Annotated in this window: 44 protein-coding genes, 1 other RNA gene and 3 pseudogenes; 33 read left to right on the top strand and 15 right to left on the bottom strand. The window is 62.0% G+C overall.

Features of this window, described 5'->3' with window-relative positions; genetic code table 11:
* A partial coding sequence (locus tag P8014_RS15050) for a transposase (RefSeq protein WP_337818150.1) occupies positions 1 to 317 on the bottom strand: 317 nt, incomplete at its 3' end.
* A gap of 433 nt (positions 318 to 750) precedes the next feature.
* Between P8014_RS15050 and P8014_RS15045 the strand changes: the two are divergent.
* The 4 genes and pseudogenes from P8014_RS15045 to P8014_RS15030 all read left to right on the top strand — a co-directional run.
* Positions 751 to 891 (top strand): annotated as a pseudogene (locus P8014_RS15045) (IS5/IS1182 family transposase); the annotation flags it as partial.
* A 667-nt stretch (positions 892 to 1,558) separates the two neighbouring features.
* Positions 1,559 to 2,188: a glutathione S-transferase N-terminal domain-containing protein gene (locus P8014_RS15040; protein ID WP_337818149.1), complete on the top strand. Its 630-nt coding sequence runs from the start codon at positions 1,559 to 1,561 to the stop codon at positions 2,186 to 2,188.
* 26 nt (positions 2,189 to 2,214) lie between these two features.
* The gene (locus P8014_RS15035; protein WP_337818148.1) at positions 2,215 to 2,625 is read left to right on the top strand and encodes a ClpXP protease specificity-enhancing factor; all 411 of its coding nucleotides are present in this window, start codon (positions 2,215 to 2,217) and stop codon (positions 2,623 to 2,625) included.
* 46 nt (positions 2,626 to 2,671) lie between these two features.
* Complete coding sequence (locus P8014_RS15030) at positions 2,672 to 3,022, top strand: cupin-like domain-containing protein (RefSeq protein WP_337818147.1); 351 nt, start codon at positions 2,672 to 2,674, stop codon at positions 3,020 to 3,022.
* A gap of 300 nt (positions 3,023 to 3,322) precedes the next feature.
* On the opposite strand, the gene P8014_RS15025 is transcribed toward P8014_RS15030, so the two are convergent.
* Genes P8014_RS15025 through P8014_RS15010 form a run of 4 tightly spaced genes read right to left on the bottom strand, consistent with a single transcriptional unit; the run spans position 3,323 to position 7,622 of the window.
* The gene (locus P8014_RS15025) at positions 3,323 to 4,732 is read right to left on the bottom strand and encodes an FAD-linked oxidase C-terminal domain-containing protein (RefSeq protein ID WP_337818146.1); all 1,410 of its coding nucleotides are present in this window, start codon (positions 4,730 to 4,732) and stop codon (positions 3,323 to 3,325) included.
* A gap of 14 nt (positions 4,733 to 4,746) precedes the next feature.
* Positions 4,747 to 5,331, bottom strand: a complete 585-nt coding sequence (locus tag P8014_RS15020; protein ID WP_337818145.1) for a phosphoheptose isomerase — start codon at positions 5,329 to 5,331, stop codon at positions 4,747 to 4,749.
* A 34-nt stretch (positions 5,332 to 5,365) separates the two neighbouring features.
* A complete protein-coding gene (locus P8014_RS15015; RefSeq protein ID WP_337818144.1) occupies positions 5,366 to 5,722 on the bottom strand; it encodes a YraN family protein in 357 nt (118 codons plus the stop codon).
* Positions 5,706 to 7,622 (bottom strand): penicillin-binding protein activator, encoded by a 1,917-nt coding sequence (locus P8014_RS15010; RefSeq protein WP_337818143.1) that lies wholly within the window; start codon positions 7,620 to 7,622, stop codon positions 5,706 to 5,708. The genes P8014_RS15015 and P8014_RS15010 overlap by 17 nt, the downstream gene beginning before the upstream one ends.
* Positions 7,623 to 7,831: 209 nt before the next feature.
* Between P8014_RS15010 and rsmI the strand changes: the two genes are divergently transcribed.
* The 20 genes and pseudogenes from rsmI (at position 7,832) to lpxC (ending at position 28,507) form a co-directional block, all read left to right on the top strand.
* Positions 7,832 to 8,701 carry a 16S rRNA (cytidine(1402)-2'-O)-methyltransferase gene (rsmI, locus tag P8014_RS15005; RefSeq protein WP_337818142.1) on the top strand — a complete coding sequence of 290 codons (870 nt, stop codon included), beginning with the start codon at positions 7,832 to 7,834 and terminating at the stop codon, positions 8,699 to 8,701.
* Positions 8,698 to 9,360: a class I SAM-dependent methyltransferase gene (locus tag P8014_RS15000; protein WP_337818141.1), complete on the top strand. Its 663-nt coding sequence runs from the start codon at positions 8,698 to 8,700 to the stop codon at positions 9,358 to 9,360. Before rsmI ends, P8014_RS15000 begins: the two co-directional genes overlap by 4 nt.
* A gap of 53 nt (positions 9,361 to 9,413) precedes the next feature.
* An RNA gene (gene rnpB, locus P8014_RS14995) (RNase P RNA component class A) lies at positions 9,414 to 9,763 on the top strand.
* Between the two features lie 279 nt (positions 9,764 to 10,042).
* On the top strand, positions 10,043 to 10,495 hold the full coding sequence (gene mraZ, locus P8014_RS14990) for a division/cell wall cluster transcriptional repressor MraZ (RefSeq protein ID WP_337818140.1): 453 nt from the start codon (positions 10,043 to 10,045) through the stop codon (positions 10,493 to 10,495).
* A 7-nt stretch (positions 10,496 to 10,502) separates the two neighbouring features.
* Positions 10,503 to 11,441 carry a 16S rRNA (cytosine(1402)-N(4))-methyltransferase RsmH gene (gene rsmH / locus P8014_RS14985; RefSeq protein WP_337818139.1) on the top strand — a complete coding sequence of 313 codons (939 nt, stop codon included), beginning with the start codon at positions 10,503 to 10,505 and terminating at the stop codon, positions 11,439 to 11,441.
* Positions 11,438 to 11,707 (top strand): cell division protein FtsL, encoded by a 270-nt coding sequence (ftsL, locus tag P8014_RS14980; RefSeq protein WP_337818138.1) that lies wholly within the window; start codon positions 11,438 to 11,440, stop codon positions 11,705 to 11,707. Before rsmH ends, ftsL begins: the two co-directional genes overlap by 4 nt.
* Complete coding sequence (locus P8014_RS14975; protein WP_337818137.1) at positions 11,704 to 13,419, top strand: penicillin-binding protein 2; 1,716 nt, start codon at positions 11,704 to 11,706, stop codon at positions 13,417 to 13,419. Before ftsL ends, P8014_RS14975 begins: the two co-directional genes overlap by 4 nt.
* Before the next feature lie 7 nt (positions 13,420 to 13,426).
* Positions 13,427 to 14,917: a UDP-N-acetylmuramoyl-L-alanyl-D-glutamate--2,6-diaminopimelate ligase gene (locus P8014_RS14970; RefSeq protein ID WP_337818136.1), complete on the top strand. Its 1,491-nt coding sequence runs from the start codon at positions 13,427 to 13,429 to the stop codon at positions 14,915 to 14,917.
* Positions 14,914 to 16,284, top strand: coding sequence for a UDP-N-acetylmuramoyl-tripeptide--D-alanyl-D-alanine ligase (murF, locus tag P8014_RS14965; RefSeq protein WP_337818135.1), 1,371 nt, complete (start codon positions 14,914 to 14,916; stop codon positions 16,282 to 16,284). The genes P8014_RS14970 and murF overlap by 4 nt, the downstream gene beginning before the upstream one ends.
* Complete coding sequence (gene mraY, locus P8014_RS14960; protein ID WP_337818134.1) at positions 16,274 to 17,359, top strand: phospho-N-acetylmuramoyl-pentapeptide-transferase; 1,086 nt, start codon at positions 16,274 to 16,276, stop codon at positions 17,357 to 17,359. The genes murF and mraY overlap by 11 nt, the downstream gene beginning before the upstream one ends.
* Positions 17,360 to 17,369: 10 nt before the next feature.
* Positions 17,370 to 18,728, top strand: coding sequence for a UDP-N-acetylmuramoyl-L-alanine--D-glutamate ligase (murD, locus tag P8014_RS14955; protein WP_337818133.1), 1,359 nt, complete (start codon positions 17,370 to 17,372; stop codon positions 18,726 to 18,728).
* Complete coding sequence (ftsW, locus tag P8014_RS14950) at positions 18,725 to 19,933, top strand: putative lipid II flippase FtsW (protein ID WP_337818132.1); 1,209 nt, start codon at positions 18,725 to 18,727, stop codon at positions 19,931 to 19,933. The genes murD and ftsW overlap by 4 nt, the downstream gene beginning before the upstream one ends.
* A complete protein-coding gene (murG, locus tag P8014_RS14945) occupies positions 19,930 to 21,033 on the top strand; it encodes an undecaprenyldiphospho-muramoylpentapeptide beta-N-acetylglucosaminyltransferase (RefSeq protein WP_337818131.1) in 1,104 nt (367 codons plus the stop codon). The genes ftsW and murG overlap by 4 nt, the downstream gene beginning before the upstream one ends.
* Positions 21,030 to 22,451, top strand: coding sequence for a UDP-N-acetylmuramate--L-alanine ligase (gene murC / locus P8014_RS14940; protein WP_337818130.1), 1,422 nt, complete (start codon positions 21,030 to 21,032; stop codon positions 22,449 to 22,451). The genes murG and murC overlap by 4 nt, the downstream gene beginning before the upstream one ends.
* Positions 22,448 to 23,368, top strand: a complete 921-nt coding sequence (gene murB, locus P8014_RS14935) for a UDP-N-acetylmuramate dehydrogenase (RefSeq protein ID WP_337818129.1) — start codon at positions 22,448 to 22,450, stop codon at positions 23,366 to 23,368. The genes murC and murB overlap by 4 nt, the downstream gene beginning before the upstream one ends.
* Positions 23,365 to 24,309, top strand: a complete 945-nt coding sequence (locus tag P8014_RS14930) for a D-alanine--D-alanine ligase (RefSeq protein ID WP_337818128.1) — start codon at positions 23,365 to 23,367, stop codon at positions 24,307 to 24,309. Before murB ends, P8014_RS14930 begins: the two co-directional genes overlap by 4 nt.
* A gap of 14 nt (positions 24,310 to 24,323) precedes the next feature.
* The gene (locus P8014_RS14925; RefSeq protein ID WP_337818127.1) at positions 24,324 to 25,151 is read left to right on the top strand and encodes a cell division protein FtsQ/DivIB; all 828 of its coding nucleotides are present in this window, start codon (positions 24,324 to 24,326) and stop codon (positions 25,149 to 25,151) included.
* 3 nt (positions 25,152 to 25,154) lie between these two features.
* On the top strand, positions 25,155 to 26,393 hold the full coding sequence (gene ftsA / locus P8014_RS14920; RefSeq protein ID WP_337818126.1) for a cell division protein FtsA: 1,239 nt from the start codon (positions 25,155 to 25,157) through the stop codon (positions 26,391 to 26,393).
* 33 nt (positions 26,394 to 26,426) lie between these two features.
* Positions 26,427 to 27,387: pseudogene (locus P8014_RS14915) on the top strand (cell division protein FtsZ).
* Positions 27,388 to 27,592: 205 nt separating this feature from the next.
* The gene (gene lpxC / locus P8014_RS14910) at positions 27,593 to 28,507 is read left to right on the top strand and encodes a UDP-3-O-acyl-N-acetylglucosamine deacetylase (protein WP_337818125.1); all 915 of its coding nucleotides are present in this window, start codon (positions 27,593 to 27,595) and stop codon (positions 28,505 to 28,507) included.
* A gap of 5 nt (positions 28,508 to 28,512) precedes the next feature.
* Here the strand turns inward: lpxC and P8014_RS14905 are convergent, their stop codons facing one another.
* Positions 28,513 to 28,803, bottom strand: coding sequence for a DciA family protein (locus P8014_RS14905; RefSeq protein WP_337818124.1), 291 nt, complete (start codon positions 28,801 to 28,803; stop codon positions 28,513 to 28,515).
* 264 nt (positions 28,804 to 29,067) lie between these two features.
* On the opposite strand from P8014_RS14905, the gene P8014_RS14900 reads away from it, so the two are divergent.
* The 4 genes from P8014_RS14900 (at position 29,068) to P8014_RS14885 (ending at position 35,136) form a co-directional block, all read left to right on the top strand.
* Positions 29,068 to 29,988: a M23 family metallopeptidase gene (locus P8014_RS14900; RefSeq protein ID WP_337818123.1), complete on the top strand. Its 921-nt coding sequence runs from the start codon at positions 29,068 to 29,070 to the stop codon at positions 29,986 to 29,988.
* Between the two features lie 126 nt (positions 29,989 to 30,114).
* Positions 30,115 to 32,838, top strand: coding sequence for a preprotein translocase subunit SecA (gene secA / locus P8014_RS14895; RefSeq protein ID WP_337818122.1), 2,724 nt, complete (start codon positions 30,115 to 30,117; stop codon positions 32,836 to 32,838).
* 9 nt (positions 32,839 to 32,847) lie between these two features.
* Complete coding sequence (argJ, locus tag P8014_RS14890) at positions 32,848 to 34,071, top strand: bifunctional glutamate N-acetyltransferase/amino-acid acetyltransferase ArgJ (RefSeq protein ID WP_337818121.1); 1,224 nt, start codon at positions 32,848 to 32,850, stop codon at positions 34,069 to 34,071.
* Positions 34,072 to 34,182: 111 nt separating this feature from the next.
* A complete protein-coding gene (locus P8014_RS14885) occupies positions 34,183 to 35,136 on the top strand; it encodes a Nudix family hydrolase (RefSeq protein WP_337818120.1) in 954 nt (317 codons plus the stop codon).
* A 103-nt stretch (positions 35,137 to 35,239) separates the two neighbouring features.
* Here the strand turns inward: P8014_RS14885 and zapD are convergent, their stop codons facing one another.
* The 5 genes from zapD to pilB all read right to left on the bottom strand — a co-directional run bounded on the left by zapD (position 35,240) and on the right by pilB (position 40,740).
* Positions 35,240 to 36,010 (bottom strand): cell division protein ZapD, encoded by a 771-nt coding sequence (gene zapD, locus P8014_RS14880; RefSeq protein WP_337818119.1) that lies wholly within the window; start codon positions 36,008 to 36,010, stop codon positions 35,240 to 35,242.
* A gap of 119 nt (positions 36,011 to 36,129) precedes the next feature.
* A complete protein-coding gene (gene coaE / locus P8014_RS14875) occupies positions 36,130 to 36,729 on the bottom strand; it encodes a dephospho-CoA kinase (protein ID WP_337818118.1) in 600 nt (199 codons plus the stop codon).
* 11 nt (positions 36,730 to 36,740) lie between these two features.
* The gene (locus P8014_RS14870; RefSeq protein ID WP_337818117.1) at positions 36,741 to 37,601 is read right to left on the bottom strand and encodes an A24 family peptidase; all 861 of its coding nucleotides are present in this window, start codon (positions 37,599 to 37,601) and stop codon (positions 36,741 to 36,743) included.
* Between the two features lie 97 nt (positions 37,602 to 37,698).
* Positions 37,699 to 38,919 carry a type II secretion system F family protein gene (locus P8014_RS14865; RefSeq protein ID WP_337818116.1) on the bottom strand — a complete coding sequence of 407 codons (1,221 nt, stop codon included), beginning with the start codon at positions 38,917 to 38,919 and terminating at the stop codon, positions 37,699 to 37,701.
* Positions 38,920 to 39,012: 93 nt separating this feature from the next.
* Complete coding sequence (gene pilB / locus P8014_RS14860; RefSeq protein WP_337818115.1) at positions 39,013 to 40,740, bottom strand: type IV-A pilus assembly ATPase PilB; 1,728 nt, start codon at positions 40,738 to 40,740, stop codon at positions 39,013 to 39,015.
* Between the two features lie 364 nt (positions 40,741 to 41,104).
* Here pilB and P8014_RS14855 point away from each other — a divergent pair, with 364 nt between their 5' ends.
* The 5 genes from P8014_RS14855 (at position 41,105) to P8014_RS14835 (ending at position 45,833) form a co-directional block, all read left to right on the top strand.
* Positions 41,105 to 41,938: an oligosaccharide flippase family protein gene (locus P8014_RS14855; protein WP_337818114.1), complete on the top strand. Its 834-nt coding sequence runs from the start codon at positions 41,105 to 41,107 to the stop codon at positions 41,936 to 41,938.
* A gap of 389 nt (positions 41,939 to 42,327) precedes the next feature.
* Positions 42,328 to 43,089, top strand: coding sequence for a class I SAM-dependent methyltransferase (locus tag P8014_RS14850; protein ID WP_337818113.1), 762 nt, complete (start codon positions 42,328 to 42,330; stop codon positions 43,087 to 43,089).
* Positions 43,086 to 43,688, top strand: a complete 603-nt coding sequence (locus tag P8014_RS14845) for an HAD family phosphatase (protein ID WP_337818112.1) — start codon at positions 43,086 to 43,088, stop codon at positions 43,686 to 43,688. Before P8014_RS14850 ends, P8014_RS14845 begins: the two co-directional genes overlap by 4 nt.
* A 50-nt stretch (positions 43,689 to 43,738) precedes the next feature.
* On the top strand, positions 43,739 to 44,329 hold the full coding sequence (locus P8014_RS14840; RefSeq protein ID WP_337818111.1) for a DUF6564 domain-containing protein: 591 nt from the start codon (positions 43,739 to 43,741) through the stop codon (positions 44,327 to 44,329).
* 199 nt (positions 44,330 to 44,528) lie between these two features.
* Positions 44,529 to 45,833, top strand: coding sequence for a CDP-glycerol glycerophosphotransferase family protein (locus P8014_RS14835; RefSeq protein ID WP_337818110.1), 1,305 nt, complete (start codon positions 44,529 to 44,531; stop codon positions 45,831 to 45,833).
* Between the two features lie 31 nt (positions 45,834 to 45,864).
* On the opposite strand, the gene P8014_RS14830 is transcribed toward P8014_RS14835, so the two are convergent.
* From P8014_RS14830 to P8014_RS14815, 4 genes and pseudogenes are all read right to left on the bottom strand, one after another.
* A complete protein-coding gene (locus P8014_RS14830) occupies positions 45,865 to 46,902 on the bottom strand; it encodes a glycosyltransferase family 4 protein (protein ID WP_337818109.1) in 1,038 nt (345 codons plus the stop codon).
* On the bottom strand, positions 46,899 to 47,633 hold the full coding sequence (locus P8014_RS14825; RefSeq protein WP_337818108.1) for a methyltransferase domain-containing protein: 735 nt from the start codon (positions 47,631 to 47,633) through the stop codon (positions 46,899 to 46,901). Before P8014_RS14825 ends, P8014_RS14830 begins: the two co-directional genes overlap by 4 nt.
* Positions 47,630 to 48,805, bottom strand: coding sequence for a glycosyltransferase family 4 protein (locus tag P8014_RS14820; RefSeq protein WP_337818107.1), 1,176 nt, complete (start codon positions 48,803 to 48,805; stop codon positions 47,630 to 47,632). The genes P8014_RS14825 and P8014_RS14820 overlap by 4 nt, the downstream gene beginning before the upstream one ends.
* 12 nt (positions 48,806 to 48,817) lie before the next feature.
* Positions 48,818 to 49,330, bottom strand: a pseudogene (locus P8014_RS14815) (glycosyltransferase family 2 protein); the annotation flags it as partial.

The raw sequence follows: 49,330 nt of genomic DNA, 5'->3' as shown, positions 1-49,330 counted from the left end.
TAGTGACGCGGAACAAGACCCAGCCACGCGGCGAACTGACGGGCGTTGGCGAACTGATGGATATCGCCGGTGCTGGCCACCAGCGCGGTGGCGGTTATGGGCCCCACGCCGGGGACCTGCATCAGGCGTCGCGCTTCAGGCATCGCCTGTGCCAGGTGATGCAACTGGCGATCGTAGCCGGCCAGTTGCGCCTCCAGGGCCACAAGCCGTTCATGCAAATCGGCAAACACGCTTCGGGCCAGTTCGGGCAAACCGGTATTTGCAGCCTGGGCGTGCTCGGCCAGGGCCTTTCGCACGTGGTTGGGACCCTGCGCCATCACGATGCCGAACTCGGCAAGGAGTCCGCGAATCTGGTTAAGCAGTGCGATACGCTGAGCGCTGAGTAACGCGCGAGCGCGGTGCAGTACAACACAGCCTGCCGCTCCTCGGTCTTGATCGCCACGAAACGCATGCTAGGGCGGGGGAGCGCAAACATCGAATGTCGTTTTAGCCAAATCGATTCCCAGATGCGTAATGTTCATGATGACGACTCCTCTCGGTCTGGCGCTCGCCGCGCCGCTTCCGTAAAGGTGGCACATTGGCCGGTAGGGTGAGGGAGAACCCATGTCATCTGATTCATTCGCATCTGCCTGCCGATTGGGTTATAGGCCAGGGATAATGAGCCACCGTTTCACAGCCGAGTCGAGACCCATGCAAACGCGCTTTTCGGGTCTGGAATACGCGGCTTAGAAGAAACGCACGCGCTGGCAGGTGCGCTGGCATGTGGAGCTGCGCTCCGGCAAGCGCCGGGGCTTGCCCAAGGATGCGCTGGGTCGCACACGCGAGCGCCTGGAACAGGCCAGGGCGCGCGTGCGGGCCAAGGTCGAGCATCTGTTCCAGGTGATCAAGCGTTGAGATGGGTTCTATTGCTCTGGTACGCAGGGTTGCTCCCTTCAGGGCTTGAGCAGGCCCTCGAATCAAGGCGCGGCCCGTAGGCAATGGCAGGCCCTTGGCAAGGGTCGTAACGCAGAGTCAGGGGCTTGCTCAAGCCCCAACAGATTGTATGTCGATAGACCGGGCGCCTTTGCCCACCCGATGCTGCGTGATCGAAGCTGGCCGTAGGATGGACGGTAGCGCTTCGATGTTTGGCCTCGAACGGCACGGGAGGGCTGAAGGGAGCACTCCTGCGTGTCTGAGCAATAGTCACCTAGAATCGATGCAAGCTGGTAGTATGAGAAGCGTTATATTGACGACCCGATGATCAGACGCACGGACGCATTTCAGCCTTCAGAGGGGAAATGCATGCCGTTCGAGCAACTACAAGACTGGCGTGAGCATATTGTCCGGGTGGCGCTGCCGCCGTTTATTTCCTCGGGCAGAGATGCGCCAAGTGCGGAGGTTGTCGGTGTTTGCGGGATATATCGCAAACTTTGGGGTCACGCTCGACTGGGACGGGCCGCCGCCGGGGCCGGATGACCGATGCGGCTCTATCGAGGCAATAGGCGACTCGGTTCCCGTACGTTGGACGCGATCGCCCGGATGCTCCGCGGCTGTGTCCGCCTGACAAGGGGTAAAAAGGATGAGTCTGGTTGCCAACCGACGTTCGGTCATGACGCTTTTTTCGGCACCCGATTGCCCGGATAGCCACCGGGCGCGGATTGTGATCGCCGAGAAGGACATCACGGCGGATATCGTTCAGATCGACCGCACGCAGATGTCGGAGGACTTGACCGATCTCAATCCCTACAACTCCGTGCCGACGCTGGTCGATCGCGATCTGGTTCTTTACGATTCCCGGCTGATCATCGAGTACCTTGACGAGCGTTTTCCGCATCCGCCCCTGATGCCGGTCGATCCGGTTTCGCGGGCCAAGGCGAGGCTGCTGATGTACCGCGTCGAGCGGGACTGGTATTCGTTGATCTACCAGTTTGACGAAGCGGACAAGAAGCAGCAGGCGCAGTTGCGCAAGCGCTTGCGCGAAAGCCTGCTTACCAGTGCGCCGCTGTTCATGGAAGCGCGTCCCTATCTGTTGGGTGAGGAATTCAGTCTGGTCGACTGTTCGGTGATCCCGGTGCTATGGCGCCTGGGACATTACGGCATCCAACTGCCGCCGGCGGCAGCTGCGATTACCGGGTACGCCAATTCGATGTTCGAACGGCCAGCCGTGCGCAACAGCCTGAGCGAGGCCGAACGTGACATGCATGTCTAAACGCAAACAAGCTTATTCGATCGATTATGACTTCAAGCCGTCCTTATCTTATCCGTGCCATTTACGAGTGGGTGGTCGACAATGCCCAGACGCCATATCTGCTGGTCGATGCGGCGGACGAAAATGTGCAGGTTCCGCGTGAGTACGTGCAGGATGGGCGCATCGTACTCAACGTCTCACCCGGTGCGGTTGAGGGGCTCGATCTCGGCAACGACTACGTAAGCTTCAACGCCCGTTTCGGTGGCAGCCCTCGTGAGGTGATGGTGCCGGTGCACCGCGTCATGGCGGTGTATTCCCGCGAAAATGGCCAGGGTATGATGTTCGCCGAGGAGGACGAGCCGGAACCGCCACCGCCTGGCGGTGGTGAAGACGGATCGACCGCGCCAGAGAAACCTTCGGGCGGGGCGCGGCGGCCAAGTCTGAAGGTCGTCAAATAGAAATGGATGGGCGAAAGGGAATAGTGCGGGAATGGACCTGTAGTATGTGCCGCGTGTTGGGCATCTCGACGCCGATGCGTTTCGGCAGCGATACGGCAAGCCAAGGAATCCGGTTGTCCTGAAGCAACTGACGGAAGACTGGCCGGCACGGAAGAAGTGGACCTTCGATTATCTCAAGCAGGTGGCCGGAGACTCGGTCGTGCCGCTGTATGGGGGATGCCAGGAGAAGGCCCGCAACTACCAGTATGCGCATGCCGACAGTATGCCATTCGTGGACTACATCGAGCGATTGGAGGCTGGGCAGACCGACCTGCGGGTGTTCTCCTTCAACATCCTCCGGATAGAGTGCAATGAGCGCTTGGCGTTGGAGGGGACGAATCGGCGGGTGACGGGCTGAGTTTTTTGTTTGCGGGGCCCTGATCGTTGGGCTAATCGGGCCTGTTTCGGGCGCGATTCGAGGTGCGTCGCCTCCTGTCGACTACTCAGTGAAACCTGTTCCCAATTGTTGGCGCTGAGGCTCGTTTCGGGTGCGAATCAGTATGTCCGGCTTTGAGCTTATTTGGGTGACGCGCCCGAAACAGATCACCAAGGCTAATTAGTAGGGCGCTTTCAGCCACATAAAATCAAAACCGCAAACGCCGAATCGCGCCCGCAACTAGTCCTGCCCATGGAGTGATGGTTCCGGAAAGCGAGCCCCTCAACCTCGCAATGGCAACGCCTTATCCGGATTCAAAATGCCATTCGGATCGAATTCGCGCTTGATGCCGTGCATCAAGGCGAGCGCGGCGTCGCCGATCTCCAGGCCGACGTAATCTCGCTTGACCAGTCCGATGCCATGTTCGCCTGACAGCGACCCGTCGAGCCGCAGCACCAACTCGAAGACCTCGGCCAGACAGGCTTCGGCAGCTTCTGCCTGCCGCGGGTCGTCCGGGTCGACCAGCAGATTTACATGGATGTTGCCGTTTCCGGCATGGCCGAAATTCACGATGGTGATGCCGTGCGTGGCGCTGAGCGTTCCCAGACCGTCGATCAGTTCCGGAATGCGCGACACCGGCACCACCACGTCCTCGTTGATCTTCTTCGGCGCGATGGTGCGCAGGGCAGGCGAAAGCGCCTTGCGCGTAGTCCACAGCGCGTCGACTTCGGCCTGGTCGCGGGCCAGCATCAGATCGATGCACCCCTCCACGCGCGCTGCCGCGGCGACTGCCTCGGCAGCCTCGTCGAGCCCGGCGCGGGCGCCGTCCACTTCGATCATAAGCATGGCGCCGGCGCCTTCGGGAAGTTCGGCCTTCGAATGGCTGCGCACCATCTCGATGGCGCTGCCGTCGATGAACTCCAGCGCGCAGGGCACGACCGGTTGCGCCATGACCGCGGCGACTGCATGCGCCGCAGCGCGCATGTCCGCATAGAGCGCACGCAGGGTGCGTTTGTCCTCGGCCAGCGGCGTGAGCTTTAGCGTGGCTTCGGTGATCACGGCGAGCGTGCCTTCGGAGCCGATCAGCAGGCGGGTCAGGTCGTAGCCCACCACGCCCTTGGTGGTGAACACGCCGGTGCGGATGCTGCTGCCGGCGCCGGTCACTGCGCGCAGACCGAGGGTGTTCTCGCGCGGCGTGCCGTATTTGACCGCGCGTGGTCCTGCGGAGTTGTAGGCGAGATTTCCGCCCAGCGTGCATACCGCCGCGCTGGTTGGGTCCGGCGGCCAGAAGAAGCCGTGCTCGCCGGCGGCCTGCTGGATGGCGCGGTTGGTCACGCCCGGTTGGGCCACCAGCAGGCGGTTGTCGGGATCGACGCGCAGGATGCGGTCCATGCGCTCCAGGCTGAGCACGACGCCGCCGTGGGTCGGTACGGTGGCGCCCGTGGTGCCGGTGCCGCGCCCGCGCGGGGTCAGTGGGACGGCGTATTCGTTGCACAGCCGCAGCAGCGTTTCGACCTGTTCGTGCTCCCGTGCGAAGACGACGGCCTGTGGGGACGCGTGGCGCTTGGAGTTGTCGTAACCATAGGGCCAGCAGTCGGCGGGTTCCGTGAGCAGGTCGCTGGCCGGGAACAGTTCGGCTAGCGCCGCGGAGAAGGCCGACGGCAGGGGAGGTGGTTGGACGGGGGTGGTCATGGGCGCAGGGGGGCTCAGAGGTCCCCGAACAGCTGTCGGTCGATGAGGTCGCAGAGGCAGTGGATGACCAGCAGGTGCACCTCCTGGATGCGCGCTGTGACTTGGGAGGGGACGCAGATTTCGATGTCGCCCTCGGCCAGCCGGTCGCGCAGCGTGCCGCCGTCGCGGCCGGACAGAACGATGGCGTTCATGCCCTGCTCATGAGCGGCCTCGACGGCTTCGACCACGTTCGGCGAGCGTCCGGAGGTGGAGATGCCGAGCAGCAGGTCGCCGGGCGTGCCCAGGGCGCGGACCTGACGGGCGAAGACCTGGTCATAGCTGTAGTCGTTGGCGATCGAGGTCAGCGTTGAGGTGTCGGTCGACAACGCGATGGCCGGTAGGCCGCGGCGCTCGCGCTCGAAACGGTTGAGCATTTCGGACGAAAAATGTTGGGCGTCTCCGGCCGAGCCGCCGTTGCCGCAACTCAGGATCTTGTGGCCTTCGATGACGGCCTGGGTCATGCGTCGGGCGGCCTGCTCGATGGGCTCTGCCAGTACCTCGGCGGCTTGCTGTTTGGTGGCGATGCTGTCGGCGAAATTCTGTCGGATGCGTTCTTTCACTGGTGCTCGAGTCCTTGCTGTTTGTTTGGGGGGCCTAGTCGGCGTCCGCGTAGAAGGCGTTGCGAATCCACTGCGGCGTGCCCGCGGCGTCTATGGCGACGACGTCGAAGCGGGCGGGACTGTCGGTGCCGTGCGCCTGCAGATAGTGGCGGGCAGTGGTGATCAGCTTACGCTGCTTGACGGCGTCGACGCTGGCGGCGGCGCCGCCGAAGCGCGGGTTGCTGCGCTGGCGGACTTCCACAAACACGAGACTGTCACCATCACTCATGATCAGATCGATTTCGCCCGCCCGGCAGCGGTAGTTGCTCTCGCGCAGGCGCAGGCCCTGGCGCCGCAGGTAGTCCAGGGCAAAGCGTTCGGCGGCTTGGCCGCGCTCACTGCGAAGCGCCATTGCCCTGGCCGCTGCCGGAAGCGTTGTCGGTCGGCACGGCAGATATGCCCTGCAGCTGAGGTACACCTTGCTTGAACTGCGCCCATAGCAACTGGCGTTCCAGACGGTGGCCGTCGACCATGTGCAGCGCGCCGCTCAAGCCGTCGTAGCGGGCCCAGCCCTGGCCGGCGAGCCGCTTGAGGTAGGGGATGACGTTGAAACTGTCGACTCCCAGCCCGAACAGTCTCGGGTAACGGCGTGAGGCGTTGGGGAAGTTCTGCAGCATCGCCGCTCGCGCCGCGGCCGGTTTGCCGGTGTCGGACAGCAGCAGCGGTGCGTCACAGAAGATGAGACCGTTCAGGTCGCGGTCGGCGACCGGATCGGGCGTGCCGCTGAAGGCGTCGGCGATGGAGTATACCGGCAGGCCGGTGCCGTGGTGGAAGTCGATTTGCGGCATGAGCAGGCGCGCCTGGCGGGGGTCGCCGGCGATGAAGATCATGTCGACGTCCTGGCGTCTGCGCGCGTCGAACTTGATCGCGCGGTGGATGATGCGGGAAACGGCGCGCGCGCGGGCGTCGCTGCTGTCGATGTTGAGCGCGCTGACGATGGCCGGCGAGAAATCGGAGGCGTTGCCTTTGTAGTCCCCGACTGCAAGCACCTGCCCGCCGAGTTCCTGGAAGCGCTGTTTGAAGGCCGCGGCCACGCGCGATCCCCAGTCGTTGTGTGGGACGAGCACAACCGCCTTGAGGTGGCCGTCGAGCGAGGCCTTTTCGGCGACTTGTTCCGCTTCGTTGCCCGGACTCAGGCCGAATTCGTAAAAACGGTGGGGAAGTTTGGCAGTGGGATCGTTGACGTAGTTGAGCGCCAGCGTGGGCACTGTGACGATTCCCGAGGCGGCGAGGCGGCTGACCTGGTTGCGATCGAGTGGGCCGATGACGAACTGCGCGCCGTTGCTGACGGCCTGGGCGTACAGCGATAGCAGGCTGGACGGTTGCGCGCCGGTGTCATAGACGTGCAGGGCTACTGGATGAGCCGGATCCTGGTGTGCGTAATAGGCATTCATGATGCCGTCGAGAATGGTGCGTGCGACGGGGCTGAACGGGCCGCTCAGGGGCAGTAGCACCGCGATCTGCGAGGGGTAGGTCTGGAACGCCTGCCACTGCGCATTGAGTTCTTCGATGATCGGTGCGGTCATTTGCTGCTGCGCGGGATATTGCGTCTTCCAGGCATCAAGCGCCTGGTTCAGGGCCTGCATCCGGGGCGCGGTATCCTTGGCGATCAGCGCCAGCGCGAGCCAGGCCTTGAGGTCTTCGCGCTGTGCGCTCTGCTGCCAGCCCTGCAGTTGGTCGGGTGTGGCCTGGGTGAACAATGTCCACAGTGCGTGCAGGTTGTCGCTGGCATCCTGGCCCTGCAGCAGCGGTTGCCGGTCAAGGCGCGCACGTGCGGCATCCAGCGTCATGCCGGCCGCGGCGGCGGCCTTTGCGCGCATCTGCAGGAGATCGGCGGCCAAGGCGTCCGGAAGGCCGGTGGTATCCGTAGGCAGCGCGTTCAGCGCTGCTTCGGGCTGGCGCAGCGCGAGTTCGAGGCGGGCGTTGAGCAGCGCCTTGTGGGCCAGGTCTTCGGCGTTCAGCCCCTGCGGATCGATCGAGTCGAGTATGCTGCGGGCGCGGTCGAATTGCTGGTCGTCGATCAGTTGTCCTGCGGCGCGCATCTGCAACTGCTGGCGCAGTGGCGGCTGAGCCTTGCGCGCGGCCTGCAGATAGAGTTCGGCGGCTGCGGCGGGTTTGCCGGCGTCGATCAGCGTCTGCGCCTGCTGGTCGACCGAGGAGGTCGCGGGCGGACGCGTGGCCGGGGCGCAGGCGGCGAGTGCCGCGCCGAGCAGGGCGATGGAAATCAGGTGGCTTGCAAAGCGCAGGTTCATAGGCGGGCGATCAGGCTGAGTGCGGGTTCACGGGCGCCGCACTGTTCGGGAGCGAGACTTTCGTGGGGCATGGGGCGTCCGGCAGGCTGTAATGATTCTACTCATGCGGCACGATAAGGCGTCAACGCGTGGTCGGTCGCGGGCTATTCTAGCAGCCTAAGGCGCAGTGGGCCGCGAACGAAAAATCAGTATCTGGACCTGGAGTAGACGTGTCAATCGAGACGGGTGTTCTTTATGTGGTTGCCACGCCTTTGGGCAACCTGGGCGATATCAGCCCGCGCGCTGCGCAAGTGCTGGGGGAAGTGGACGTGGTCGCCGCGGAAGATACCCGCGTGAGCGGTCGTTTGCTGGCGCATCTCGGGCAGTCGGCCCAGCGGCTGCTCAGCCTGCATGAGCACAACGAGACGGCGCGCGTGCCGGATCTGATCCAGCAATTGAGCGAAGGCGCCTCGGTCGCGCTGGTTTCGGATGCGGGCACGCCGTTGATCAGCGATCCGGGGTTCCGGCTGGTGGCCGCGGCGCGTGAAGCCGGTGTGCGGGTCAGTCCGGTGCCCGGACCCAGTGCCTTGATCGCGGCCTTGTCCGTTGCCGGCTTGCCCACTGACCGTTTCGTGTTCGAGGGCTTCCTGCCGGCAAAGTCCGCAGCGCGGCGCAGCCGCCTGCAGGCCCTGGACGAGGAGCGGCGCACGCTGGTGTTCTATGAGTCCAGCCATCGCATTGAGGCCTGTCTCGGTGATATGACCGAGGTGTTCGGCGGTGCGCGGCGTGGCGTGGTGGCGCGGGAGCTGACCAAGCGTTTCGAGCAGGTCGCCGACGGAACGCTGGACGAACTGGTCGCGTGGTTGGCGGCGGACGCCGATCACTGTCGGGGGGAATTCGTCGTGGTGGTGGCTGGCGATGCCCGGGAAGAACGGACGGCCGAATCTGCATCGGTGGAGAAGGTGTTGGGCGTGCTGGTGGAGACGTTGTCCACGCGCCAGGCGGCCGATATCGCTGCACGCATCACGGGGGCGCCACGCCAGGCGCTGTATCGCGAAGCGCAGCGCCTCAAGAATCTGCAGGCGGGAGAGGACGAATGACGAGACGGACGCTGACTTTGACCGAGGATTTGTACGACTATCTGCTGGCCAACAGCCTGCGCGAGGATGCGCTGCTTGCCGAGTTGCGTGAACGCACCGCGGACATGCCGGAAGCCGGCATGCAGATCGCGCCCGAGCAGGGACAGTTCATGGCACTGCTTGCGCGTCTGATGGGTGTCCGGAAGGCGCTGGAGATTGGCGTATTCACCGGCTACAGCAGTTTGTGTGTCGCCCGGGCACTGCACCCCGAGGGACGTCTCGTGGCCCTCGATGCCAGTGAACAGTGGACACGTATTGCGCGTGAATACTGGGCGCGAGCTGGTTTGTCCGAGCGTATCGAACTTCGTCTGGGGCCGGCGATCGCATCCCTGGATGTCTTGTTGGCCGAGGGGCAGGAGGGGAGTTTCGATTTCGCCTTCGTGGATGCGGAGAAGACCGAATATCCGGACTATTACGAGCGGACCCTGCGACTGTTGCGCAGCGGAGGGTTGATGCTGATCGACAATGTGCTGCGTCATGGAAGGGTGGCGGACGCCGGCAATACGGCGCGCGATGTCGTGGTCATGAGAGGCTTCAATGCGGCATTGCATGAAGATGAACGCGTCGACCTCTCGATGCTGCCCCTGGGGGACGGCCTGACTCTCGTGCGCAAGCGTTGAGCCGTCGTATCTTTCAGGCATCGGCATGAACACGCATGGTATGATCCGCGCCGGGAGTCGGCCGGACAGTCGCTCCGTCTCGCGGCGGGGAGGAAAGTCCGGGCTCCGCAGGGTGGGATGCCAGGTAACGCCTGGGCGGCGCGAGCCGACGGAAAGTGCCACAGAAAATACACCGCCGATGGCCCTTCGGGGATCAGGTAAGGTTGAAATGGTGCGGTAAGAGCGCACCGCGCGGGTGGCAACACGCCGCGGCAGGGTAAACCCCATCCGGAGCAAGACCAAATAGGGACGCAATGGCGTGACCCGCGCTGCGTCCGGGTAGGTTGCTAGAGGTGTGCGGTGACGCGCATCCCAGATGAATGGCTGTCCTCGACAGAACCCGGCTTACAGGCCGGCTCCCCACTCCTCCCCACCTTCCGAATGACGGCAGTCGCCGCTCAACTTGATGTAGTTTCTTAAGACTTCGCGACAACGCTCGATTATATCTATCGAAATACTCCGAGAGTAATCCCGGGGCTCAACTGGTGTCGCGTAACTCATTGTCAATGAAAGAATATTCGTTTGTAAAAAACCCCGGTTTTGCTTGACGCTCCGCAAGGCCCTACCTATAGTGTCGCCCAGTGGGGAGAAGTGGTGGAAAGTGGTGTGTCTGCCCTAATCCTGCAGGACAAGTGGGGGCCCAGTGTTCCGTGGTGTGACCAATCTCAACCTCGATGCGAAAGGACGCGTGGCAATTCCCGCGCGTTATCGCGAGCGGCTGCTCGAGTCGTGCGGGGGCAGGTTGGTGGTCACCATCGATCGTGACGGTTGTCTGCTGGTCTATCCGCTGACGGAATGGGAACGCATCGAGGCGGCGCTGATGTCGCGTCCGAACATGGATCCGCAGGTGCGCAGCCTGCAGCGTCTGCTGCTGGGATATGCGAGCGATGTGGAGATGGACGCGCAATCGCGAATTCTGGTCGCGCCGACGCTGCGCGAGCATGCGCAATTGGACAAGCACGTGGTGTTGGTGGGGCAAGGTAACAAGTTCGAACTCTGGAACGAGGCGACCTGGACGGCGCAGCGCGAGCAGTGGCTGAAGTCGGACGAGTTCGCGGAAGGATTGAGCGAGGCTCTGGCCTCGCTGTCGCTCTGACGTGGCGATGACTGGCGGTTTGCATCAACCGGTTCTCTTGGAGGAGGCCGTGGCGGGACTGGCGATCAAGTCGGACGGTTGGTACGTGGACGCCACCTTCGGGCGAGGCGGCCACACCCGCGCGATTCTTGCCGCGCTGGGTTCGGCCGGCCGTGTGCTGGCGCTCGACCGTGATCCCGAGGCGGTGGCTCAGGGCCGTCAGTTGATGCTCGAGGATGCCCGTCTGTATGTCGAACATACGCCGTTTTCCGGCCTGCGCACGGCATTCCGGGCTGTTGCCGGTGAGGCGGCGGGTGCCGACGGCGTGTTGTTCGATCTGGGCGTATCTTCGCCGCAGCTGGATGACGCCGAACGCGGCTTTGGTTTTCTGCGCGACGGTCCGCTGGATATGCGCATGGACCCGAGCCGGGGAGAGTCCGCGGCGGCCTGGATCAACCGTGCCGAAGAATCCGACATCGTAGCGGTGCTGCGCGAGTACGGCGAAGAACGCCAGGCCCGGCGCATCGCCGCCGCCATCGCGCGCCGCCGGGCCGAACGTCCGTTTGCCCGCACCGGTGAGCTGGCCGATTTGATCGCTTCGGTGTTGGGGCGGCGCGAGCCGGGCAAGCACCCCGCGACACGAAGCTTCCAGGCCATCCGCATATCCATCAACAACGAGTTGGGCGAGCTGCAGGAGGCCCTGGGTCAGGCATTGGAAGTGCTGCGGCCGGGCGGGCGTCTCGCCGTGATCAGTTTCCATTCGCTGGAGGACCGCATCGTCAAGCGTTTCATGCGCGACCAGGCGCGTGGCGTCGAGCTGCCGCGCAATCTGCCGGTGATGGGCGATGGCCGCCGCGGACAGACGCTGAAACTGGTCGGCAAGGCCGTGCGCGCGGGGACTCCGGAGGTGGCGCGCAACCCACGCGCGCGTAGCGCGGTGTTGCGCGTCGCGGAGCGTCTGGCATGAACTGGCAGCTGGCCGGCATCGCTGGACTGCTTGCGCTGGTAATGATTTCGGCGCTGGCCGTGGTCTACAGCACGCACGAGACACGGCAGTTGTTCGTCGAACTCGAGCAGCTCAATGCGCGTCGTGACGCGATGAACGTCGAATGGGGCCGTCTGGAGCTGGAGCAGAGCGCCTGGGCGACTCACGCCCGCGTCGAGCGCCTCGCGCGCGGCACGCTGCAGATGGTCATGCCCAACGGCAGCGATACGGTGTACGTGACGCCATGAGCATGCCGGACGACTTCACGGATTTCAGGCATCGCCGCCGCGCGGTGCTCGGGGCGTTCGGCATCGGTGCCGCCGCCCTGTTCGCGCGCGGAGTCGATCTGCAGGTGTTGAGCGCGCCGTTCCTGCAGGGGCAGGGCGATGCCCGCCACCTACGCGTGGTGGCGATTCCCGCCCACCGCGGCATGATCCTGGACCGCAACAAGCAGCCGTTGGCGATCAGCACGCCGGTCGACTCGGTGTGGCTCGATCCGCAGGACGGGCCGGACGGGCATGGCCTGCGTCGCCTCGCTGGACTGCTCGGGGTGGATGCGGGGCAGCTTGCGCAGAATCTGCAGCAGGCGCGCGCCGTCGGCCGTGAATTCATGTGGGTCAAGCGCATGATCTCGCCCGCGCTGGGCCGGCAGGTGGAGTCTCTCGATCTGCCGGGTGTGGCGTTGATGCGCGAGTTCAAGCGCTACTACCCGATGGGCGAGGTTGGCTCGCATGTGCTCGGCTTCACCAATATCGACGACCGTGGTCAGGAAGGCCTGGAGCTGGAATTCAACAAGTGGCTGACCGGCTTGCCTGGTTCCAAGCGAGTGATCAGGGACCGTTTCGGGCATATCGTGCAGAACGTCGATCTGCTCAAGCCTGCGCGCCCGGGCCGCGACCTGGTAACCACGATCGACCAGCGTATCCAGTACCTGGCCTATCGCGCGCTCAAGACCATGGTGGTGCGTCACGGCGCGGTCGCCGGTTCGATCGTGGTGATGGACCCGAGCAACGGCGCCATCGTGGCCATGGCCGATCAGCCGACCTTCAATCCCAATCAGCGTTCCGATTACCAGGGACGCCTGTACCGCAACCGCGCCGTAACCGATGCGTACGAGCCGGGTTCGACCATGAAGCCGTTCACCATCGCCTCTGCGCTGATGAGCGGCCAGTATACGCCGGCTTCGGAAATCAATACCGGGGATGGCTGGTACATGCTGGACGGACACACGATCAAGGACGACGTCGCCCACGGGCGCATCGACCTGACCCAGATTCTCGAATATTCGAGCAACGTCGGCGCCAGCAAGATCGCCATCACCCTGCCGCCGCAGCTGATGTGGGGCGTGTTCACGCGTCTGGGTTTCGGCCAGATCACGCACAGCGGTTTCCCCGGCGAATCGCCAGGCGTGCTGCACAACTACACCGACTGGAAGCAGATCAATCAGGCCACCATGGCCTACGGCTACGGCATAGCCGTCACCGCGCTGCAATTGGCTCAGGCCTATTGTGCCCTGGCCAACGGCGGTCTGCAGTATCCGGCCACCTTCATTACGGCGCAGGGCAGGCCGGCTCCACGGCGGGTAATGCCGCGGGCGGTGGCCGATACCGTGCGCAACATGCTGCGAACCGTCGTCAGCCCGCGGGGTACCGGCTACGCCGCACATATTCCGGGCTATACCGTGGCCGGCAAGACGGGCACCGCCCACCGCTTGACCGGCTCCGGCTACGCCGATCACGAGTACACCGCCGTTTTCGCCGGCATGGTTCCCGCTTCGAATCCGCGTCTGGTGGCGGTGGTGGTGGTGGACGCGCCCAAGGGCAAGTACTTTGGCGGCCAAGTCGCCGCGCCGGTGTTCCAGGAAGTGATGAGCGGCGCCATGCGGCTGCTCGACGTGCCGCCGGACGATATATCGGTGGTCCGCGCCGGCCCGGTGCCGGCGACGCAGGGGGGTGTGTGAGATGAACATGCACGCCACGAACAGACCCTGGACGCTGGCCTCGCTACTCGAAGGCTGGTGCGGCATCGAGTACGCACAGGACGTGGTCGTCGCCGGTTTGGCGCTGGACAGCCGCCGGGTCGAGGCGGGTGACGTGTTCTGCGCGGTGCAGGGCGTGCGCACGCATGGCCTGGAGCACGTCGACGATGCGCTGGCGCGCGGCGCGGTGGCCGTGCTCAGTGACCGCGCCGCCGATAATGTGGTCGACGTGCCTCTTATCGTGCTGCCCGGGTTGGCGGCGGAACTCGGTCCGATCGCCGCGCGCTTCCATGGCGATCCCTCGCGCCGCATGACCGTGATCGGCGTTACCGGCACCGACGGCAAGACCTCGGTCAGCCACTTTATCGCCCAGGCGCTGGATCTGGACAGCGCCGGTGCTGCGCTGGTCGGCACTCTCGGCTACGGCCTGGTCGGTCGACTGAAGAGCCATGGTCATACCACCCCCGATGCGCTGAGTCTGCAGGCCGCGCTGGCCGAAGTGGCGCGCGACGGGGCGCGCTGGGTGGTGATGGAGGCCTCGTCGCACGGCCTCGAACAGGGGCGTTTGAACGGTGTGGCCTTTGATCAGGCCATGCTCACGCAGCTCGCACGCGACCATCTGGACTATCACGGCACGCTCGAAGCCTATGCCGCGGCCAAGCGCCGTCTGTTCGCCTGGCCCGGTCTGGACTACGCGATTCTCAACCTGGACGACGATTTCGGTCGCGGGCTCGCGACTGACCTCGAGCCCATGCCGCACCTGCTCGGCTATACGCTGCAGGACCGTGATCTGCCAGGCGTCGAGGTCGTCGCCGGGCGCGACCTTCGGCTCATGCCGCATGGGCTGTCCATGCTCGTGGTTACACCCTGGGGCGAGGCCCGTGTGGAAAGCGCGCTGTACGGACGCTTCAACGCGGCCAATCTGCTGGCGGCGCTGACGAGCCTGCTCGGACTCGGGGCCAGCCTGCCCGATGCGGTCGAGCGTCTGCGCCACGTGTGTGCGGTGCTGGGGCGCATGGAACGGTTCCACGCCGAGGGCAGACCGGTAGCGGTGGTCGATTACGCACACACGCCGGGCGCGCTGGAAGCCGCGCTGCGCGCACTGCGCGAGCACGGCGCCTCGCGCGTGCACTGCGTGTTCGGCGCCGGCGGCGATCGCGACCGCGGCAAGCGTCCGCTGATGGGGGCCGCGGCGGAGCGCCATGCCGACGTGCTGATCATCACCGACGACAATCCGCGCAGCGAAGATCCCGCGGCGATCGTGAACGACATCCGCGCCGGTCTGCACGCGCCCGATGCGGCGCGTGTGGTGCATGACCGCGCCCAGGCGATCCGCCAGGCACTGGAAGGCGCCGCGGCGGGCGACGTGGTGCTGATCGCGGGCAAGGGCCACGAAACCGACCAGGTCGGGGCCGGTGGCGCCCGCCATCACAGCGACCGTGAGACGGTGCGCGCCTGGTTCGAGGAGGTGTCGGCATGAATCGTTGGCGCCTGAGTCAGATCGCCGACTGGACCGAGGGCCGCGTGCACGGTGCCGATGTCGAGGTGAGCGCGGTCACCACGGATACCCGCAAGCCGAATCCCGGAGCGCTGTTCGTGGCGCTGGCCGGCCCGCGCTTCGACGGTCACGACTTCATCCGCGCTCCGGGCGACCCGGCGGTGGCCGCCGTGATGGTGCAGCGTGAGGTGGCGGGCGATCATCCGCGCGTCGAAGTGGAAGACACGCTGCAGGGTCTGACGCGCTTCGCCGCCGGCTGGCGCGCCTGCGTGGGCGCCTGCGTGGTGGCCCTGACCGGCAGCAACGGCAAGACCACGGTCAAGGAGATGTTGGCCTCCATTCTGTCGCGTGCCGGCGACACCTTGGCGACGCGGGGCAATCTCAACAATCATATCGGCGTGCCGCTGACCTTGCTGGAAGTAACTCGGGCGCACCGCTATGCCGTCATCGAGATGGGAGCCAACCATCCCGGCGAGATAGCCGCGCTGACGGCGTTGGCACAGCCGCGCGTGGCGCTGGTCAACAACGCTGGTCCGGCGCATCTGGAAGGCTTCGGAGATCTGCCTGGGGTCGCTGCGGCCAAAGGTGAGATCTATGCCGGCCTCGGCGCAGACGGCGTGGCCGTGATCAACGCCGAGGACCGCTTCGCCGATTACTGGATGGACCTCAACCGCGGGCGCGAGATCCTGCGTTTCGCGCTGGAAGCCGATGCCGAGGTGCGCGGCAGACGCCTTGCGGACGGTCGCCTGCATTTGAGCACTCCACTGGGCGAAATCCTGGTCGATCTACAACTGCCTGGCCGGCACAACGCCATGAATGCCCTGGCCGCGGCCGCGGTGGCCATCGGCGCCGAGGCCGAACTCGAGACGATACGCGAAGGATTGGAGGCGGTGCGAAGCGTACCTGGTCGGCTGCGTCGCGTGACCGGCCGGGATGGGCTGGAAGTGCTGGACGACAGCTACAACGCCAATCCGGCCTCGCTGGTTGCCGGCCTGGCCGTGTTGGCCGAGAGTGCCGCGCCGCGCTGGCTGGTGTTGGGCGACATGGCCGAGTTGGGCGGAGCTGGAGTCGACATGCATCGCCAAGCCGGCGAAAAGGCCCGCGAGGCCGGCGTGGAACGCCTGTTCGCCTTCGGTCCACAGAGTGCTGAAACGGCTGCGGCCTTCGGTGCTGGAGCTGAGCATTTTTTGGACATGAATGAATTGATGGGCGCCTTTCTCAGCGCGCTGACACACAGTTCCTCGGCACCGTGCGTGCTGGTCAAGGGTTCGCGTTCCATGGGTATGGAACGGCTGGTGGCGGCATTGATCGACGCCGGCGGGCGAGAGGAAAACGGCCATGCTGTATAGCCTGTTCGAATACCTCTCCGTGCACGTCTACAGCGGGTTCCATCTGTTTTCGTACCTGACCATGCGAGCGATTCTCGGTGTGCTCACCGCGCTGCTCATTGCACTGTTGGTCGGCCCCGGCATGATCAAGCGTCTGGTCGAACTCAAGATTGGACAGCAGGTGCGCAGCGATGGTCCGCAAAGCCATCTGACCAAGGCGGGCACGCCGACCATGGGCGGCGCGCTCATTCTGATTGCCGTAGGTCTTTCGACCTTGCTGTGGAGCGATCTGAGCAACGCGCACGTGTGGCTGGTGCTTGGCGTGACGCTGGCGACGGGCGTCATCGGCGGTATCGACGACTATAAGAAGCTGCGTTACGGAAATTCGCGCGGTCTGAGCGCACGGCACAAGTTCTTCTGGCAATCGGTGATCGGGTTCGCTGCGGCGGTCTATCTGTTCGTGTCTGCGGTGGAGCCGGCGCAAACGGCCCTGCTGATTCCGTTCTTCAAGAACTGGATGATCCCCTTGGGATGGCTGTTTATCCCCTTCGTGTGGCTTGTGATCGTCGGTTCCAGCAATGCAGTGAATCTGACCGACGGTCTCGACGGCCTGGCCATTATGCCCACCGTCATGGTCGCGGGAGCCCTGGCCGTGTTCGCCTATCTGACCGGCAACTTCAAGTTTGCCACCTATCTGGGGATTCCCTATGTCGCCGGCGTCGGCGAGTTGGTGGTGTTCTGCGGTGCGCTGGTCGGCGCCGGTCTGGGGTTCCTGTGGTTCAACACCTATCCGGCGCAGGTCTTCATGGGCGACGTCGGCGCGCTGGCGCTGGGCGCCGCGCTGGGCGTCGTGGCGGTGGTGGTGCGCCAGGAACTGGTGCTGCTGATCATGGGCGGGGTCTTCGTCATGGAAACCCTGTCGGTCATTCTGCAGGTGACCTCTTACAAACTCACGCGGCGACGCATCTTTCAGATGGCACCGCTGCACCATCATTTCGAACTCAAGGGCTGGCCCGAACCAAGGGTCATCGTGCGTTTCTGGATCATCACCGTGATTCTGGTGCTGATCGGACTGGCAAGCCTCAAGGTGCGGTGAGATGACGGTCATGATGCGATCCGACGGTGACCTACATCCGCTTCCTATGCTCGAGAACCTCATCGTGGGCCTCGGCACCACGGGCATGTCCGTGGCACGCCATCTGGCGGCCTGCGGCGAAACCTTCGCCGTGGTCGACAGCCGCGAACGTCCGCCGGGTCTGGAAGCGCTGCGTAGCGAGTTGCAGCCCAGCGAGGTTCATCTCGGCGGTTTCGACCGCTCGCTGTTTCTGCGTGCCCGGCGTCTGATCGTCAGCCCAGGGGTGCCGGTGTCCAGTCCAGCGATCGAGGAGGCCCGGGTCACCGGCGCGCAGATCATCGGCGACATCGAGCTGTTCGCGCGCGTGAATCGCGCGCCGGTGGCGGCGATCACGGGTTCCAACGGCAAGAGTACTGTCACTACTTTGGTCGGAGAAATGGCGCGCGCGGCCGAGTGGGACGTTGCCGTCGGCGGCAATCTGGGCACGCCGGCGCTCGATCTGCTGGGCGCCGAGCCGCACGACCTGATCGTGCTGGAGCTGTCGAGTTTTCAGCTGGAAACGGTCGATTCGCTGGCGCCGCAGGCGGCCGTCGTGCTTAACGTCAGTCCGGATCATCTCGACCGATATGCCTCACTGGAAGCCTATGCGCAGGCCAAGGGACGCATCTATGCCGGGGCTGGGCACTGCGTGGTCAATGCCGAGGATGCGCTGGCTGTTTCGCTGGCCGGCGGTCGCGACTGCGCCGCCTTCGGGTTGGGGGAGGCGCTGCGCGAGCAGGATTACGGCTTGCTTATTCACGAGGGCGCACAGTGGCTGGCGCGCGGTGCCGAGCCGCTGATCCCCGCCGCGCGCCTTCGTATCGCTGGACGCCACAACTTGGCCAACGCATTGGCCGCGCTGGCCATGGGCGAGGCGCTGGGTCTGCCGCGTGCCGCGATGCTGCAGGCCTTGGAGACCTTCCCCGGTCTACCGCACCGCTGTCAGCGGATCGGCAGCCGCGCAGGGGTCGACTGGTTCGACGATTCCAAAGGCACCAACGTCGGCGCCACGGTGGCCGCTATCGATGGCCTTGAAGGACAGCTGGTGCTGATCGCCGGAGGGCAGGGTAAGGGCCAGGATTTCGCGCCCTTGCGCGATACGCTGCAAGGGCGCGCCCGTGCCGTGGTGCTGATGGGCGAGGCCGCTCCGGAACTGCGCAGCGTGCTGCGTGGCGTGGCCGAACTGATCGACGTGGCGGACATGGCCGAGGCGGTTGCGGCGGCGGCCGACCGGGCCCGCGAGGGTGACCGGGTGCTGCTGTCGCCAGCCTGCGCCAGTCTGGACATGTTCGACAACTACGTGGCGCGCGGCGAAGCTTTCGTGCGCCTGTTCCGGGAACTGGGGTCATGAGCACCGAGACCAAGGACGTCCGCATGCGCCTGTCGGCGGCGGCGCGATTCGACAGCACACGCCTCGATGTGCCGCTGCTGCTGGCGGCGGTGGCGATTGTCTGTCTTGGGCTGGTGATGGTGGAATCGGCTTCTGTCAGTGTGGCGTCCCGTGGCCTGGGCAATCCGTTCTATTTCTTCGAACGCCAGGCGGTCTACGTCGTGCTGGGTACGATTGCGGCCGTCGCGGTGTATCGCATACCGCTCGTGGTCTGGCAGCGTTCCGGCATGAGCCTGCTGCTTATGGCCTGGTTCATGCTGGTGTTGGTGCTGATTCCGCACGTCGGCCACTCGGTCAACGGCAGTACGCGCTGGATCGGCGCCGGCCCGATCAACATCCAGGTCTCGGAGTTGGCCAAGCTGTTCATCGCGATTTACCTGTCCGACTATCTGGTGCGCCGCAACGAGGAGGTCCGCACCACTTTCCGAGGTTTCGCCAAGCCGATGCTGGTGATGATGGTTGCTGCCGCACTGCTGCTCAAGGAGCCCGATTATGGCAGTGCGGTGGTGTTGCTGGCGATCGGCCTCGGCATGCTGTTCCTGGCCGGCGCGCGGCTGAGCCAGTTCGGTCTGTTCCTGGTGCTGACTCTGGCGGCGGTCGCGGTGCTGGCGGTCAGTTCGCCCTACCGCGTTGCGCGCCTGACCAGTTTCCTCAACCCGTGGGCCGATCCCTACGATGGCGGCTTCCAGCTGACTCAGTCGCTGATCGCCATTGGTAGCGGGTCCTGGTTCGGCGTGGGTTTGGGCGACAGCATTCAGAAGCTCTTCTACCTGCCGGAGGCCCATACCGACTTCCTGTTCGCGGTACTGGCCGAGGAGTTGGGATTGCTCGGCGTGGCGGTGGTGATAGCGTTGTACGCCGTGATGGTGGTGCGGGGTTTCCGCATCGGCGCGCGTGCGATGGCCGCCGCGCAGCCGTTTGCCGCCTATCTAGCCTACGGTATTAGCATCTGGCTCGGCCTGCAGGCCTTCATCAATATGGGTGTGAACATGGGGCTGCTGCCGACCAAGGGCCTGACCTTGCCGCTGATGAGCTACGGCGGCAGCAGCATGGTTGTGAACTGTGTGGCGCTGGGTTTCCTGCAGCGCATTCACCGCGAAGCGGTCGAGACCGGTGCGCTGCCGACCGAAGGCAAGCGCCGCCGGGCGCGCAAGGAGGCGGCATGAGCACTTCACGCCCGGTGATGATCATGGCCGGCGGCACCGGCGGGCACGTTTTCCCCGGTCTGGCGGTGGCCGAGGCCCTGCATGCACGTGGTCTGGACGTCGTCTGGCTGGGTACGCGCCGTGGGCTGGAGGCTCGGCTGGTTTCCGAGGCCGGTATCCCGATGGAGTGGATCGGCATCGGCGGTCTGCGCGGCAAGGGACTGCGCACCCGACTGATGGCACCTCTGCGCCTGGCCTCGGCGCTGGCGCAGGTCCTGGGCATTCTGTTGCGACGGCGACCGCGCGTGGTGGTCGGTTTCGGCGGTTTCGTCGCCGGTCCCGGCGGTTTGATGGCGGCGGCTCTGCGGATTCCGCTGGTGCTGCACGAACAGAATGCGGTTCCCGGACTGACCAACCGCTGGCTGGCGCGTTTCGCCAGACAGGTGTTTACCGGCTTCCCGGTCGAGTTGCCCGGTGCCGCGGCGCGCCGGCACTACGTCGGCAACCCGGTGCGCGCGAATATCGCCGCTCTGGAACCGCCGGCACAGCGGTTGGCCGGGCGCGAAGGCCCCATGCACTTACTGATCATAGGCGGCAGCCAGGGCGCGGCGGCGCTCAACCGCAGCGTACCGGCCGCAGTGGGGAAACTGCCCGCGCAGGCCCGACCTCAGGTCTGGCATCAGGCGGGCGAGCGTCATCTCGAGGCCACCAACAGCGCCTACGCGCAGGCCCAGGTCGAGGCGCGCGTCGAACCCTTCGTGGCGAACATGGCCGCCGCCTACGCCTGGGCCGATCTGGTGATTTGCCGTTCCGGGGCGCTAACGGTCGCGGAACTGGCCACCGCAGGCGTGCCCGCGCTGCTGGTGCCGTTCCCCTATGCGGTGGACGACCACCAGCGTGTCAACGGGCAGTTTCTGGTCGATGCCGGTGCGGCGCTGATGGTGATCGAGAAGGATTTGACGCCGGAACGTCTGGCGGACGAGTTGATGCGTCTGGCCGACCGTTCCCGCCTGTTGGCGATGGCCGAGTCGGCGCGTTCGGTGGCGCGCGTCGACGCCGCGGCACGGGTGGCCGATGCCTGCGTGGAACTGGTCGGTGAAGCGGGGAGGCAGGCGGCATGAGCGCGGTGCGCGAACACATGGCGACGCGCCGCATCCGGCGCATTCATTTCGTCGGCATCGGTGGTGCGGGTATGGGCGGCATCGCGGAGGTACTGACCAATCTCGGCTACGCGGTGTCCGGTTCGGACCAGGCCGACAACGCGATGACGCGGCGGCTGGTTTCCCTGGGCGCGAAGGTCTTCCGCGGACATGCGCCCGAAAACGTCGAGGGCGTGGATGTGGTCGTGGTGTCCAGCGCGATCCAGTCCGGCAATCCCGAACTCGAGGCGGCGCGTGCCGCGCGGATTCCGGTCGTGCGCCGGGCCGAGATGCTGGCCGAACTGATGCGTTTCCGCTATGGCATCGCGGTGGCCGGCACGCACGGCAAGACCACCACCACCAGTCTGGTGGCCAGCCTGTTGGCCGAAGGCGGTCTGGATCCGACCTTCATCATTGGCGGCCGGCTCAACAGCACCGCCACGCATTCGCGTCTGGGCGAAAGCCATTATCTGGTCGCCGAGGCGGACGAGAGCGACGCTTCGTTCCTGCACCTGCAGCCGATGATCGCGGTGGTGACCAATATCGACGCCGATCATCTGGCCACTTATGGTGGCGACTACGCCGAACTCGAACGCGTGTTCGTCGAATTTCTGCACCATCTGCCGTTCTACGGCTTGGCGGTGCTGTGTATAGACGACCCCGGCGTGCGCCAGGTGTTGGAACAGATCAGCCGTCCGATGCTGACCTACGGCATCGAGCAACCGGCCGACGTCCGCGCGCATGACATCGTCTACGAGGGCACGCGCACGCGCTTTCAACTGCAGCTTCCGGGGCGCGAGCAGCGTTTGTCGGTAGAACTCAATCTGCCCGGCCGGCACAACGTGCTCAACGCCTTGGCCGCGATAGCGGTGGCGCACGAGTTGGGCGTGAACGATTCAGCGTTGACTCAGGCCTTGGCAGGTTTCCAGGGCATCGGTCGGCGCTTCCAGCTCAGCGGCGAGGTGGATACGCCGGCCGGGCACGTGCTGCTGGTCGACGACTACGGCCATCATCCGACCGAGATCGCCGCTACCCTAGCCGCAGCGCGCAGCGCTTGGCCGGAGCGGCGCCTGGTGGTGGCCTTCCAGCCGCATCGTTACACGCGAACCAGCGACCTGTTCGAGGACTTCGTGCGGGTGTTGAGCGAGGTCGACGTGTTGGTGCTGCTGGAGGTCTACGCGGCGGGCGAGGAACCCATCGCCAATGCCGACGGCCGCAGCCTGGCGCGGGCGATTCGCGCCCGCGGACGGGTCGAGCCGGTATTCGTGGGGAACATCGACGGTTTGGCCGACGCGCTGCGCGATGTGGTGCACGATGGCGACGTGGTGTTGACCCTGGGAGCCGGATCCATCGGGCAGGCCGCACTGCGTCTGCCCGAGACGCTGGGAGCGAAGTCATGAATGCGGCGCTGGACATGCAGGGCCTGCGCGGCGAGCTGGCGCACGATGCGCCGCTCGCGGGCATGACCAGTTGGCGCGTGGGCGGTCATGCGGAGCGTCTATACCGGCCGGCGGATCTGCAGGATCTGCAGGCCTTCCTGCAGCAATTGCCGGAGGGTGAACCCCTGTTGTGGCTCGGCTTGGGCAGCAACCTGCTGGTGCGCGATGGTGGCGTGCGCGGCACGGTGATCGCGCTGCACGCGCGTCTGGGTGGTCTGGAGCGGGTCGGCGACTCCGGCGTGCGCGCCGGTGCGGGCGTGCCGGGTGCCAAGTTGGCACGTTTCACCGCGCGTGCCGGACTGCGCGGCGGAGAGTTCTTTGCCGGGATCCCGGGCACGGTCGGTGGAGCGTTGGCGATGAACGCTGGCGCCTTCGGCGGCGAGACCTGGCCGGTGGTGCGGCGTGTACAGACCATCGCCCACGACGGCACGCTGCGCTGGCAGGAGCCGGGGGCCTTCGAGATCGGTTACCGCCATGTGCGTGCTCTGGCGGAAGGTGGTCCGTTCTGGTTCGTGGCTGCCGAATTCGAATTCGAGGCCGGCGGCGATCCGCAGGTACTGCATCTCCAGACCCGCGAACTGCTCGCCCACCGTGCTGCCAGCCAGCCGACCGGGGTGGCTTCGTGCGGTTCGGTGTTCCGCAATCCACCGGGAGACTACGCCGGACGCCTGATCGAAGCGGCCGGCCTCAAGGGCCTGCGTCTCGGCGCTGCGATGGTCGCCGAGAAACACGGCAATTTCATTCTCAACGCGGGTTCCGCGAGCGCGGCCGACATCGAGGGTTTGATTCTCGAGGTGCAGGCGCGCGTCGAGGAGCGGTTCGGCATTTGCTTGCAGCCTGAGGTGCGGGTCGTCGGTGAACGGGAGGCCGGGGCATGAGCGCGGATCCGCAGCGTTTCGGCCGGGTGGCGGTGTTGATGGGCGGCTGGTCCGCCGAGCGCGAGGTGTCGCTGCAGAGCGGTGCGGCGGTGACCACAGCGCTGCGCGCCGGTGGCGTGGACGCCGTGGCCGTGGACCTGCGGCGAGAAAGCGTGCTTGAGCAGCTTTCCACGGGTGAATTTGATCGCTGTTTCCTGATCGTCCACGGCACCGGCGGTGAAGACGGCACGCTGCAGGCCATGCTCGATCTGCTCGACCTGCCGTACACCGGCAGCGGCGTGTTGGGTTCGGCGCTGGGCATGGACAAGCGGCGTTGCAAGCTGGTGTGGCAGGCGCTGGGGCTGCCGGTGGTACCTGGCGAGGTGCTGGCAGCGGACAGCGATTTCGATGCGGTCGCGCAGCGGCTTGGATTGCCGCTGTTCGTCAAACCCTCGCAGGAGGGATCGAGCGTCGGCGTCGCCAAGGTCAAGCGTGTCGAGGATCTGTCTACTGCCTATGCGGCGGCGGCGGCCTGCCACGGCGAAGTGCTGGTCGAGCCCGCGATGGAGGGTGGGGACTATACCGTCGCCGTGTTGGGCGATCAGGCACTGCCGGCGATCCGCATCGTGCCGGCCACGGAGTTCTACGACTACGAGGCCAAGTACAACCGCGACGATACGCGCTACCTGTGTCCATGCGGATTGGCCGAAGGTACCGAGCAAGCCATGCGGGTACTGGCGCTGCAGGCGTTCACTGCCGTCGGCGGCGAGGGCTGGGGGAGGGTCGATTTTCTGCTGGATGCCGAGGGCGCGCCGCACGTGGCGGAGGTGAATACCGTACCGGGCATGACCAGCCACAGTCTGGTGCCGATGGCCGCGCGCGAACTGGGCATGGACATGACGCAACTGGTCGTTCGCATTCTGGAGCAGACCTTGCCGAACGGGGTTCGTGATGACGCATGAACAAGGTGCTTGCGATGACAGGTTTACGTCCGCCACGGCGCCGCGGTGCGGTGACGAAGCGGCGCCCGAAGGCCAAGGCCGGCAGGCCGCTTTCGCAGCGTCTGGCGCCACTGCGATTTTGGTTGCCGAGAATCGGCATTTTGCTGCTGGTCGGTGCGCTGGCCGGCGGCGGGCATGCGTTGTGGCGCTGGTTGCAGTCGCCGGCGGCCTTGCCGATCCGCACGGTGTCGGTAAGCGGGGAGTTGACCCACGTGCCGGCGGCACAGGTGCGCAAGGTGGTGGACGCGCATCTGTGCGGCGGGTTTTTCGGTGTGGATCTGCACTCGATCGCCGAGGCGCTCGGGGCTCTGCCCTGGGTGGCGCAGGCCGACGTGCGGCGCGTATGGCCGAACGGTCTGGCGATACGCATCGAGGAGCAGCGCCCGGTGGCGCGTTGGAACCGCGGCGAGCTTCTCAGTCAGTCGGGCACGGTGTTTCGCCCGCCGCTGCGGACATTTCCCAAGGGGTTGCCCGATCTGTCGGGGCCCGACGGCAAGGAGCGTGATTTGATGAGTCGCTATGCAGCGGTCAGCAAGTTGTTCGCACAGATTGGTCTGCGGGTCGTCGCCTTAAGCGAGAACGCACGACGCGCCTTCCGGCTGCGCCTGGACAATGGCATCGAAGTCGTCATCGGCCGCGACTGGGACATGCAGCGAATGGCGCGGATGGTCGCGGTCTACCGACGCGTGCTGGCCGGTAGAGCTGCAGATATCCAGCGCATCGATCTGCGTTACACGAACGGCTTTGCCGTTGCCTGGAAATCATCCGCCGCCCAGGCCGCGGCAGCATCAGGGAGACACTGAATTATGTCCAAGCGAGCGGACAGAGGGATGATCGTCGGTCTGGACATCGGCACGTCAAAGGTCGTGGCCATCGTCGGCGAGATCAATACCGAGGGCACGGTCGACATCGTAGGCATCGGCTCGCATCCGTCGCGTGGCCTGAAAAAGGGCGTGGTGGTCAACATCGAATCCACGGTGCAGTCGATGCAGCGCGCGGTGGAGGAGGCCGAACTGATGGCCGGGGTGCAGATCCACTCGGTCTATGCCGGCATCGCCGGCAGCCATGTGCGTAGCCTGAACTCGCACGGCATCGTGGCGATCAAGGACAAGGAGGTCACCCAGAGCGACGTCGAGCGCGTGATGGACGCCGCCCGCGCGGTGGCGATCCCGGCCGATCAGCAGATCCTGCACGTGCTGGCGCAGGAATTCATCATCGACGACCAGGAAGGCATCCGTGAGCCGGTAGGCATGTCCGGAGTGCGCCTGGAAGCCAAGGTGCATCTGGTGACCGGCGCGGTCAGCGCGGCGCAGAACATCATCAAGTGCGTACGTCGTTGTGGGCTGGAGGTCGAGGACATCATCCTCGAACAGCTGGCGTCGAGCCATTCGGTGCTCACCGAGGATGAGAAGGAACTCGGCGTGTGCCTGGTCGACATCGGCGGCGGCACCACCGATATCGCGGTGTTCACCGGAGGAGCGATCCGCCACTCGGCGGTCATCCCCATCGCCGGGGATCAGGTTACCAACGACATCGCGGTGGCTCTGCGTACGCCCACTCAGCATGCCGAGGACATCAAGATCCGCTATGCCTGCGCTTTGCGCCAGCTGGCTAACCCTGAGGAAAGCATCGAGGTGCCCAGCGTGGGCGACCGGCCGCCGCGGCGCCTGTCGCGACAGACCTTGGCCGAGGTGGTCGAACCCCGCTACGAGGAATTGCTCAATCTGGTGCAGGCCGAGCTGCGTCGCAGCGGTTACGAGGATCTGGTCGCTGCCGGCGTCGTGCTGACCGGGGGCTCCTCGAAGATGGAGGGCGTCGTCGAGCTGGCCGAGGAAGTGTTTCACATGCCCGTTCGCCTGGGTCTGCCGCAGTACGTCAGCGGCCTGGTGGACGTGGTGCGTAATCCGATTCACGCCACCGGCGTGGGTCTGGTGCTTTATGGGAGTCAACACCGTAGTCAAGGGTGGCCCGAGCGTATGAACGCAGGGCAGTCAGCACAAGGTGTCTGGCAACGTATGAAAAGTTGGTTCCAAGGGAACTTTTGATTCGAACTTCGCGCGCGGTTAATGGAGGTCAATATGTTCGAACTCGTCGATTCGTTTTCGCAGAATGCAGTGATCAAGGTGGTGGGTGTCGGCGGCGGCGGCGGCAACGCCGTGCAGCACATGGTCAATGCCAGCATCGAGGGCGTGGAGTTCATCTGCGCCAACACCGACGCACAGGCGCTGAAGAACAGCGCCGCCAAGACAGTGCTGCAGCTTGGCACCAATATCACCAAGGGTTTGGGCGCAGGCGCCAACCCTGAACTGGGCCGTCAGGCGGCGATGGAGGATCGCGATCGAAGAGCTGGGCAAGCACGTCGATTCGCTGATCACGATCCCCAACGAGAAGCTGCTCACGGTGCTGGGCAAGGGCGTGACCTTGCTGGATGCGTTCAAGTCCGCCAACGACGTACTGTACGGCGCCGTGCAGGGCATTGCCGAGCTGATTACGCGTCCCGGTCTGATCAACGTCGACTTCGCCGACGTGCGCACGGTCATGTCGGAAATGGGCATGGCGATGATGGGTACCGGCTCGGGTTCGGGCGAAGAGCGGGCGCGCGTTGCGGCGCAGGCGGCGATTTCCAGTCCGCTGCTGGAGGACGTCAATATCGCTGGCGCTAAGGGGATTCTGGTCAATGTCACCGCCGGTCTGGATTTCGCCATGGACGAATTCGAAACGGTGGGATCGGAAATCGAGGCACTGGCGCAGAACGATGCTAACGTGGTGATCGGTACGGTTATCGATCCGGATATGACCGACGAGGTGCGGGTAACACTGGTGGCGACCGGGCTTGGCCGCAAGCCGACCGTAGCCGAAGTGCCGCCGTCTCCGTTCGCCGGTATCGAGAAGGGGCGAGACGGGCGTGTCGACTACGACAAGTACGCTCGACCCACCGTGATGCGCAAGTCCCCGCATGTGGAAGGGTCCGCTGCGGTGGACTACAGCGGCGCCGACTATCTCGACATTCCGGCGTTCCTGCGCAAACAGGCCGATTGATCGGAAAGTGGGGCGTTTTCGGCCGTTTTGCACAAAGAAGGTGCGGCGGCCGTGAGCCTGCGCTAGAATTACCGGCTGAATTTCAGCTGACTCGGCAGGGCTTGGCGGTTTTTGGCTGGCGCAAGTGTTGCTAGGCGTAATGGAGACAAGTAGGCAGTCGCTCGATTGGATGCGGGCGATGAGTCGGCGCATGAGGTAACAAGAGTTGATAAGACAGCGTACGCTCAAAAATCCTATTCGGGCCACTGGCGTAGGCCTTCACACCGGGGAAAAGGTCCTTCTGACCCTGCACCCCGCTCCGGTTGACACCGGCGTCGTGTTTCGTCGCTCGGATCTGGATCCGGTCGTAGACATCAAGGCCACTCCGCTGAACGTCGGCGATACCCGACTGTCCACCACTCTGGTGCGGGGCGAAATTTCGGTGTCGACGGTCGAGCATCTGCTGTCCGCGGTGGCGGGGCTCGGCGTCGACAATCTGATCGTCGAGGTCAGTTCGTCGGAAGTGCCGATCATGGACGGCAGTGCCGGCCCGTTCGTCTTTTTGCTGCAGTCTGCGGGTATTCAGGAACAGAGCGCGCCGAAGCGTTTCATTCGCATCAAGCGTAAGATTTCCGTCGAAGACGGCGATAAATGGGTGCGTTTCGAGCCTTTTGATGGGTTCAAGGTCGGGTTTGGTATCGATTTCGATCATCCCGTGTTCAAGAACGGTGTGCAGTTCACCGAACTGGACTTCTCCAGCACCTCTTTCGTGAAGGAGGTCAGCCGGGCGCGTACCTTCGGGTTCATGCGCGAATTCGAGGCCCTGCGCCAGCTCAATCTGGTACGTGGCGGGAGCTTCGACAATGCGATCGTGCTTGACGATTACCGGGTTCTGAATGAAGAGGGACTGCGTTATGAGGACGAGTTCGTCAAGCACAAGGTGCTGGATGCGATCGGCGACCTCTACCTGCTGGGGCATAGCCTGATCGGCGCGTTCACCGGTTACAAGTCCGGGCATGCACTGAACAACAGGTTGCTGCGGGAGCTGATGGAGCAGCCCGATGCCTGGGAGGAAGTCAGCTTCGACGATGCCAGCGAGGCGCCCATTTCGTATGCCGAAGCGCAGCCCGCGCTGGGCTGACTGACTCACTTCAGAGCAGGGCGGCCGTCGGGCGAGACTTTGATGGCGATGCGCTGACTGCTGATTTGGCAGCAGCGTTCCAGGTGAAGCAGTATCGTGTTCTGTTCGAAGCGCAACGGGGTGACCCAGCTGCTGCTGTCGGTGATCAACACGGCGCTGTCACCGCGCGTGCCGGCGAACCAGACGTGCTCGGCCATGCTCTGGGGCAGAATTCCGCGTAGGGCATGCGTGACGGCGTCGAAGCGCGCCGCCTGCGACAGCAGTTCGGTGGGCAGGAATTGATTGATGCGTCGCATGGTTTGCGTATCGGTTTGGCGGGTCCGCCCGTCGGTTGGTCGGGTTCTGGGCTTGAAAGTTGTCCGTCAGTTTACCGAAAATCCATTTTTCCGGCTCTGCCGCGGGCCAATGATAATAGAATCCATTCGCGGAGCTGTATGGGAACGTTTGCCAACGGACTCCTCGAATCTAGGTGCAACCTGCCGACAGCTGAATGATCAGCGGAGGTTGCCGGGACTACGGGGTAGTCCTACCGGTGGACCCCGGAGCGACATGAGCGTCATATGAATATCATCTTGCTGGGCCGCAATGGCTGTCCGAGTCGCCAGCTGACCCTTGGTCGCTGGTATCACTATGTAATCGCCTCAGGTCTCACGCTGGTGCTGGCGGCTGGGTTGATGGGCGGCGGTTATTACCTGGGGATGCGTTTCGGACTCAGTCATCTGGTGTTCGGCTGGCAGCAGGCGGTAGCGCAGTCGCAGCGCGAAGTCGAGGTGACGCGTCAGACCGCCAATGCGCGAATCGATGCGCTCACCCAGCGGATGGGCGAGCTGCAGGCCGATGTGATGCGTATAGACGCCCTGGGTGGGAAATTGGTGAAGATGGCCAAGCTCGATCCCAAGGAGTTCGATTTCAGCCATCCCCCTGGCCGGGGCGGATCGCAGGAGCCGACCATCCAGAACGCTTATGGCGAGACGCAGATCCAGCATGAAATAGACGTCCTCAGTCGGCAGCTCAGTGACCGCCAGTCGCAGCTCAAGGTGCTGGGCCAGGTCTTGTCGAGCCGTCGTCTGCTCGCAGAAACCACCCCGGCAGGGTGGCCGATCAAGAAAGGTTGGATTTCGTCGTACTACGGCCCCCGCATCGACCCGTTTACCGGCAAACCCGGATTCCATCCCGGCATCGACTTTGCCGGTCGCGAAGGCGAGAACGTCCATGCGATTGCCAGCGGAGTAGTGACGTTCGCGGGCAGGGATGGCGGATACGGTAATATGGTCGAAATCGATCACGGTGACGGCTATTCCACTCGCTACGGCCACAATGAGCGTATCGACGTGAAAGTGGGGCAGGTGGTCAAGAGCGGGCAGGTCATCTCCCAGCTGGGCTCGACTGGGCGTTCGACCGGTCCGCATGTGCATCTCGAGGTGCGCTACCACGGTCACGCGATCAATCCTCTGAAGTACATCAAGCAGGCCCGTAACTGAGCTGTTTTCTTTTGCCGGCGCGGTTTCGCCTGAACTTCGCGCTGGCTGTGCATTCCGCTTGGGCGCTTCAATTCTGGTACCATCCCGCTTTTATCCATATTCCCACTCGCAGCGGAACGTGTGCGCATGCTCGGTAAGGTTCTGACCAAGGTTTTCGGAAGTCGCAACGAGCGGCAGATCAAGCGCTATGGCCGTCTGGTGGGCCGCATCAATGCGCTCGAAGAGGAATTTCAGGCGCTCGACGAAGCGGTCCTCAAGGCCAAGACTGCCGAGTTCAAGGAACGGTTGGCCGCCGGAGAGTCCCTGGACGATTTGCTTCCCGAGGCATTCGCCACCGTGCGCGAGGCCAGCCGCCGGGTCATGGGCATGCGTCACTACGACGTGCAGCTCATCGGCGGCATGGTGCTGCACGAAGGCAAGATCGCGGAGATGAAGACCGGTGAGGGCAAGACGCTGGTCGCGACCCTGCCGGTCTATCTGAACGGCTTGACCGGACGCGGCGTACACGTCGTGACCGTCAACGATTATCTGGCGACTCGCGATGCCGAGTGGATGAGTCAGCTCTACGGCTACCTCGGTCTGAGCACCGGGGTGATCGTCGCTGGCCTGAGCCCGGAAGAGCGTCGAGCGGCTTACGGCGCCGACATTACCTACGGCACCAACAACGAGTTCGGCTTCGACTACCTGCGCGACAACATGGCGTTTTCCGTCGATGAGCAGGTACAGCGGGAGTTGTACTTCTCGGTGGTTGACGAAGTCGACTCCATCCTCATCGACGAGGCGCGTACGCCGCTGATCATCTCGGGGCCGACCAACGAGAACTCCGAGCTGTACCAGCAGATCAATGCCCTGATTCCGAATCTGAGCGCTCAGGAGGAAGAGGAGGCGCCGGGCGACTATCTGGTCGACGAGAAACTCAAGCAGGTGCTGCTGTCCGAGGAAGGCCATCAGCGCGTCGAGGAACTGCTCGAAAAGGCCGGTTTGCTGACCGAGGGCGCGTCTCTTTACGACGTGGCCAATATCGGGCTGATGCACCATCTCAACGCCGGCTTGCGTGCGCACGCGCTGTACCATCGCAATGTCGACTATATCGTCCGCGACGGTGAGATTATCATCGTCGACGAGTTCACCGGCCGTACGATGCCGGGGCGGCGTTGGTCCGAAGGTCTGCACCAGGCGGTGGAGGCCAAGGAGGGGGTGACGATCCAGAACGAGAATCAGACCCTCGCCTCGATTACCTTCCAGAATTATTTTCGTCTCTACGAACGCCTGTCCGGCATGACCGGCACGGCCGATACCGAGGCCTACGAATTTCAGCAGATATACGGCCTGGAAGTGGTGGTGATCCCGACCAATCGTCCGATGGTGCGCAAGGATGAGCAGGATCTGATCTATCTCAGCGCCGAGGAGAAGTTCGACGCCATCATCGAAGACCTTCGGGAGTGTGTCGAGGCTAAGCGCCCGGTGCTGGTCGGTACCGCGTCGATCGAGGCTTCGGAGCTGATTTCGGGTAAGCTGAAGAAGCTGGGGATCGGGCACGAGGTGCTCAATGCCAAGCAGCACGAACGCGAGGCGCATATCATTGCCGAGGCGGGCAAACCGGGCGCCGTGACCATCGCTACGAACATGGCAGGCCGCGGAACCGACATCGTGCTCGGCGGCAGCCTCCAGGCGGAACTGGCCAAGCTTTCCGAGGATGCGGACGAGACCGAGCGCGAACGCGTGCGCAGCGAGTGGCGGAGCTGCCACGAGGCCGTTATCGCCGCCGGCGGTCTGCACATCACCGGTACCGAGCGTCACGAGTCCCGCCGCATCGACAACCAGCTGCGCGGCCGCGCCGGTCGCCAGGGCGACCCGGGGTCGACGCGCTTCTACCTGTCGCTGGAAGATAACCTGATGCGTATCTTCGCCTCTGACAGGGTGAAGGGCATGATGCAGCGTCTGGGCATGCAGAAGGGCGAGGCGATCGAGAGTTCTTGGGTGACGCGCGCCATCGAGAACGCCCAGCGCAAGGTCGAAGGGCATAACTTCGACATTCGCAAGGACCTGCTCGAATACGACGACGTCGCCAATGACCAGCGCAAAGTGATTTACGAGCAGCGCCGCGAACTGCTGACCTCTGACGATGTGTTCGAGACGATCCGAACGATCCGCGCAGATGTGATCGAGTCGGTCATCGATACCTATATCGAGCCGGGCAGCATGGACGAGCAGTGGGACATCGCCGGTCTGACAGAGGCACTGGATCGCGACTACGCCATGAACCTGCCGCTGCAGCAGTGGCTCGACGAGGACGACTCGCTGCATGAGGAAGGTCTGCGTGAGCGCATCTTCGAGGAAGCCGAGGCGGCCATGGCGGTGAAGGAAGAGTCCTTCGGCGCCGAGCTGATGCGACGCATCGAGAAGGACGTCATGCTGCAGGTACTCGATAGTCAGTGGAAGGAGCATCTGGCGGCCATGGATTATCTGCGCCAGGGTATCGGGCTGCGCGGCTATGCGCAGAAGGATCCCAAGCAGGAGTACAAGCGCGAAGCGTTCGAGATGTTTCAGTCGATGCTCGAGGCGCTCAAGCGCGAGGTCGTGTCGGTACTGATGCGCGTGCAGGTGATGTCGCCGCAGGCCCTCAGCGAGGCCGAAGCAGCACAGCGTCAGGCCCAGCAGATGCAGTTTTCCCATCCCGAAGCGACTAGCGCCTACTCCGGCTCGGAGGATGGGGCGCCTGAGGCGCCCGAAGGTGAGGAGGCGCATGCGCAGCCGTACCGCCGCGAACAACCTAAGCTCGGACGCAACGAGCCCTGTTGGTGCGGCTCCGGAAAGAAATTCAAGCATTGCCACGGCAAGCTCAATTGAGGTCATGTCATGGCCGTCGGTCTGAAACCTCCTGAAACCCTGGTGCCCATCAAGGGCATCCGGCTCGCTACGGCCGAAGCCGGCATTCGCTACCAGGGCCGCACGGACGTCGCCGTCATGGAAGTGGTGCATGGCACGCGCGCTGCAGCCGTGTTCACGCGCAACGCCTTTTGCGCGGCGCCGGTGACGGTTGCCCGAGAGCATCTGGCTACGGCTACTCCGCGTTTCCTGTTGATCAATGCCGGCAACGCGAATGCCGGAACCGGCGAGGAAGGCCTGCGTGATGCACGCGAGAGCTGTCGCCTGCTGGCCGAGCGTGCGGCCTGTATCGAGGCGGCTGTGCTGCCTTTCTCCACGGGCGTCATCGGCGAACTCCTGCCGGTGCACCGCTTCGGTCCGGCTATCGACCATCTGTTGATCGATCTGCATTCCGGTTCTGAGGCATGGATGGACGCGGCGCGTGCCATTATGACCACGGACACCGTGCCGAAGGGGGCGTCGCGCCAGGTCGAGATCGGTGGCAGGACGGTTACCGTGACCGGTATCGCCAAGGGTTCCGGCATGATTCACCCGGACATGGCCACCATGCTGGCGTTTATCGGTACCGACGCCGATCTGGCTCCAGGACTGCTGCAAAGCACGCTGGAGAGCGCGGTAGGCAGCTCGTTCAACAGCATTACGGTAGACGGCGATACCTCCACCAACGATGCTTGCATCCTGTTGGCGACCGGAAGCAGTGGGGCGACGGTGGACAGTGTCGACAGCGATGCCTACCGTGCGTTCAGCATCGTGCTGGAGGAGGTTTGCCAGCAACTCGCGCAGGCGATCGTGCGTGACGGGGAGGGGGCGACCAAGTTCGTCACGCTAGAGGTCGTCGAAGCCGCCACGACGGAAGAGGCTCGCCAGGTCGCGTTTACGGTTGCGCATTCGCCGCTGGTCAAGACCGCATTGTTCGCGAGCGATCCGAATTGGGGGCGTATTCTGGCGGCTGTCGGACGCGCCGGTATCGAAGGCCTGGATGCGGACGGGGTGTGGCTGACGATAAACGGCGTGAGCATCGCACGCGATGGCGGCCGCGATCCGGGGTATACCGAGGCGCAGGGCGTTGAGGCCATGGCAGGCGAAGAGATCAACATTCGCATCGGTCTTGGTCGCGGTGATGCCGATACGCGGATATGGACGACCGACCTGAGCCACGACTACGTGCGCATCAATGCCGAGTATCGCAGCTGAGGCTTGCTGGATTCACTAGTTCGTGAACAGGCAGCTAGGGCGGGTATGGACGGTACGTGCGACGCTAGCTGAGGTCTAAATGCAACTGCTTCTATTCGTTTGCACATACTTATGATAAGTGAGCTGCATGTTGCCGTCGGCGTCATCGAGCACGCGGGACGCTATCTGCTCACCCGCCGCCGCGTGGATGCCCATGAGGGCGGTCGCTGGGAGTTTCCCGGCGGCAAGTTCGAAGCCGGTGAATCGGCGCATTCAGCGCTCGCCCGCGAGCTTCGAGAGGAACTCGGCATCGAAGTGCTCGGTTCCGAGCCTCTGATCGAAATTCCCTTCAGCTATCCCGAGCTTGACGTGCATCTGCATGTGCGCCGGGTAACGGACTATCAGGGAGTGCCGGAAGGGCGTGAAGGTCAGCCTTTGCGCTGGTACGTGCAGGATGAGCTGCCCGGTCTGGAGCTGCCGGCGGCCAACCGGGGGATCCTCGCGGCGATTGCGCTACCGCACCAATACCTGATTACGCCGGAGCCGGTGGGGCCGGCTGATGTGGCCTTCATTGCACGCCTGCGCGCGCTTCTTGAGGCCGGTGTGCGCCTAGTGCAGTTACGCGCGAAAACACTGTCCGAGGAGGAGTTGCTGTGTTTGGCGCAGGAAGCGATTCGGCTTTGCGAAGGCGTTGGGGCGAGGTTGCTGCTTAATGCCATGCCGGAACTCGCGCAGCGCGCTGGCACGCACGGCGTGCACCTGAGTGCCGGTCGCGCCGCGGCACTGGCGAAGGCCGGTGTTGAACTGCCGACAGGGATGCTGGTGGGGGCGTCATGCCACACTGTCGCCGAATTGGAGTTGGCCGAGTCGTTAGGCGTTGACTACGTCCTTTGTTCGCCGGTTCGGCCCACCGACAGCCATCCCGGAGCACCTGTCCTGGGGTGGGATCGCTTCGCCGCAATGTGCGCTGCAGCGAAGGTGCCGGTATACGCGCTTGGTGGAGTAGGCCCTGCGGATCTGCCGACCATACACGACTGTGGCGGGCATGGCGCTGCGGGTATCTCGGCGTATTGGAGTGGCGGATAGGCCGGCGTGCCCCGATGGAAGGTCGGGCAAGTCCGGCAAGAGTCACCTTTTCGGATGGGTTACGCCCTTGTAGCAACTGATGCCGCAGCCTTGGAAATTGAGGCTACAGGGCGCAAGTGGCGAATTCGAAGTCGATATCCTTCTCGGTCTGGGATGGACGACTGGTGATGTCGGCTTGTTCGAGGAAACGGATGGTGAAGCGGTGTTTGCCGGCACTGATTTCGGGGAAGACTTCCGAATGTGTCGGCATCCGCACGCGCAGCAACTGATTGGGCGAGTCGGCGTTGAGAGCCTGTTGAAAGAAGCCGCGAGCGGCGGAGGTCGATTCGAACACGGCGCTGTCCCGGATCAGGCCAAGTACCAGTTCGACGGCTTCCAGTACATTTTCGAAAGGCTCGATCCAGGTTTTGAGCAACTCGGTACGCCGTTCCGAGCTGCGCGACAGCCAGTAGTGATAAGCCGGGAGGTCGAAGTCACAGGTGCCGCCGGGGATGCTCAACCTCTGCCTCAGGCTGCCCAGGAGTTCGTTGCGCATCAAATGTTGGGCAAGTTGCCCGGACATGCCGTGCAGTTGCTGACTGAGTTCGCGCTGCTGATCGACGATGTCCTGCAGACGACTCTGGTCGACGTCCTCCTGCGCCTGGAGACGGGTGAGGTTGGCGCCCTGGCGTTCGAGTTCGAGCATCAGGTCGTTTTTGACGTCCACGCGCATGACCAAGTTGACCAGTTCGATCAGGATGCTGAGCGCGCAGTGGGATTGCCATACTTCTCCGCCGTCCATCGCCTTGTGCAGCCGTTGCATGAGCTGTTCCATGCGCAGGAAGGTACGCATGCGCTCGTTCAGCGGCTGTTCGTAGATGACGAAGTCGTTCACAGTCGATCCATTGGCGTCAAAATTTAGGCACCTATTGTCCACATTCGAACGCTTAATACAAACGTTCAGTTTTGCAGGCTAAGCGGTCTGGTTCAGTCTGCTCGTTGATATCGTGCGCCTTATGGCGCGTCGCCGATTTGACGGTAGAGCCGGTCGAGTTGTGCAACACGGGTATCCAGGTCCTGACGATCGCGGTCGTTGTCGATGACGTCGTCAGCTCCAGACAGGCGTTGCTCCCGGCTGGCCTGGCTTTTGAGCACGGCACGAGCCTCTTCAGCGCTGACATGGTCGCGCACCATCGTTCTGCTGATCTGCGTTTCAGGACTACAGTCGACGACTAGTACACGGTCGACTTCGGCTATCCAGTTCTGTTCGATCAGCAGAGGAATCACCAGTATGGCGTAGGGCCCGGTGACGTCTGCCGTACGCGCCTGTAACTCCTGCCGGATTCTGGGGTGCAGAATGCTTTCGAGTTTCTCGCGTGCACCGTCGTCGCCGAAAATCCGTCGGCGTAGAGTCGCGCGGTCCAGACTGCCGTCTGTGCGCAGAACACCTTCACCGAAGGTTTCGACGATCTCCTGTAGTGCTTCGCTGCCGGAGTGGACCAGTTCACGGGCGATGACGTCGCTGTCGATGACCGTGATGCCGAGGCGGGCGAAACAGTTCGCTACGGTTGATTTGCCGCTGCCTATGCCGCCTGTCAGGCCGATACGGAGCATGGTGATATTCTTTAGCCGAGATGAGCGAAGCGCAGGTAGGCTTCGGTCAACGAGGTGCCCCAGAGCAATGCGATCCAGCCGGCCACGGCCAGGTAGGGGCCGAACGGGATCGGTACTTCGCGCGCATGATTCCTGAATGCCATTAGGCCCAGCCCGATCACGGCGCCGACCAGCGACGACAGCAGAATGGTTAGCGGCAGCATTTGCCAGCCGAACCAGGCTCCGAGTGCAGCAAGCAGTTTGAAGTCGCCATAGCCCATGCCCTCCTTGCCGGTTAGCAGGCGGAACGTATGGTATACCGCCCACAACGCAAGATAGCCGGTGGCGGCGCCGATCACTGCGCTGGACAGCGGAACGAACATGCCTTTGAGGTTGACCAGCAGACCTAGCCAGAGCAGTGGTAGGGTGATGCTGTCGGGCAGCAGTTGTGTTTCCAGATCGATCATGGTCAGCGCGAGCAGCGCCCAGGTGAATACGAGGGCTACCGCGGTCTGCCAGCCGGGACCGTAGTGCCAGGCGACAGCGAGCGCTGCCAGACCTGCCACGAGTTCGATCAGTGGATAACGAACCGAGATGTGTACGCCGCAGGCCGAACAACGCCCGCGCAGCAGCAGGTAGCTGAGCAACGGGATGTTTTCCCATGGACGTATCTTGTGGCCGCAGGCCGGGCAGTTGGAGCCGGGCACGACCAGGTTGTAAGGCGTTTGTTCGACGACAGGAGTTTCGGTCCCGTTCAGTTCCCGGCACTCAGCCTGCCATCGGCGTTCCAGCATGCGTGGCAGGCGGTGTATGACGACGTTGAGGAAGCTGCCAACCACCAGCCCGAGCAGGGCGACGGTGACGTAATACAGCAGCGAGGGTTCTAGCGGCATGTGTGCTTTCGGCCTGGGGAGTGACGGGGATTCCGTTGGCGAGGGGTGGAGTGTTCGAAATCGGATGGGAGGAGGCGACAACCGTCCTTTCGTTGCGTCAAACGACCGAGCCGAGTTTGAAGATCGGCAGGTACATGGCGATGACCAGGCCACCCACGATTACGCCTAGAATTACCATGATCAGAGGTTCGAGCAGGCTGGACAGACCGTCGACCATGACGTCTACCTCCTCCTCGTAGAAATCGGCGACTTTGGATAGCATTTGATCCAGCGAGCCGGCTTCTTCTCCGATCGCCACCATCTGCAGTGCCATGTTCGGGAACAGGCTGGTGAACTGTCGCATGGACTGGCGTAGTTGCGAGCCGGCGGAGGTGTCCTCACGCATTTTCATCGTTGCTTCGGCGTAACTCATGTTGCCGGTGGCGCCGGCAACCGATTCCAGCGCTTCGACCAGCGGTACGCCGGCCGCGAACATGGTGGCAAGCGTGCGCGCGAAGCGAGCGATAGCCGATTTGGCTAGAAGCGTGCCGAAGATCGGAATGCGCAGGATCCAGCGGTCGATCTGGCGGTGAAACGCGGTCGAGGTCTTATAGGCGCGGGCGAATAGCCATCCACTGGCGCCTATGGCGGCAAAAATGACATACCACCATTTCTGGAAAATATTGGAGAGGTGGATCACGAACAGGGTGAACGCGGGTAGGGAGGCACCGAAACCCTGAAACAGCTTTTGGAATTGCGGTACCACGAAAATCAGCAGGATGGCCGATACGATGAAGGCGACCACCACCACGGCTGCGGGATACATTAGCGCTTTCTTGATCTTGGCTTTGATCGCCTCGGTCTTTTCCTTGTAGGTCGCGATCTTGTCGAGCAGGGTTTCCAGAGAGCCGGATTGTTCGCCGGCGCGGACCAGATTGACGAACAGTTCGTCGAACTGGTCCGGATGCTTGGCCAGAGCGTCGGCCAGATTGTTGCCGCCTTCGACCTCGCCCTTGATATTGAACACCATGGTTTGCATGGAAGGTTTTTCATGCCCCTGGCCGATGATGTCCAGCGCCTGCACCAGCGGTACGCCAGCACTCATCATGGTCGCCAGCTGGCGCGCGAAGACGGCAATGTCCTTGCCATTGATTTTCTTGCCGCCGCCGAACAGCGGTTTTGGTTTCTTGCGAACCCGGACCGGGTTGATGCCCTGGCGGCGCAGATCGGCTTTGAGCAACGCTTCGCTCATCGCCTCGTTTTCACCTTTGATGCGGATGCCCTTCCTGTCCACGCCTTCCCAGGTGAAGATCGTTTTGCTCGGTGCTTTCGCGGCCATGACGGTCTCTTTGGTCTTAAAGGTTATCTGCGGCCCGTGAGTGCAGTGCGCGAGTCCCTAATCGTTGTGGCTATCGTAACATCAGGTAGGAGTTCAGTCCTTTGTAACGCGATTGAGTTCGTCCAGACTGGTCAACCCGTCGCGGACCTTGCGTAGTCCCGATTGGCGCAAGTCGGGAATTCCTTCGCGTTCGGCTTGTTCGGCGAGCACGATGGCGTTGCCGCCCTCCATGATCAGCCTGCCCATGTCTTCGGAGATGGGCATGACCTGATAGATGCCCATGCGACCCTTGTAACCGCCGCTGCATTTGTTGCAGCCGTCGAGATTGGGCTTGTAAATGGTGAGTCCGCGGGCCTCTTCCGGCGTAAACCCCTCTTCGACCAGGGCTTCCTCGGGAATCTCGTGCGCCTGCTTGCAACTGGGGCACAGGCGTCGAGCGAGGCGCTGCGCGATGATCAGCGACACCGAGTTGGCAATGTTGTAGGTCGGCACGCCCATGTTCATCAGGCGGGTCAACGTCTGTGGGGCGTCGTTGGTATGTAGGGTCGAGAGCACCAAATGGCCGGTCTGAGCGGCCTTGATGGCGATCTCGGCGGTTTCCAGGTCGCGAATCTCGCCGACCATCACCACGTCGGGATCCTGGCGTAGGAAGGAGCGCAGCGCCTCGGCGAAGGTCAAGCCGACCTTCGGGTTTACGTTGACCTGATTGACCCCCGGCATGTTGATTTCCGCTGGATCCTCAGCGGTAGAGATGTTGCGATCCTCGGTATTGAGAATGCCCAGGCCGGTATAGAGCGTGACGGTCTTGCCGCTGCCAGTCGGGCCTGTGACTAGGATCATGCCGTAGGGTTTCTTGAGCGTCTCGAGATATACCTCCTTCTGCTCCTCTTCGAACCCGAGGCCTTCCACGCCAATCTGCGCGGAGGTCGGATCGAGGATGCGCAGCACGATCTTTTCGCCGAACAGCGTTGGCAGCGTATTGACGCGGAAGTCGATTGAGCGGTTCTTGCTGATCTGCAGCTTGATGCGACCGTCCTGCGGCTTGCGCCGCTCGACCACGTCCATGCGCGACATGACCTTGATGCGAGACGCTAAGCGTGCCGCCATGGCGACCGGCGGACGGCCTACTTCATGTAGCATGCCGTCGATACGCAGCCTTAGCCGGAAATACTTCTCGTAGGGCTCGAAATGGATGTCGGAAGCGCCACGCTTGATCGCGTCGAGCAGGACTTTGTTGACGTAGCGCACGACCGGCGCATCGTCGGCTTCCGAGCCGGTGGTGACCTGCTGTTCCTGGGCGTCGTCGGCTATCTCAAGATTGTCGAGTCCTTCGAGGTCGGAGTCGCCGATCAGGTCGTCCATCGCTGTGTCGACCGAACGTAGCGCTTCGTCTATGTACTGGTCTAGTTTGTCGTCTTCGACCAGTAGGGGCTCGGTCTGCACACCGGTGTTGAACTTGATCTCGTCGACCGCAGTGAGGTTCATCGGGTCGGAGATCGCCACGAACAGTCGGTTGCCGCGCTGGAACACCGGCAGCGCGCGGCTTTGGCGCACCATTTTCTCGTTGATCAGGCTTTTCGGGAGCAGTTCGGGGTCGAGCGCAGCAAGATCCAGCAGCGGAATGCCGAATTCCTGAGACGCGGCCTGAGCTACCTGAGCGGCAGTCAGATGACCTTGCTTGGTCAGCAGGCTGACCAAAGGAATGCGCTTGTGCTGGGACTCTTCCTGGAGGCTGACGGCTTCGGCCTCCTGCAGTAGTCCGGCAGTCACCAAATGGCGCGCGAGGCCGCTGAGCCTCAGCCGCGTCGCGGGCGTAGACATCGTATTGGAACTCCCGAGCAGTGCTGTATTCTTAAACCCAATACAGTCAGCATGTTAGTCAATACGGCTATAAAGTCAATTCAAGCGGTGTGCGGTTGGCCGGTTCGGCGCCGGTAGGGGGTAAGCGTAGCGCATTGACTATTTATTCCCGAATCGAGGCGTGATCTATCCCACGAAACGGGCGTATTGGGCGACAGCTTGTGTCAAGATACGGCTGATGGCGTCAGCTTTCACCATAACATGCCATGATATCGCCGATGTTGCCTCAACAAACTGCATTAAGCGCCGCACCAGGCCAGCCTTTGCATGGCTCTGTCGACTATCTGTCCTACTGCGTCAGTCTGAGCCATCAGGAGCCGCTGCATTGAAGCTCTGGCTTCGCCGCCTGCTTGCCTGGCGCCTCGGTAAACTGGCCAAAGGTACGTTCGCCATGACAGCCGGCTTGGGTTTGCGCACCGTGGCGCAGGGTGTCGTTTTCCTTATTGTTGCCCGCGTACTCGGCGTCGAGCTTTATGGCGCCTATGCTGCCGTCCTCGCTCTGGCCATGGCCGTTGGAGTTTTCGGCGGTGTCGGCGTGCCCATGATCATGTTGCGCGATACGGCTCGAGATCCCGCTGTATTTGCCGAAAGTTGGGGACGCACGCTCGCTGCGCTGCTGGTTACAGTGCCGATCCTGTTTGCTACTTATCTTCTGCTAGCATGGGTAATATTGCCTAACCGGATTGGTTGGGTGGCGACTATTTGCATCGGCGCAGCGGAAATTCTCTCCGCGCCTCTTACGCTGGCGGCCGTGCGGGCGTATCAAGGACACGAACGCATTGGCCGTGCGGCGCGTATGGTGCTTGCCCCTATCCTGCCGCGGCTTGCTGTCGCCTTGATCTTGCCGCTGGCCCTTCTGTTGCCGGCATCGGCGCGTCTGTCGGTGTGGGCGGCGGCATACCTGCTCGCAGCCGCTGTCTCAACAAGCTATGCGCTTTGGCTGCTGCGGCACGACTTTGGTTTAGGTGTTGAACTTAGTTGGCACGGGCTCGCTCGGGCCGCGCGCGAGGGTTGGCCATTTTCGGTCGGGGGCGCGGCGCAGAAAGTATACATAGACATCGATAAAATCATGCTCGCGCGCCTGGCCACCTGGGAAGTGGCCGGTTGTCATGGTTGCCGCTCGCGGTTCTGCCGCGATCCCTTATGCAGCAGGTTCTGATTGGATCCGGTCAGCAAAGGGTATTGGCACTCATTTTGACTTTGGGTGCAATCACCAATGTGTTGATAAACCTTTGGGCGATTCCCCGCTGGGGCTGGCGAGGTGCGGTTGGGGCAACATATGCGGCCGAAGCGGTAATGGCGGCCATTCCCCTGATGATGCTCTTGAATGCTAGCATTATACGCGCAGCTGCAGATTAATATTATTTGTTGTTGCACTGTAGCGAGGGGGGGCTCAAGTGCTGCGGGTGGGGAGTAAAATGGAGTTTCCCCTATTCTTCTGTATATAAGAAATTTCCGCTAGACGCCTGCAGTCGACTGATTAGCATGACAAACTTTAAGCTATCACCTCGCATGCAACGCACTTCATGGATAGATGGGATAAAATCAATGACCAGAATTTATTCAAATCCTGATGACGTGGAAAAACCCCGCATCGATCGCGAAGCTGTAGGTTCTTTCTTTGACGAGCGGGCAAGGAAGGCAGCCGAGCTTGGTGCTATCCGTGCGGTTATCTACCAAGACAAGCATCCTGATCTTGCAGAAAGACGGAATGCATCCGAGAAAGCATCGCTAATGCCTCTACTCGACCTAGATGCTTCTCAGCGTGTTCTTGACGTAGGGTGTGGTACAGGGCGCTGGACTGGAGACATTTTAGCATCCGGTGCCTATTACCATGGAACTGACTCCAATGAGGGGCTTCTGTCCGTTGCGCGCAACCATTATAGGAATAGTGCCCGCTGTCGTTTTTCAGTCGCTCCCATTGAAGCGCTTACATTACAGTCTATTCAGGAGAATAAACCTTTCGATCGGATTCTGTGTGCGGGGGTGCTGATTTATCTCAACGATGAAGAGGTGCTGGAGGGCTTGCGGTCCATGATGGAGATGCTTTCGTCAACTGGCCGCCTCTTACTGCGCGAACCGATGGGGGTGGATTCACGCCTGACCATTAAAAGACATTATTCTGCTGACCTTGATCAAGTTTATAACGCCATTTATCGCACTGAATCAGAACTAGAATCCATGGTGATTTCAGTGTTTATAGACACTAGATTTTCAATTACTGGAAAAGGCAATGTTTATGAGGATCCTTCGCTCAATAACCGTACAGACACGCGACAAAGATGGCTTCTCCTGGAGCGTAGGGCATGAATACGGCGTATTGCTTTGACCTGGATGGTACGGTTACGACAACAGAAATTCTTCCCTGTATAGCATCAGAGCTTGACGTAACAGATGAAATCGCGACCCTTACGCGCCTAACAATGGATGGACACATCCCGTTTGCGGATTCAATGCGACTACGTTGTCTAATTCTAGGGCAAGTGGGTGCTGAACGAGTTAATGAAGTCGTACGATCTGTCCCCTTAGACCCGCAGATTGTTGATTTTATACATTCAAACGCGGATCGATGCTTCATCATCACGGGAAACCTGGATGTCTGGCTTCAGCCTCTTATGCAGGAATTGCCTTGCTACTGGTTTTGTTCTAAAGGAACTATTGCCGAAGGACGCTTGAAACTCGACTATATTATTGATAAAGGAGCGACATTGTCCGCCCTGCACACCACTCATAACTTCGATCGCTATGTGGCCGTGGGTGATGGTGCCAACGACCAAAATATGCTGGCAGCGGCCGATGTCGGTATTGCTTATGGGGGGGTGCATGCTGCAGCGCTCGCCACCATCAATGAAGCTCAATTTATTGTCAATTCGTCAGGTACGTTATGCAATCTATTGAAGGGGCTGTGATCGCTTGCGCCGGGCTAGGTTCCAGACTTGGGATGGGTCTGCCTAAATGCATGATCGAAGTTGATGGGCAGACAATTCTGTCTCGACTTGTTCGTGCGCTACGTCCCCATGTACCCAGAATCCATATCGTAGTAGGTTACCGAGAGGATATCGTCACTGAATATTGCTCGCGTTATTACCGGGACGTGGTGTTGGTGAGGAACCCTGACTTCAGGAGTACAAACACCGCCCATAGCTTACGCTTGGGAAGCGTCGGGTTCAGCAACAAAGTCCTTTATCTGGATGGCGATCTCATCATAAATGAAGAATCGCTGACACGATTCATCGAAAATTCAGTCAAGATGCGTTTTCTTATTGGGATTACACCTGCAAAATCGAGTCAAGCGGTTTTCGTTAGTACACAACAGAACGAAAACGGAGATTCAATAGAGCTGAAGGCATTTCACCGAAGCCCTTCAGCAAAGTATGAATGGGCAAATGTTTTTTCGGGTCCGCCAAACATTTTGAGGGATGGATCAGGTTATGTTTTCGAAAGCCTACAATCCATACTCCCGGCTCGTGCGCAGGAGCTGCAATTATTTGAAGTCGATACCTCCGAAGATTTGGAACGCGCGATAGCTGGACTGTCAGTAAAGAAATGAGCCCTAAATTGGCGCGCAGAAAATGACTCAAAGATTAACTCGCGTTCTTATCTTATTGCAGCGCTCTGAGGCATGGGAAAATATAGCCTCCGTTTGGGAGGCCCTTTCCTCTCGACCGAGATTTGAACCAGTCGTATTGATCACCCCGTACAACGCTGAGGACAAAGTAACTAGCACGCGTTCGGAGGAAAAAATACGCTTGTTACTGCAATCGAAAAATGTCAGCTTTGAAGAATGGCGCGAAGGCTGGATCTTAGATAAGGGTAAATTCGATGCAGTTATTATCAATCATCCCTATGACCGCGAGCGACCGACTGGTTTGCATTTCAAGCAGCTAGCCGCAACTATCCCCATCACTATCTACATTCCATACGGTCTGTCCATGGGAGGGGGGAGGAAAAACCTTCGACTTCAATTTGCGCAACGAACCCAGGTTGGCGCAAGCGCTGTGATAGCGCGCTCGCATTGGGAGAAAAGAATGTATGCGATGCACTGTCCCGCAGGTGATGCACATGTGCATGTGCTAGGCCATCCCCGTTTCGATGTACTGCTCAAGCACCTAAACACGGCTGCCTCGCCAAATGAGCTATGCGACAGAATAGGTGCACGCATGGTCGTGCTCTGGAACTCCCATTTCAGTTTTTCACCGTCTTATTCGCAGTCATTGAATTTCTCTACCTTCGATTTGATCGGGCCGGAATTGTTTGAATTTGCCAAAAGTTATCAGGATAACTTTTGTCTTCTTTGGCGCCCCCACCCGGGGCTGTTCCCGGTCCTCGCCCGCGAGGGTATCTTGACTTATAGCGAAATCGATCAATTGCGTCAGGAGTTGGTGCATGTCGGGATCGTGCTAGATGAAAGCCCCAGCCACCTACCGGCATTTGAGATTTCCGATGCACTTTTTACCGATGTAGGATCATTCCTTCTCGAATACTTGGCTACAGGCAAGCCGATTCTTGCGCTACATAACCCTGATGGCGAACCCTTAAATGAGGAGTCCAGCGCCTTGGTCCGGCACTACGCACAGGCATCCAGTCCGGAAGAGGTTCTGCAGTTCATTGACGATCTCGCTACAGGTGATCACGAATTGCCAGACCCCACAACCGCACTTGAGGAACACTTGCCTTATATGGATGGCCATGCGGGTGAACGGGTCGCAGACTTACTGGAAAAGCTCACAGCGAAGGTTGCCGCCACCGATCACGCGGTGGGTGAAGAAACTGCTTCAAGATGGACAAACAAGCCACAAAGGCACATCCCGAAAAGAGTCAGTAACTGGGGGCGGAACAAACCTATAGGTACATATCAAACCCACACCCCGGTACTCGATAAGCTCATTGAGAACCTGCGAGAAATACGTATTAAGAAGGAGTTCGAGCCGGGGTGGAGAAAAACACTAAAACGTGTTGTAAACACGGTACAGCTCTATCTGGGGGAGGCCGTAAAACACCAACCGGTGCTCATCTCCCTGGCTAGGTACTTGCGCATCTGCATTAAGAAATAGGTTAATACAAAACGATGCAGAAATTGTGCGATTATTCTGATTCTATCAGTGCGGTTTGATACTGTTCGACATAGCGATCGAGCATCATATTCAGGTCGAATTGGCTTTCAACGTGTCGCCTCGACGCCCCTCTCATGCTGTGCCATAAGTCGAGATTTTTCGCTAGCCGCCTTGCTGCGCTGGTGAAGGTGTAGACATCATCTTGTGAGCATAGTAGGCCTGTTATACCATCATCAATGACTTCTGGTAGCGCCGCCACTTTTGTTGCGATTACAGGTGTCCCGCTAGCCTGTGCTTCTAGAGCTACCAACCCGAATCCTTCGACTCTTGATGGAAATATTAGGGCGTCTGCTTCTCGATAGACGGCGGCCAGTTGCGCTGGCTCGCTGAATCGCCCGAGGCAGCGGCTGTTGGCGGGGAGTGTATGGCGCTTGTGTAATTTCTTGCGATCGGCCGTGTAGCAGAGTTCGAATTCCGTTCCCAGCATTTCCATGATGGGCGCTAGTAAATCCACGCCTTTCAGGTGCGACCAGTTCCCAACATAGAGCAAGCGAAAGGGCTTGTGCGGTGCGATGCGCTCGACGGGTTGGAAGGGGCCGCTCAGGTCTATGGCGTTAGGAATGACGGCGATGTCTTGTCGATTGAACGCGGTCGAGGTTTGCTGCGCGGTGTAGCGGCTGACAGCTACGATCCGATCCGCGATGCTCAGTGTGTTCGCTTCAATTTTATATATCCAATATCGGTGATAGAGGGTCTGGGCGCGGCTTTTATATGAGGTTAGTGTCGGATCGTGGACGCAGCCATGAACTGTGGCGACGACAGGTAGAGTCAAAGGTAGGAAGCGTCGCGGGAGCCCGCTGTTGACGTGAACAATATTGGCCCATTCGGGCGGCTGCGGCTTGGCGACGGTCCAAGGCGCATATTCGGCGCGATGTGGCAGCCAGCTGATTTCCGCTCTGATGCCGCGCCGCCGCAAACCTTCGGCGAGACGCTCGGTGAAAACGTCTGTACCGCTACCGGCGCGAATTGCAGGGAACCAGACGGCGGGCCGAGGTGGGGTGGAGGTCATGTGCGGTTCAGTTTGTAGATCAGCGTTGGGTTGATCGCAGCGAGTCGATCAAGCCATGCATTGGGAAGTGCGGCGCTGGCTTTGGCGATCAGCCCTTTGCTTCCCTCGATATTAAGCGTTTCGCGCAGAGCGTGGGTGGAGAGATATTCGTAGGCGAAACCACTGTCGGTTAGCATGCACTCTAGCTGCCTTAAACTGGGCGGATTGCAATCGTATTCATTGCCTCGGCGCATCGCGCGCAGATAGGGTGTACGCCAGGACTTTGGCAGCCAACTTAGGAAGGCAAGTCGGTAGTGTGGCTCGACTAGCATCCATCGGTTGGGGGCGGCGAGATAGCCGATACCGGTGTGACGCATGACGCGCCGAACTTCGCTGAGATGATGGCGTTGCGCCGCTTCGTCGCCCACATGTTCGATAACGTGGTTGCTGATGACTAAGTCGAAATGCTCATTCGGAAAAGGCAGCATAGTGTCGGAAACTAGCTGAAAATCGAAGGTGTCGCGCAGCAGGCGTTGGTCGAGTACATCTACTGCTGTAACAATGCAGTTGAGCGTTTCGTGGGTGGCGAAGTAATGAGCGATGCCACCGGAGCCGGTGCCGATTTCGAGTAGTTTGATCGGTTGTTGGAGATCGGCAAGGTCAAGCAGACGTTCGATCTTTAGGCCTTTCAAGCGCCGTGAAGGTAGATCGAGTACAGCATGCGGTTGGCGCATTGATGATTGTTGTGTCATGGGCTTTCGACTTCGCTACGCTGACATAGGTGAATGAGCCGTCGACCGAAGTTGGGCCAAGCGAATTTAGCAGCGAAGGTTCGCGCGGTATTTGCCCAGGCGGATCTCTCGGGGGGCGTAACGGCGAGTAGAGCAATGACGTTTTGCGCGAACGCGGCCATATCTCCAGGGGAAACAAGGTTTCCGGAATGACGATTCTTGATCGCGTCTACGACTCCGCCGACAGCGAAGGCCACTGTGGGTAGGCCATGAGCAGCGGCCTCAATGGCAACCATGCCGAAACCCTCGTGGTCGTTAGGCAAGTCTTGGACGGGAAATATCAAAACATCTGCGGCAAAATAGGCGGCTTGCAACGAAGCGTCGTCTACATCATGCAGGAATAAAAGCTTGTCTTGAAGTTTTTTGTCGGTCAACGCTTGTTGTATGCGTTGTCGCTCACCAGTCTGATGGTGCAAGGCCTGCGTAGGTTCGTCGCCAATGACGATGACTTTGGCTGTGGGATGCCGGTCAACAATGATCGGCAAGATGTTTTGCACGAATGCCGCCAGTCCCTTGCGGGTGGTGATGCGCCCGACGTAAAGCATCAGTGGTGCGTCGCCGAGCGCGTGGCGTGCACGGAATTCGGTTCCTAGCTTGTCGGCCTGGCTGGTGTCGGGCAGCGCGACGCCGGGGTGGAGGATGGCGATGCGCTCGGAATCGATGCCCGCTTCGATGGCCAGTTGTTGGGTGAAGTGGCTGTTGACCAGCACGCGATCGCAGCGGCGCTGGAACGGGCGCCAGAGCAAACGGTAGATCGGATGGCGCGCTTCGATGTCGAGGCCGTGCAGATAGCTGATGCAGCGCGCGCCGGTGAGTCGGGCGGCAAGCCAGGCGAAGGGAGCGGTCAGCCCGCTGCCGGCGAAGACGAGCGTGGGGCGCAGGCGGAGGGCCTGTCCGATCGCTGCCAGCTTGGTTCGCAGCAGGTAGCGGAACATCGGCTTGAGCGGGATTTCGGTGGCGTTAACGTCGGCCGGCAGGTGGCGCGCGCAACCTCCCGGGCCGATGACATGAACCCGATAGTCGGCGCGCAGTTCGTCGACGATGTGCCAAACGAGTCGTTCCATGCCGCCGATCAGGGGCGGCAGGTTGCGGGTGATCACCAGCGCTACGGGACGCTCGGCCGAGGCTGTCATGCCGTCGGTACCTCAACGATCCGTATCGCGCCGCCGCGGCACATGGCGCAGCTCGGTGTTGGCGTACATGAGGTTGGCGATTTGTTCAGAAATCAGGCCCATGAGAAAAATCAGCGCGCTGGCCGTGAACAGCAGCAGGCTCATGTTGGTGAAGCGCCCGGATTCGATGAAGGTCCAGAGATAGCGGATCAAGCCCAGTAGGGCGAACGCGAAGCTGGCCGGGGCGAAGACCTTCAGCGGCGAATACAGCGTGCCGATTTTGAAGATGATGAGCACGAAGCGCAGCCCGTCGCGCAGGGGGCGGATATGGCTCTTGCCGCTGCGTGCTTGGGCCTGGATCGGCAGATAGCCGACGGCGTAACCGGCGCGGAAGAAGGCCATGGTGCTGGTCGTGGGGTAGGAAAAGCCGTTGGGCAGCAGATAGAGGAACTGGCGGAACTTGTCGGCGCGCACCACGCGGAAACCCGAGGTGAGATCAGCTACTTTGTGGTTGGTGACCCAACTGGCCAGGCGGTTGTAGAAGGT

This window comes from Acidihalobacter sp. (genome assembly GCF_037381185.1).
Taxonomy (GTDB): domain Bacteria; phylum Pseudomonadota; class Gammaproteobacteria; order DSM-5130; family Acidihalobacteraceae; genus Acidihalobacter_A.
This window is presented reverse-complemented; position numbering and strand designations above follow the sequence as displayed.

Excerpts from the sequence above, each read along its gene's own strand:
- P8014_RS15040 (WP_337818149.1), top strand. The coding sequence starts at position 1,559 with ATGAGTCTGGTTGCCAACCGACGTTCGGTCATGACGCTTTTTTCGGCA.
- P8014_RS15035 (WP_337818148.1), top strand. The coding sequence starts at position 2,215 with ATGACTTCAAGCCGTCCTTATCTTATCCGTGCCATTTACGAGTGGGTG.
- P8014_RS15025 (WP_337818146.1), bottom strand. The coding sequence starts at position 4,732 with ATGACCACCCCCGTCCAACCACCTCCCCTGCCGTCGGCCTTCTCCGCG.
- P8014_RS15015 (WP_337818144.1), bottom strand. The coding sequence starts at position 5,722 with ATGGCGCTTCGCAGTGAGCGCGGCCAAGCCGCCGAACGCTTTGCCCTG.
- P8014_RS15010 (WP_337818143.1), bottom strand. The coding sequence starts at position 7,622 with ATGAACCTGCGCTTTGCAAGCCACCTGATTTCCATCGCCCTGCTCGGC.
- P8014_RS15000 (WP_337818141.1), top strand. The coding sequence starts at position 8,698 with ATGACGAGACGGACGCTGACTTTGACCGAGGATTTGTACGACTATCTG.
- rsmH (WP_337818139.1), top strand. The coding sequence starts at position 10,503 with ATGACTGGCGGTTTGCATCAACCGGTTCTCTTGGAGGAGGCCGTGGCG.
- ftsL (WP_337818138.1), top strand. The coding sequence starts at position 11,438 with ATGAACTGGCAGCTGGCCGGCATCGCTGGACTGCTTGCGCTGGTAATG.
- P8014_RS14975 (WP_337818137.1), top strand. The coding sequence starts at position 11,704 with ATGAGCATGCCGGACGACTTCACGGATTTCAGGCATCGCCGCCGCGCG.
- P8014_RS14970 (WP_337818136.1), top strand. The coding sequence starts at position 13,427 with ATGCACGCCACGAACAGACCCTGGACGCTGGCCTCGCTACTCGAAGGC.
- murF (WP_337818135.1), top strand. The coding sequence starts at position 14,914 with ATGAATCGTTGGCGCCTGAGTCAGATCGCCGACTGGACCGAGGGCCGC.
- mraY (WP_337818134.1), top strand. The coding sequence starts at position 16,274 with ATGCTGTATAGCCTGTTCGAATACCTCTCCGTGCACGTCTACAGCGGG.
- murD (WP_337818133.1), top strand. The coding sequence starts at position 17,370 with ATGATGCGATCCGACGGTGACCTACATCCGCTTCCTATGCTCGAGAAC.
- ftsW (WP_337818132.1), top strand. The coding sequence starts at position 18,725 with ATGAGCACCGAGACCAAGGACGTCCGCATGCGCCTGTCGGCGGCGGCG.
- murG (WP_337818131.1), top strand. The coding sequence starts at position 19,930 with ATGAGCACTTCACGCCCGGTGATGATCATGGCCGGCGGCACCGGCGGG.
- murC (WP_337818130.1), top strand. The coding sequence starts at position 21,030 with ATGAGCGCGGTGCGCGAACACATGGCGACGCGCCGCATCCGGCGCATT.
- murB (WP_337818129.1), top strand. The coding sequence starts at position 22,448 with ATGAATGCGGCGCTGGACATGCAGGGCCTGCGCGGCGAGCTGGCGCAC.
- P8014_RS14930 (WP_337818128.1), top strand. The coding sequence starts at position 23,365 with ATGAGCGCGGATCCGCAGCGTTTCGGCCGGGTGGCGGTGTTGATGGGC.
- P8014_RS14925 (WP_337818127.1), top strand. The coding sequence starts at position 24,324 with ATGACAGGTTTACGTCCGCCACGGCGCCGCGGTGCGGTGACGAAGCGG.
- ftsA (WP_337818126.1), top strand. The coding sequence starts at position 25,155 with ATGTCCAAGCGAGCGGACAGAGGGATGATCGTCGGTCTGGACATCGGC.
- P8014_RS14905 (WP_337818124.1), bottom strand. The coding sequence starts at position 28,803 with ATGCGACGCATCAATCAATTCCTGCCCACCGAACTGCTGTCGCAGGCG.
- P8014_RS14900 (WP_337818123.1), top strand. The coding sequence starts at position 29,068 with ATGAATATCATCTTGCTGGGCCGCAATGGCTGTCCGAGTCGCCAGCTG.
- secA (WP_337818122.1), top strand. The coding sequence starts at position 30,115 with ATGCTCGGTAAGGTTCTGACCAAGGTTTTCGGAAGTCGCAACGAGCGG.
- argJ (WP_337818121.1), top strand. The coding sequence starts at position 32,848 with ATGGCCGTCGGTCTGAAACCTCCTGAAACCCTGGTGCCCATCAAGGGC.
- P8014_RS14885 (WP_337818120.1), top strand. The coding sequence starts at position 34,183 with ATGATAAGTGAGCTGCATGTTGCCGTCGGCGTCATCGAGCACGCGGGA.
- coaE (WP_337818118.1), bottom strand. The coding sequence starts at position 36,729 with ATGCTCCGTATCGGCCTGACAGGCGGCATAGGCAGCGGCAAATCAACC.
- P8014_RS14870 (WP_337818117.1), bottom strand. The coding sequence starts at position 37,601 with ATGCCGCTAGAACCCTCGCTGCTGTATTACGTCACCGTCGCCCTGCTC.
- P8014_RS14865 (WP_337818116.1), bottom strand. The coding sequence starts at position 38,919 with ATGGCCGCGAAAGCACCGAGCAAAACGATCTTCACCTGGGAAGGCGTG.
- pilB (WP_337818115.1), bottom strand. The coding sequence starts at position 40,740 with ATGTCTACGCCCGCGACGCGGCTGAGGCTCAGCGGCCTCGCGCGCCAT.
- P8014_RS14850 (WP_337818113.1), top strand. The coding sequence starts at position 42,328 with ATGACCAGAATTTATTCAAATCCTGATGACGTGGAAAAACCCCGCATC.
- P8014_RS14845 (WP_337818112.1), top strand. The coding sequence starts at position 43,086 with ATGAATACGGCGTATTGCTTTGACCTGGATGGTACGGTTACGACAACA.
- P8014_RS14840 (WP_337818111.1), top strand. The coding sequence starts at position 43,739 with ATGATCGAAGTTGATGGGCAGACAATTCTGTCTCGACTTGTTCGTGCG.
- P8014_RS14830 (WP_337818109.1), bottom strand. The coding sequence starts at position 46,902 with ATGACCTCCACCCCACCTCGGCCCGCCGTCTGGTTCCCTGCAATTCGC.
- P8014_RS14825 (WP_337818108.1), bottom strand. The coding sequence starts at position 47,633 with ATGACACAACAATCATCAATGCGCCAACCGCATGCTGTACTCGATCTA.
- P8014_RS14820 (WP_337818107.1), bottom strand. The coding sequence starts at position 48,805 with ATGACAGCCTCGGCCGAGCGTCCCGTAGCGCTGGTGATCACCCGCAAC.